General features: G+C 47.3%; 57 protein-coding genes and 1 tRNA gene (1 of these 58 only partly in view). 28 read left to right on the top strand and 30 right to left on the bottom strand.

Annotated features, from left to right (window positions below; genetic code table 11):
• The coding region (locus ORJ00_RS00005; protein ID WP_306138646.1) for a beta strand repeat-containing protein at positions 1-2373 on the top strand (2373 nt) is incomplete at its 5' end.
• A gap of 55 nt (positions 2374-2428) precedes the next feature.
• On the opposite strand, the gene ORJ00_RS00010 is transcribed toward ORJ00_RS00005, so the two are convergent.
• Together ORJ00_RS00010 and ORJ00_RS00015 are read right to left on the bottom strand one after the other, a co-directional pair.
• Positions 2429-2623, bottom strand: coding sequence for a PA3496 family putative envelope integrity protein (locus ORJ00_RS00010; protein ID WP_306138647.1), 195 nt, complete (start codon positions 2621-2623; stop codon positions 2429-2431).
• Positions 2624-2709: 86 nt separating this feature from the next.
• Positions 2710-3750 (bottom strand): glutathione synthetase, encoded by a 1041-nt coding sequence (locus tag ORJ00_RS00015; RefSeq protein WP_306138648.1) that lies wholly within the window; start codon positions 3748-3750, stop codon positions 2710-2712.
• 180 nt (positions 3751-3930) lie between these two features.
• Here ORJ00_RS00015 and ORJ00_RS00020 point away from each other — a divergent pair, with 180 nt between their 5' ends.
• The 8 genes from ORJ00_RS00020 to ORJ00_RS00055 all read left to right on the top strand — a co-directional run bounded on the left by ORJ00_RS00020 (position 3931) and on the right by ORJ00_RS00055 (position 11769).
• Positions 3931-4491, top strand: a complete 561-nt coding sequence (locus tag ORJ00_RS00020) for a sigma-70 family RNA polymerase sigma factor (RefSeq protein WP_305976982.1) — start codon at positions 3931-3933, stop codon at positions 4489-4491.
• The gene (locus ORJ00_RS00025) at positions 4488-5165 is read left to right on the top strand and encodes an anti-sigma factor (RefSeq protein ID WP_027672555.1); all 678 of its coding nucleotides are present in this window, start codon (positions 4488-4490) and stop codon (positions 5163-5165) included. The genes ORJ00_RS00020 and ORJ00_RS00025 overlap by 4 nt, the downstream gene beginning before the upstream one ends.
• Before the next feature lie 121 nt (positions 5166-5286).
• Positions 5287-6870, top strand: coding sequence for a DUF4331 domain-containing protein (locus tag ORJ00_RS00030; protein ID WP_306138649.1), 1584 nt, complete (start codon positions 5287-5289; stop codon positions 6868-6870).
• Between the two features lie 7 nt (positions 6871-6877).
• On the top strand, positions 6878-7369 hold the full coding sequence (locus ORJ00_RS00035; protein ID WP_306138650.1) for an Ig-like domain-containing protein: 492 nt from the start codon (positions 6878-6880) through the stop codon (positions 7367-7369).
• Between the two features lie 66 nt (positions 7370-7435).
• Positions 7436-8506, top strand: coding sequence for a tetratricopeptide repeat protein (locus ORJ00_RS00040; protein ID WP_306138652.1), 1071 nt, complete (start codon positions 7436-7438; stop codon positions 8504-8506).
• On the top strand, positions 8503-9009 hold the full coding sequence (locus ORJ00_RS00045) for a hypothetical protein (RefSeq protein ID WP_306125117.1): 507 nt from the start codon (positions 8503-8505) through the stop codon (positions 9007-9009). Before ORJ00_RS00040 ends, ORJ00_RS00045 begins: the two co-directional genes overlap by 4 nt.
• 21 nt (positions 9010-9030) lie before the next feature.
• Positions 9031-11082, top strand: coding sequence for a TonB-dependent receptor (locus ORJ00_RS00050; protein WP_306138653.1), 2052 nt, complete (start codon positions 9031-9033; stop codon positions 11080-11082).
• A 96-nt stretch (positions 11083-11178) separates the two neighbouring features.
• Positions 11179-11769: a glutathione peroxidase gene (locus tag ORJ00_RS00055; RefSeq protein ID WP_306125119.1), complete on the top strand. Its 591-nt coding sequence runs from the start codon at positions 11179-11181 to the stop codon at positions 11767-11769.
• Positions 11770-11899: 130 nt separating this feature from the next.
• Here ORJ00_RS00055 and rnhA read toward each other — a convergent pair whose 3' ends face one another.
• Positions 11900-12382 carry a ribonuclease HI gene (gene rnhA, locus ORJ00_RS00060; RefSeq protein WP_306138654.1) on the bottom strand — a complete coding sequence of 161 codons (483 nt, stop codon included), beginning with the start codon at positions 12380-12382 and terminating at the stop codon, positions 11900-11902.
• Positions 12383-12447: 65 nt separating this feature from the next.
• Here rnhA and dnaQ point away from each other — a divergent pair, with 65 nt between their 5' ends.
• The 3 genes from dnaQ (at position 12448) to ORJ00_RS00075 (ending at position 14770) form a co-directional block, all read left to right on the top strand.
• Positions 12448-13149, top strand: coding sequence for a DNA polymerase III subunit epsilon (dnaQ, locus tag ORJ00_RS00065; protein WP_027672213.1), 702 nt, complete (start codon positions 12448-12450; stop codon positions 13147-13149).
• Positions 13137-14585, top strand: coding sequence for a TIGR03503 family protein (locus ORJ00_RS00070; protein WP_306138655.1), 1449 nt, complete (start codon positions 13137-13139; stop codon positions 14583-14585). The genes dnaQ and ORJ00_RS00070 overlap by 13 nt, the downstream gene beginning before the upstream one ends.
• A gap of 108 nt (positions 14586-14693) precedes the next feature.
• Positions 14694-14770, top strand: a tRNA-Asp gene (locus tag ORJ00_RS00075).
• A 250-nt stretch (positions 14771-15020) separates the two neighbouring features.
• Here the strand turns inward: ORJ00_RS00075 and ORJ00_RS00080 are convergent.
• The 7 genes from ORJ00_RS00080 to ORJ00_RS00110 form a co-directional block, all read right to left on the bottom strand.
• Complete coding sequence (locus ORJ00_RS00080; RefSeq protein WP_305977367.1) at positions 15021-15473, bottom strand: hypothetical protein; 453 nt, start codon at positions 15471-15473, stop codon at positions 15021-15023.
• A gap of 57 nt (positions 15474-15530) precedes the next feature.
• On the bottom strand, positions 15531-15845 hold the full coding sequence (locus ORJ00_RS00085) for a hypothetical protein (RefSeq protein WP_305977366.1): 315 nt from the start codon (positions 15843-15845) through the stop codon (positions 15531-15533).
• Between the two features lie 5 nt (positions 15846-15850).
• Positions 15851-16831, bottom strand: coding sequence for a YHYH protein (locus tag ORJ00_RS00090; RefSeq protein WP_305977365.1), 981 nt, complete (start codon positions 16829-16831; stop codon positions 15851-15853).
• 6 nt (positions 16832-16837) lie between these two features.
• A complete protein-coding gene (locus ORJ00_RS00095; protein ID WP_305977364.1) occupies positions 16838-17326 on the bottom strand; it encodes a hypothetical protein in 489 nt (162 codons plus the stop codon).
• 2 nt (positions 17327-17328) lie between these two features.
• Entirely contained in the window at positions 17329-18594 is a 1266-nt protein-coding gene (locus ORJ00_RS00100; RefSeq protein WP_305977363.1) for a YHYH protein, read from the bottom strand.
• A gap of 90 nt (positions 18595-18684) precedes the next feature.
• Positions 18685-19368: a response regulator gene (locus ORJ00_RS00105; protein ID WP_305977362.1), complete on the bottom strand. Its 684-nt coding sequence runs from the start codon at positions 19366-19368 to the stop codon at positions 18685-18687.
• The gene (locus ORJ00_RS00110; RefSeq protein ID WP_305977361.1) at positions 19358-20794 is read right to left on the bottom strand and encodes an ATP-binding protein; all 1437 of its coding nucleotides are present in this window, start codon (positions 20792-20794) and stop codon (positions 19358-19360) included. The genes ORJ00_RS00105 and ORJ00_RS00110 overlap by 11 nt, the downstream gene beginning before the upstream one ends.
• Before the next feature lie 144 nt (positions 20795-20938).
• Here ORJ00_RS00110 and ORJ00_RS00115 point away from each other — a divergent pair, with 144 nt between their 5' ends.
• A complete protein-coding gene (locus ORJ00_RS00115) occupies positions 20939-21193 on the top strand; it encodes a hypothetical protein (protein WP_305977360.1) in 255 nt (84 codons plus the stop codon).
• A gap of 75 nt (positions 21194-21268) precedes the next feature.
• On the opposite strand, the gene ORJ00_RS00120 is transcribed toward ORJ00_RS00115, so the two are convergent.
• Complete coding sequence (locus tag ORJ00_RS00120; RefSeq protein ID WP_306125123.1) at positions 21269-22939, bottom strand: phosphoethanolamine transferase; 1671 nt, start codon at positions 22937-22939, stop codon at positions 21269-21271.
• Positions 22940-23028: 89 nt separating this feature from the next.
• The gene (locus ORJ00_RS00125; RefSeq protein WP_306125124.1) at positions 23029-23766 is read right to left on the bottom strand and encodes a phosphatase PAP2 family protein; all 738 of its coding nucleotides are present in this window, start codon (positions 23764-23766) and stop codon (positions 23029-23031) included.
• A gap of 136 nt (positions 23767-23902) precedes the next feature.
• Between ORJ00_RS00125 and ORJ00_RS00130 the strand changes: the two genes are divergently transcribed.
• The 5 genes from ORJ00_RS00130 to ORJ00_RS00150 are packed head-to-tail and all read left to right on the top strand — an operon-like array spanning position 23903 to position 28831.
• Positions 23903-25861: an LTA synthase family protein gene (locus ORJ00_RS00130; protein WP_306138656.1), complete on the top strand. Its 1959-nt coding sequence runs from the start codon at positions 23903-23905 to the stop codon at positions 25859-25861.
• 59 nt (positions 25862-25920) lie between these two features.
• Positions 25921-26391: a TlpA disulfide reductase family protein gene (locus tag ORJ00_RS00135; protein ID WP_306138657.1), complete on the top strand. Its 471-nt coding sequence runs from the start codon at positions 25921-25923 to the stop codon at positions 26389-26391.
• 5 nt (positions 26392-26396) lie between these two features.
• Positions 26397-26627, top strand: a complete 231-nt coding sequence (locus ORJ00_RS00140) for a DUF4266 domain-containing protein (protein WP_027672218.1) — start codon at positions 26397-26399, stop codon at positions 26625-26627.
• A complete protein-coding gene (locus ORJ00_RS00145; protein ID WP_306138658.1) occupies positions 26618-27907 on the top strand; it encodes a DUF3570 domain-containing protein in 1290 nt (429 codons plus the stop codon). Before ORJ00_RS00140 ends, ORJ00_RS00145 begins: the two co-directional genes overlap by 10 nt.
• A 24-nt stretch (positions 27908-27931) precedes the next feature.
• On the top strand, positions 27932-28831 hold the full coding sequence (locus ORJ00_RS00150; RefSeq protein WP_027672220.1) for an FAD:protein FMN transferase: 900 nt from the start codon (positions 27932-27934) through the stop codon (positions 28829-28831).
• A 79-nt stretch (positions 28832-28910) separates the two neighbouring features.
• On the opposite strand, the gene ORJ00_RS00155 is transcribed toward ORJ00_RS00150, so the two are convergent.
• The 5 genes from ORJ00_RS00155 to ORJ00_RS00175 all read right to left on the bottom strand — a co-directional run bounded on the left by ORJ00_RS00155 (position 28911) and on the right by ORJ00_RS00175 (position 32253).
• Positions 28911-30128, bottom strand: a complete 1218-nt coding sequence (locus ORJ00_RS00155) for a methyl-accepting chemotaxis protein (RefSeq protein ID WP_306138659.1) — start codon at positions 30126-30128, stop codon at positions 28911-28913.
• Between the two features lie 108 nt (positions 30129-30236).
• Complete coding sequence (locus tag ORJ00_RS00160; protein ID WP_027672222.1) at positions 30237-30644, bottom strand: DUF6691 family protein; 408 nt, start codon at positions 30642-30644, stop codon at positions 30237-30239.
• 20 nt (positions 30645-30664) lie between these two features.
• Entirely contained in the window at positions 30665-31069 is a 405-nt protein-coding gene (locus ORJ00_RS00165; protein WP_027672223.1) for a YeeE/YedE family protein, read from the bottom strand.
• A 12-nt stretch (positions 31070-31081) separates the two neighbouring features.
• Positions 31082-31483, bottom strand: a complete 402-nt coding sequence (locus tag ORJ00_RS00170; protein ID WP_305977070.1) for a rhodanese-like domain-containing protein — start codon at positions 31481-31483, stop codon at positions 31082-31084.
• A gap of 17 nt (positions 31484-31500) precedes the next feature.
• Positions 31501-32253 carry a sulfite exporter TauE/SafE family protein gene (locus ORJ00_RS00175; RefSeq protein ID WP_306125129.1) on the bottom strand — a complete coding sequence of 251 codons (753 nt, stop codon included), beginning with the start codon at positions 32251-32253 and terminating at the stop codon, positions 31501-31503.
• 114 nt (positions 32254-32367) lie between these two features.
• On the opposite strand from ORJ00_RS00175, the gene ORJ00_RS00180 reads away from it, so the two are divergent.
• From ORJ00_RS00180 to yjjG, 5 genes are all read left to right on the top strand, one after another.
• A complete protein-coding gene (locus ORJ00_RS00180; RefSeq protein WP_051219960.1) occupies positions 32368-33261 on the top strand; it encodes an MBL fold metallo-hydrolase in 894 nt (297 codons plus the stop codon).
• 90 nt (positions 33262-33351) lie between these two features.
• A complete protein-coding gene (locus tag ORJ00_RS00185) occupies positions 33352-34257 on the top strand; it encodes a dienelactone hydrolase family protein (protein ID WP_306125130.1) in 906 nt (301 codons plus the stop codon).
• Positions 34258-34374: 117 nt separating this feature from the next.
• Positions 34375-35280: a Gfo/Idh/MocA family protein gene (locus ORJ00_RS00190; protein WP_306138661.1), complete on the top strand. Its 906-nt coding sequence runs from the start codon at positions 34375-34377 to the stop codon at positions 35278-35280.
• A gap of 37 nt (positions 35281-35317) precedes the next feature.
• A complete protein-coding gene (locus ORJ00_RS00195; RefSeq protein WP_306138663.1) occupies positions 35318-36061 on the top strand; it encodes a substrate-binding periplasmic protein in 744 nt (247 codons plus the stop codon).
• Positions 36062-36131: 70 nt separating this feature from the next.
• A complete protein-coding gene (gene yjjG / locus ORJ00_RS00200; RefSeq protein ID WP_306138665.1) occupies positions 36132-36806 on the top strand; it encodes a pyrimidine 5'-nucleotidase in 675 nt (224 codons plus the stop codon).
• 12 nt (positions 36807-36818) lie between these two features.
• On the opposite strand, the gene ORJ00_RS00205 is transcribed toward yjjG, so the two are convergent.
• Positions 36819-37700: an alpha/beta fold hydrolase gene (locus ORJ00_RS00205; protein WP_027671742.1), complete on the bottom strand. Its 882-nt coding sequence runs from the start codon at positions 37698-37700 to the stop codon at positions 36819-36821.
• Positions 37701-37864: 164 nt separating this feature from the next.
• Between ORJ00_RS00205 and ORJ00_RS00210 the strand changes: the two genes are divergently transcribed.
• Both ORJ00_RS00210 and ORJ00_RS00215 read left to right on the top strand, forming a co-directional pair.
• Positions 37865-38938 (top strand): hypothetical protein, encoded by a 1074-nt coding sequence (locus ORJ00_RS00210; RefSeq protein WP_306138667.1) that lies wholly within the window; start codon positions 37865-37867, stop codon positions 38936-38938.
• A 259-nt stretch (positions 38939-39197) separates the two neighbouring features.
• Positions 39198-40355 (top strand): GGDEF domain-containing protein, encoded by a 1158-nt coding sequence (locus ORJ00_RS00215; RefSeq protein ID WP_306138668.1) that lies wholly within the window; start codon positions 39198-39200, stop codon positions 40353-40355.
• 101 nt (positions 40356-40456) lie between these two features.
• Here ORJ00_RS00215 and ORJ00_RS00220 read toward each other — a convergent pair whose 3' ends face one another.
• From ORJ00_RS00220 to ppnP, 3 genes are all read right to left on the bottom strand, one after another.
• Positions 40457-42292, bottom strand: coding sequence for a M2 family metallopeptidase (locus ORJ00_RS00220; RefSeq protein ID WP_305972917.1), 1836 nt, complete (start codon positions 42290-42292; stop codon positions 40457-40459).
• An 84-nt stretch (positions 42293-42376) separates the two neighbouring features.
• Positions 42377-44179, bottom strand: coding sequence for an ABCB family ABC transporter ATP-binding protein/permease (locus ORJ00_RS00225; protein ID WP_306138669.1), 1803 nt, complete (start codon positions 44177-44179; stop codon positions 42377-42379).
• 20 nt (positions 44180-44199) lie between these two features.
• Positions 44200-44481 (bottom strand): pyrimidine/purine nucleoside phosphorylase, encoded by a 282-nt coding sequence (gene ppnP, locus ORJ00_RS00230; RefSeq protein ID WP_027671737.1) that lies wholly within the window; start codon positions 44479-44481, stop codon positions 44200-44202.
• A 256-nt stretch (positions 44482-44737) separates the two neighbouring features.
• On the opposite strand from ppnP, the gene ORJ00_RS00235 reads away from it, so the two are divergent.
• Both ORJ00_RS00235 and ORJ00_RS00240 read left to right on the top strand, forming a co-directional pair.
• Positions 44738-47257: an ExeM/NucH family extracellular endonuclease gene (locus ORJ00_RS00235; protein WP_306138671.1), complete on the top strand. Its 2520-nt coding sequence runs from the start codon at positions 44738-44740 to the stop codon at positions 47255-47257.
• Positions 47258-47276: 19 nt separating this feature from the next.
• Positions 47277-47846 carry a PEP-CTERM sorting domain-containing protein gene (locus ORJ00_RS00240; protein WP_306125140.1) on the top strand — a complete coding sequence of 190 codons (570 nt, stop codon included), beginning with the start codon at positions 47277-47279 and terminating at the stop codon, positions 47844-47846.
• 167 nt (positions 47847-48013) lie between these two features.
• Here the strand turns inward: ORJ00_RS00240 and fadE are convergent, their stop codons facing one another.
• Positions 48014-50491 carry an acyl-CoA dehydrogenase FadE gene (fadE, locus tag ORJ00_RS00245; protein WP_305972923.1) on the bottom strand — a complete coding sequence of 826 codons (2478 nt, stop codon included), beginning with the start codon at positions 50489-50491 and terminating at the stop codon, positions 48014-48016.
• Between the two features lie 183 nt (positions 50492-50674).
• Between fadE and ORJ00_RS00250 the strand changes: the two genes are divergently transcribed.
• The gene (locus ORJ00_RS00250) at positions 50675-51442 is read left to right on the top strand and encodes a class II glutamine amidotransferase (protein ID WP_027671733.1); all 768 of its coding nucleotides are present in this window, start codon (positions 50675-50677) and stop codon (positions 51440-51442) included.
• Here the strand turns inward: ORJ00_RS00250 and ORJ00_RS00255 are convergent.
• The 8 genes from ORJ00_RS00255 to ORJ00_RS00290 form a co-directional block, all read right to left on the bottom strand.
• Positions 51421-52170, bottom strand: coding sequence for a DUF3108 domain-containing protein (locus tag ORJ00_RS00255; RefSeq protein ID WP_305972927.1), 750 nt, complete (start codon positions 52168-52170; stop codon positions 51421-51423). The genes ORJ00_RS00250 and ORJ00_RS00255 overlap by 22 nt on opposite strands.
• Positions 52154-52801: a phosphoribosylglycinamide formyltransferase gene (purN, locus tag ORJ00_RS00260; protein ID WP_027671732.1), complete on the bottom strand. Its 648-nt coding sequence runs from the start codon at positions 52799-52801 to the stop codon at positions 52154-52156. The genes ORJ00_RS00255 and purN overlap by 17 nt, the downstream gene beginning before the upstream one ends.
• 8 nt (positions 52802-52809) lie before the next feature.
• Entirely contained in the window at positions 52810-53853 is a 1044-nt protein-coding gene (gene purM, locus ORJ00_RS00265; protein ID WP_306125141.1) for a phosphoribosylformylglycinamidine cyclo-ligase, read from the bottom strand.
• A 78-nt stretch (positions 53854-53931) separates the two neighbouring features.
• Positions 53932-54336: a hypothetical protein gene (locus ORJ00_RS00270; RefSeq protein WP_306125142.1), complete on the bottom strand. Its 405-nt coding sequence runs from the start codon at positions 54334-54336 to the stop codon at positions 53932-53934.
• A gap of 8 nt (positions 54337-54344) precedes the next feature.
• On the bottom strand, positions 54345-55241 hold the full coding sequence (locus ORJ00_RS00275) for a LysR family transcriptional regulator (RefSeq protein ID WP_027671729.1): 897 nt from the start codon (positions 55239-55241) through the stop codon (positions 54345-54347).
• 24 nt (positions 55242-55265) lie between these two features.
• Positions 55266-56231: a tRNA 5-methoxyuridine(34)/uridine 5-oxyacetic acid(34) synthase CmoB gene (gene cmoB / locus ORJ00_RS00280; RefSeq protein WP_305972935.1), complete on the bottom strand. Its 966-nt coding sequence runs from the start codon at positions 56229-56231 to the stop codon at positions 55266-55268.
• 8 nt (positions 56232-56239) lie between these two features.
• The gene (gene cmoA, locus ORJ00_RS00285; protein ID WP_306125143.1) at positions 56240-56965 is read right to left on the bottom strand and encodes a carboxy-S-adenosyl-L-methionine synthase CmoA; all 726 of its coding nucleotides are present in this window, start codon (positions 56963-56965) and stop codon (positions 56240-56242) included.
• Positions 56966-57020: 55 nt separating this feature from the next.
• Positions 57021-57297, bottom strand: the final stretch of a protein-coding gene (locus ORJ00_RS00290; RefSeq protein ID WP_306125144.1) for a DUF72 domain-containing protein. It continues 560 nt past the right edge of the window; only the last 277 of its 837 coding nucleotides appear in the window; its start codon lies beyond the right edge, outside the window; it ends in the stop codon at positions 57021-57023.

Consider the following 57297-nt stretch of genomic DNA (forward strand, 5'->3'; position numbering starts at 1 on the left):
CCAGCAGATGGCGCGACCTTAACCGTAACGGCCACCATCACCGATGCTGCCGGCAATACCGGCGCAGAAGGCAGCGATAGTGCCATTATGGACGGCACGGCACCAAATGCACCGGGCGTGACCATTACTGAAGATGCGAACAACGACGGTTATATCAATGCGGCAGAGCTGAATGGCGACGTGAACGTTACCATCAGTTTAACCGGCACCGGCGCGGTGGCAGGTGACACCTTAACCGTCAATGGCGTGGCCATTGTACTGACCCAGGCCCAGATTGATGCGGGTGAAGTTCTGACAACAGTAACCGCACCGGCAGACGGCGCGACCTTAACGGTTACCGCCACGATCACTGATGCGGCAGGGAATACCGGCGCAGAAGGCAGCGACAGTGCCATTATGGATACTACTTTACCAACCTTGACCATTAGTACGGTTGATTCAACCCTTGCCAGCGGCGAGCAAACCAACGTCACATTCACCTTTAGTGAAAACGTTACAGGTTTTGACCTATCAGATATTGTGGTAACTGGCGGTACTATAACTGGCCTGGTGCAAGATCCAAATAATCCAAATGTATGGATCGCAGTCTTTACCGCTAATGGAACTGCAGCCATTTCCATTGCTGTAGCGAATGGCAGTTATACTGACATCGCAGGAAACCAGGGTGCTGGCGATACAGCAGTGATTAACAATGCGCCCGTTGCAACTAATACAAACTACACCGTTAATGAAGATCAGGTGTTGGTTGGCAGTGTGCTAGCCAGTGACGTTGATGGTAATACAGTAGTAGTGCAAAGCTTTGTAATTAACGGTCAGACTTACGCCGCGGGTACCGAAGTTATTATTGAAAACCAAGGTACGCTGCAATTAAATGCCAACGGTGGGTTTACCTTTACGCCAAGTGAGCACTGGAGTGGTTCACTGCCTACCATTACTTACACAGTATCTGATCAACAAGGCGGTACATCGACTGCTGCACTTAATATAACGGTTACGCCTGTTGCCGACGCTGCCCTGCTTCAAGTGGCTGATGCCGTTTCTACTCAGGTAGGTGCAACCCTTATTACAACAGGAGCAAACGGCACTCAGACAGGCGCAGGTTTAAGTCAGGCTGCTTTAGAGCAAGCACTTGGTTTAACCAGTGGCTTCCTAGACAGCTTTGCCGCGCCTTCTGGTGCATTAGATGATCCAGGTAATATAGATACCATTGACGGTAACTTTACATCAAGCACAGCTAACTTAAATGCAGGGATGACTATTGGATTTAACTGGCGTTTTACCAACGGTGAAAACGTTACCAGCGAAATACAACAAGGTTATAACGACTTTGTGCTGGTTATTATTACTGCACCGGATGGCACACAAACTACCCAGTTGATTGCGTCGTCTGAGCTTTATGGCCCCTCAGTCAATGGTAGTGGCACATTTAACTTTACTGCCACACAAGATGGCGAATATCAGTTTGATTGGGTCATTCTCAATGGTCGGGATGATGGTAAAGATTCACAGCTGAATCTGTCAGCACCAACAATTGTCGTAAATGGTGTTACCTACGGTGATATGGTTGACTTGACTATAAATGCAGCTGTTGTCGATGCCAGCGAAAGTTTGTCGATCACTATCACAGGCATACCGTCTGACGCCTTGCTAACAGCAGGTATTAAAAATGCAGATGGAAGCTGGACTCTTACGCAAGAGCAGCTTGAAGGCTTAAGTTTGCTTACACCTGTAGGGTTTAATGGCCAACTTAACCTGACGGTTACCGCGACAACGACGGACGGTGCTTCCACCACATCGGTATCTGACACATTAACGGTTGATGTATCACAAACAACCAATACGGTACTGTCAGGCGACAACACCGCGCAAACCATGACAGGTACTGATAACGGCGATTTAATTATGGCCTACGGCGGTAACGACATCGTTAATGCTGGTGCGGGTAATGACGTGGTTTATGGTGGGCTAGGTAATGACACCATTAATGGCGGTAGCGGCAATGACGTGTTATTCGGTGGCGCCGGTAACGATATTCTAACTGGTGGCACCGGTGCAGATGTATTTGCATGGCAGTTGGGTGACCAAAGTAGCGGCACCGCAGCGGTTGATGTTATTAAAGACTTCAATACCGCTCAGGGTGATGTAATAGACCTACGCGATTTATTACAAGGTGAAAATAGCGACAATATCACCGACTACTTAAGCTTTAGCATGAGTGGTGGTAACACTACCATCAACATTAAGCACACTGGTTCGGGTAATGTTACCCAGCAAATTACGCTGGAAGGGGTCGATTTAAGCAGTTTTGGCTCAGATGCTCAGGCCATTATTGACAGCTTAATTAGCAGTGGTCACTTAAAAATTGATGGTTAATTGTTATTAATTATCAAGGCAACAAATAAAACGGGCGCATAAAGCGCCCGTTTTTTTAAGCATCATCGTCATCGAGATCCCAATCGTCTAACAGCTGACGCAGGCGTTTTTGTTCCAATAGATCGTCAATTTTGCGCCGTGCTTCTAACTTCTGTTTTGCTTTGCTGTCTTTCACAACTACATCTTTGATGACTTCAACATCATCGGATAATTCATCTAGTTCAAAATCGTTGCTTTCTACCTGTGACATAAGCGCACCTCAGATTTTTTTGCTTATTTACCGAGATTTCTCAGTTAAAAACAGTGAATTATTTTTTTAAACACGATAAAAAAATTTCAATTAAGCGCTTCGGCTTCATTTAGCAATGAACGAAACCCCTGTTTGCGTGCAGAAGGTAGTGTTTGGCTATCTACAACTTGTTCAATAAAATCAATAACCTTTTCTTGTAAACGCACGTTGTTCAGCCGGTTTATTCTGGCAATACCACCTGGGCTCATTACGTTAACTTCAATAAGTTTGCCGTTGATAACATCAATACCCGCAAAAAATAATCCATCTCGCGCCAGCTTGGGGCCAATATGTGCACAAAGACGTTTCTCTTGTTCAGTCAGTACATGCTTAATAACACTGCCGCCAGCGTGTACGTTAGACCGTACATCATCTGCTGGTGGAATTCGGCGCATAGCACCTATGGCTTTACCATTTAACATTAAAATGCGAATATCACCCAGTTCCGCCCCTTCTACATATTCTTGTAAAATAACGTAATTACCGCGTTCTTGATCGCCAATGTAAAAGTCCAGTAAAGAGCGGGCGCTTTGTGCTGCTGACTTTTCTAATAAAATAACGCCTTTACCACCGTAACCATTTAACGGTTTTAAAATCATTTTTTCGCCTGGCGACTCTGCCAGAACTCGTGCCAGATAGTCCCGGTTTTTTGATACGTGCGTTACCGGAATAAATTCATTATTTGGGTCGTGTAATGATGCGGTATACATTTTGTTGTTCGCAATACGAACGCCATCTAAATCATTCATAATAAAAGTATCTTCGCGAACAGAGTCCAGAAAGTTCAGTACGATGGGGTCTAATGGCGGGTTCAGGCGGATAAAAATTGCATCAAAAGCGGCCAAAGGCAGTTTTTGCTGATTAAATTGTGCATGGCGATAAAAACTGGCGATATTGCTGGAAATTTTCTGGCCTTTAACAAACACGTTGCAAAAAGCCTGGGCAATACTGTCTCGCACCGTTAAGTTATTGGCATGGGTAATTGCTACACTATGTCCACGGCTCACGGCTTCGTGGATCATCCGAATGGTGCTGTCGCCGTCTGGCTGCACTTTTTCCCAAGGGTACATTAAAAAACAAATGCGCATAGCAATCTCAAATTACACTCGATGCGCTAAGCATACGAGAGCATGCTAAAAATGGAAGCGGATGATAGCCCAAAGACAAAAAAACACACGTGAATTTTGCATTAAGTGCTTCAGCTACTGCATCCGAAAGCCAAGGTGTGTCGTAACTGCCATTAACGGTTAACGTAAACAGGGTTACTAATGGAACAATCACAACAACAGCAGCAACTCTTGCAGTGGCTATACGCCACTGCGCAAGGTAACAAGCAGGCGTTTGAGCAGCTGTATCAAGCGACATCGGGTAAGTTGTTTTCGGTCAGCCTGCATCTACTGCGGCGGAATGATTGGGCCGAAGATGTATTGCAGGATGCCTATGTACGAATTTGGCATAATGCGGCCGACTACCACGCTGAGAAGGGCAGTGTGATGAGTTGGATGATCAGCATTACCCGTTATCGTGCGCTGGATTTATTAAAATCACGGCGGGTAAAGGCAGAGCATCTGGATATTACAGAAGAACTGGCAGACGGCGTTTCTGAAGAGGTGCAGCCGGGGGAGGCCATAGGCTTAGTTCGGGAAAAAGTTAAGCTGGACGATTGCATGCAGGGGCTGACAGACGAGCACCGGCAATCTATCCAATTGGCTTATTTTAACGGGCTGAGCCACCAGGAAATTACCGAGCATACCGGCTCACCACTGGGGTCAGTGAAAAGTTGGATCCGTCGTGGTTTAACCCAACTGAAAAGGTGCCTTGAAGCATGAAGTATCAAGATCAGGACTTACTCGACGCCCTGGCGGTCGACTTTATTCTTGGCGCTATGCGCGGTGCTGCGCGTAGACGTTTTCAACAACTCATTATGGCAAATCCTGCAGTACGTCAGACGGTATGGCGTTGGGAGCAGCATTTAAATCCGCTGGCTGAAAGCTTGCCAGCAACGCTGCCAAACCAGCGGGTATGGCAGCGTATACAGCAACGTTTGGGCTGGACCGCTCCCGAGGTGACGACGTTGCCTGCTAAACGTCGCCCAGTTTGGTTTGGGTTGGCGCTGGCGGCGTCATTGTTGTTAGCGGTGGTTATGCTTAAACCGATGTTAACGAGCCCACTGCAGCAAGACATTGCTGTTATTCAAACCAGTGATGCTAAAGCCTGGTGGTTAGTTAGTAAGGCCGAGCGCAAACTGACAGTAAAAGCCACTGCAGCGGTGGGAGAAAAGCAGCTTAACGATTATCAGTTGTGGATGCTGCCTGCTGATGGTGCAGCCCCGGTGTCATTAGGCTTGCTACCACAGCAAGGCGAACAAATACTGGATTGGCCTGCGGCTGCCGATGGCATTACCATTGCTGCGCTGGCCGTTAGCTTAGAGCCACTTGGCGGCTCGCCAACAGGACTGCCAACCGGGCCGGTATTGTTTACCGCTGAAATTATCACGCTATAACCTTTTCACTGTCAAAAAAACCGCTGCGGCGGTTTTTTTTATGTTTTTTTCCAATAGCTGCATCCAGTGGTGGCAGTCAGTCGTTTCTAGGTCGCAATTTAATCAATAAGGGCAACATAATATGAAACGTACAGCAACATTCCTCGCGGTAACCGCGGCGTTAAGTGCACTGACACTGATTGGCAATGTCCAGGCATCAAGCCACCGTGAAGCGCCAAATATTACCCGCACACCAACCGTTGATGCGACCGATTTTTATTTGTTTAACAGTTATGAAAGTGACCGTGAGTCCTATGTAACGGTTATTGCTAACTATATTCCGCTGCAAGATGCCTACGGCGGGCCAAACTACTTTGCTATGGACCCTGCAGCGGTATACAGCATTCACATTGATAACGATGGTGATGCGATGCCGAATATGAGCTTTAACTTTCGTTTCAGCAACACCTTGGCTAATGATGGTGCAGGCGTAAAGTTACCGATTGGGCCAGAAGGTAATCAGAAAATGGTTGCTGTGCCGCTGAAAAACGTCGGTGGTGTAGGCGCTGACAATTTAGCGGCGCTGAATTTTATTGAAAACTACAGCGTAGAAGTCGCATCAGGTACCAGTAGCACAATGCTAAGCCCGTCGGGTGGTGCGATGCAATTTACCAAGCCGTATGACTTTGTCGGCACTAAAACCTTCACCAGTGCAGACGCCTATCAGGCCTATGCCGATCAATATGTCTATGACGTTGCGCTGCCAGGTTGTGAAGCCATGGCTCGAATTTTTGTGGGGCAGCGCAAAGATCCGTTCGTGGTGAACTTAGGTGAAACGTTCGATTTGGTAAATTATGTGCCGGTAGAGGGTGATAGCGCACCGGGTGCCGGAGATGGTGCTGGTTTTCCAGGTGGCATAACGCAAAGCAGTGCAAACGATGATTTAGCCGATAAAAATGTAACAACGTTAGCCATAGAATTGCCTAAAGCTTGTATAACCGGCAGCGGTAACGGCGTGGTGGGCGCCTGGACTACCGCAAGCTTACCGCAAGCGCGTATCCTAAACCCAAATGCAACTTTCGCCCGTCCTGACGTTAATGGCGGTGCTTTAGTGCAGGTATCACGGTTAAGTAACCCGTTGGTAAATGAATTAGTTATTGGTCTTGCGGACAAAGACAAGTTCAACAGTAGCAAGCCGTCTGAAGATGGTCAGTTTGCTGATTACGTTACACATCCAAGCTTACCGGCGTTATTAAATATTCTGTTTAAAGACGCTGTTAACACCACTTTGGGTGCCAATATTGCTGATTTAGCCCCTTCAAACTTTCCACGGCTGGACTTGGTTAATGCGTTTTTAACCGGTGTGGCCGGAGTTAATCAGTTGGCCACGGTAACCCCGTCTGAAATGTTACGTCTTAATACGGCCATTCCAGCTACTCCTGCGGCTATGCAGTCTGCTTTTGGTGTTGCAGGTAATGACTTAGCCGGTTTCCCAAATGGTCGTCGTCCGGGTGATGACGTGGTTGATATCGCGCTGCGCGTGATGATGGGAGCCTTGTGCCATGATATTCCGGTAAACGGCACCCCAACTAACCTGGGCTACTGTATGCCTGAGGATGCGCCGGTAGGTAATGTGCCTTTTACTGACGGTGCACCGCTGGATGCCAGTATGCTTAGTACCAGCTTCCCTTATTTGCTGACGCCGCTGGCAGGCTCACCTAACTAAGGAGTGCATGATGAAAATGAAACACTATAGCTTAGCCGCAACACTGATTGCTGCTGCGATGCTGGCAGGTTGTAATTCTGATAGCAAACTTAACAGCCCACCAGTGATAGGTGCTAATAGCTTTGTAACACAGACCGATGTTGCCATTATGGACCGTATTGCAGCACAAGATGTCGACGGTGACAGCCTGATGTTTGAACTTGCTGCTTCTCCGACAAATGGCAGCGTTATGCTGGCTGATGATGGCAAGTTCACCTACACCCCGACAGCAGAGTTTACCGGCAACGACAGTTTTACCGTGACGGTAACTGATGGTGAGCTGACGGCGCAGGGCCAGATAGACATTACGGTTGAAATGGCAACCGAGTCGTTTCTGAGCTATTCACGCGCTGCGTTTGCCCAGCAGGAAGATGCGACACCATTGGCAATCAATGGCCGTATTTTTACGCAGGATGCCAGTGCGGAAGCCGATTACGCCGATCTATTGACCGGACAATAACCGCAAGCGGTAAAAGGGGCAGCGTGCTGCCCCCTTTATTTACGGTTCTATAGGTAGGGTATCACTATGAAGTTTTTCTATATTTGGTTGTGCCTGGTCAGCAGTTTGCCGCTACTGGCGCAATCGGTTAAGCCTGAGGCTACAGACGTGTTGTCACTGGGCAAAACGCTGCCGCTTACGCCAGCATTGCAAACATTAACGCAGCAGCTGGTAAAGCAGCCTGACAATGATGCAGTGCGCCTGGAAGCAGTGCAGTTATATTTGCAGGGCGCTCGTAAGCCCGGCTTTGATGACTGGTTTCATCAGGCGCAGGCATTACTAGATGAATTAAGTTCGACCAGCAGAAACAGTGACTCGTACTGGTTATTGCTGGCTGATATGCAACAACAGCAACATCAGTTTGCCACTGCGCTGGAAAGTTTACAGCGGGTCTTTGAGCGCGATGCAGCCAATATCAATGCTAGCTTGATGGCTGCGCGAATTTATCTGGCGCAAAACAATACCGCGGCAGCGCAACAAGCCTGCGCGCGTTTGTGGCAAGAGTTATTCTTATTTTCCGTTTGCAGCTATGAGGTCGCCGGTCGGCGCGGCAATGCCGCACAAAGCTACAGCGCTTTGCAACAACTGTATTCACAACAGAAATCGTTGTCTCTGACACTGGATAGTTGGCTGCGCGGCATTTTGGCAGAACAAGCTGAAATGTTAGGTAAACCGCAACAGGCAATTGGCTGGCTTGAACCCGCACTGCCTCAGGCGCCGGTAAGCTTGTGGCTAAAATGGGCTGATTTAAGTCTCCAGCAAGATGCGTCTGCTGCCGTGTATGCCAGATTACAGCCGTTGGAGCAAGAATATGGCTTAACCGACGGGCTCTTGCTGCGATTGGCATTGGCTGAGCGCAATACTAAGCAGGGTGAGCGTTATATGACGCAGCTTGAGCCACGAATGATGTTACGCATAGCACGTGGTGATAAGGATCATGCCGCTGACATGGTGCATTACTTTTTAGCGGTTCAGCCCGATGCGCAAGCAGCACTTCATTGGGCGCAACTTAATTATGCCAGCGCGAAAGAGCCGGATGATCTGATGTTATTACAGCGTGCGCGAAGTGCAGTGCAGCAAGAAGAGGGGCGATTATGAAAACGTTATGTTTATGTCTTGCCTTATTAACTGCTTTGTTGGCGAATAACGTACAGGCACATAAGTTCAGTACAGCCTATCTGGATGTCAGTGAACGTGATGGTCAGCCATTAATTGTCTGGCAAGTCGCTTTACATGACTTAGCACAGGCTAAGTTGTTATCGACCCCTGACGTTAATACAGTGCGCTGGCAGCAGGTGCTGGACAGTGAAGCCGTTCTTATTTCATACATAACCACGCGCATGCAGTTTACCGCAGACAACATAGCATGCACACTTACGCCTCAGCGCGCTGACACCTGGGTTTTACAGCAAATACAGGGTGAGTTTTACCTGCAGCTAGCGGTTGAAGTGCAGTGCGCTACACACCAAGCCTGGCAATTGCAATATCGGGCGTTGTTCGACATTGAACATAGCCACAAAGCGTTATTATTCTGGCACACAGCAGCGGATCGACGTCGAGTGGTGCTTGATAGCGACACCTTAATATTTCCGGCAAATTAAGCCATCATGTAAGGGTTTTTCATGTTAGTTTTTCGCTTATCAGCTTTGAGTTTGGCAATCGCAGGATTAGCCAACAGCATGCTCGCGCATGCGGATAGTTTATCCGGCAATGTATTTGAACAAATAACCGTTCGTGGGCACCAGACAGACTTGCTTGGGCAATCTAGCTCGGCATCAGAGGGGGTGATTGGTAACGGCGAAATTGCTGATCGTCCGTTGTCGCGCACCGGTGAAATTTTAGAGTTTATACCGGGCATGGTAGTTACTCAGCACAGCGGCAGTGGTAAGGCTAATCAGTATTTTCTGCGTGGTTTTAATCTTGATCATGGTACCGATTTCAGCACCTTTGTTGATGGCATGCCGGTAAATATGCGCAGCCATGGCCATGGCCAGGGATATACCGATCTTAGTTTTATAATACCTGAATTGGTGCAGCAAATTGATTATAAAAAAGGCGCTTACTACGCAGAAAACGGTGATTTTTCTGCTGCTGGCTCGGCACGCTTCAAAGTGCAAAACCGTACCCCGCGTTTGATAGAGTTGGCGCTGGGGGAGGAAGGCTTTCAACGTTTACTGGCCAAAGGCAGCACTAAGCAAGGCTTAGGTGATGTGCTGTTTGGTATTGAGCTACAGCGTTACGACGGTCCCTGGACAGATATCGACGAAGATGTACGTAAGGTTAATGTTAATGCGCGTTACAGCCGTCCGCTTGGCGACGGGCAATTCGCTGTAACCTTAATGGCATACGACAACAGTTGGAATTCAGCCGATCAAATTCCACAGCGTGCGGTCGATGCCGGCATTATAGATGCGTTGGGTTCACTCGATACCACTGTAGGCGGCGAAAGTGCACGTTATAGCTTATCTGCCAGTTGGTTAAGCGATGCCTGGCAGGGCAGTGCCTATGCGATTCAAAGTGATATGGACTTGTGGTCTAACTTTACATATTTCCTAAGCGATCCCGTTAATGGTGATCAGTTTGAGCAAGTAGACAAGCGCTGGATTTATGGCGGTGAATTAAGTCATCACTGGCATCATCGGGTTGGCCAGTTTGCGCTTGAGCATGTTGTAGGCGCACAACTACGCTATGACGATATTGCTGAAGTGGGGTTGTATCAGACACAGGCACGACAGCGGTTAAATACCGTGCGGCAGGATCAATTGCAGCAAAGTTCCTTAGGGTTATACAGCCAAACCCAATTAGAGCTTAATGCCGACTGGGCAGCACATCTGGGCTTGCGCTATGATGTGTTTTCCGCTGATGTCGACAGTTCTCTGGTCCAAAATACCGGTAGTGCCAGTGACGGGATCTGGTCAGCTAAAGCCGGTTTAAGTTATCAGTTCGCACCAAAGTGGCAAGCTTACGCCAGCGCTGGGCAGGGGTTTCATTCAAATGATGCGAGGGGGGCTACCACACAAGTTGATCCACTCAGTTTAGAGCCTGTTGCGCCGGTAGATTTTCTAGTGCGTTCTAACGGTGCTGAATTAGGCCTACGGTTTTTTGACTACAGTGCATTTAACGCCTCAATGGCTCTATGGTATTTGGACGTAGATTCAGAGCTATTGTACGTAGGTGACGCCGGCACGAACGAACCCGGGCGGGCATCAAAACGCTACGGTATTGAAATGGCAGCCTATTACTGGTTTGGTGCTAACTGGAGTCTTGATGCTGAGTTAGCGCTTACCCGCTCACGCTTTACAGAAAATGTGACGCAAGAGGGGGTTTATGTCGATGGAGCATTGCCGGTTGTATTGGGCATGGGGCTAATTTACAAAGCCAATTCGCCGTGGCAGGCCAGTGTGCGTCTGCGACATTTTGGTAAACGTACACTGGAGAGTTTTAATCAGCAGCGTTCCAACCCAACTACGGTGGTAAATGCAGACTACCGCTATCAATGGCAACAATGGCAACTGGCTATTGAAGTGCTTAATTTGTTTGACAGTGCCGACAACGATATTGATTACTATTATACGTCACGTTTAACTGCAGAAGCGCCCGAGGGAGTTGAAGATACACATTCGCATCCTATTGCACCACGCAGTGTGCGGTTTAAGTTGTCATATCGCTTTTAAGCGCGCACGATAACGCCGGAATAGATCGGTTTGATCACTTAGCACGTAGTAGAGTGCGATATAAGTTCACTCTCATTAATCGAACGACGGAGAAAAATGATGAAAGCATGGTTAGGAGCAATAGCATTGAGTGCAGGTGTATTATCTACCCCGGTAATGGCGAATCAATGTGGTGATATTTTAGGTCACTCGATGCAGCAGCTAAATACCCGCGAGAGCGTCGATTTATGTGACAGTTACAAAGGCAAAACCATTTTGATGGTTAACACAGCCAGTAAATGTGGTTTTACACCGCAGTTTGATGCGCTTGAAGCGTTGTACCAAAAATACCAGGATAAAGGTTTCGTCGTATTAGGCTTTCCATCAGACAGCTTTAAACAAGAATATGACGATGCAGAGAAAACGGCAGAAGTGTGCTACCTAACCTACGGTGTTAAATTTCCGATGTTTTCCAGTTCAAAAGTGAAGGGTGACGACGCTAATCCGGTATTTAAAGCGCTTATTGCTAAAACCGGCGAAACACCAAGCTGGAACTTTAACAAATATCTGGTCAGTGGCGATGAGCAAACGGTAAAGCATTTTGGTAGCCGCACGTCGCCAGATGATAAAGACTTTATTGCTGAACTGGAAAAAATGTTAGCTGCCAATACAGCCATGGCGGCTAGCACAGAGAAGTCAGGCGAGTAAGTTAACCTTTGCCAATTGCGGCTAGAACCTCGATTTGGTCATCACAGAGTGTCTGAGTGAGCGCAAGCGAACGAATTGCTGTGATGAGCCAAAGCGAGTGTTGTAGCAAAAGCAATTGGTAGCGCCCTGTTTAGCCAGCGTTAGCCTGCGCTTGTTCAAAAGCTTGGTCCACCGTGGTGGGTTTTGCTTCGGCTGCGCTACGGGCTAACACATCGCAGCGTTCGTTCTCCGGATGGCCGGCATGGCCTTTAACCCAATGCCAGCTTACTTTGTGTGCTTGTGCTGCTGTATCGAGCCGTTGCCATAAATCCTGATTTTTCACCGGCTGCTTTGCACTGGTTTTCCAACTGTTGCGTTTCCAACCCGCCAGCCACTGCGTAATACCCAGCCGAACGTACTGACTGTCGGTGGTTAAATCAACGTCGCAGCTGTCTTTTAAGCTTTCCAGCGCAATAATTGCCGCAAGTAACTCCATGCGATTGTTTGTGGTGAGCTTATAACCACCGCTTAACTCCTTGCGATGTTGTTTGTATATTAACACGGCACCATACCCCCCCGGTCCAGGGTTGCCCAAGCAGGAGCCGTCAGTGTATATCGCAACAGATTTGCGCATAAAGCCTTTCCTCAAACCAAAACGGCGTATAATCTAACCCAAATGCTGTAAAAAACGAAACGACCATGGCCAAAAGACAAATTATTCTCGACACTGAAACCACCGGTATTAACCCCAAAGACGGCCACCGTATTGTTGAAATCGGTTGTGTAGAGCTAATAAACCGCCGTTTTACCGGAAATAATTTTCATGTTTATATTAATCCAGAACGGATTATTGACGCTGAAGTAGTCGCCGTACACGGTATTACTAACGAACGCGTGCGGCATGAACCTAAATTTCGCGAAATTGCGCAGGATTTTTACAACTACATCCAGGGTGCAGAACTGGTTATTCATAATGCTGCGTTTGACGTGGGGTTTATCAACCATGAGTTTTCCATGTTACACCCTCAACTGCCGCCGGTTGCCGAATACTGCACCATATTAGATACGCTATTAATGGCGCGGGAAATGCATCCTGGTCAGAAGAACAACCTTGATGCATTGTGTCGACGCTACGATATTAATAATAGCCACCGAACATTGCATGGCGCTTTGTTAGATGCTGAAATCCTGGCAGATGTTTACTTATTAATGACCGGGGGCCAAGTCAGTTTAAATTTGGCAAACGAGCAAGAAGGGCAGGATCAGGGGCAAGGCCCAGCAGCTATTAAGCGTTCAGGCCAGCTAAAAGTACTTCGTGCGACAGATGAAGAGTTAGCGGCTCATGAAAGCCGGCTAGATCTGGTACAGAAAAAAGGAGGCAGTTGCCTGTGGCGAAACTGATAACACTACTTTGTTTGTTGTTATGTAGCCCTATGTTGATAGCGCAAAGCTCGCAAACCAACGATGAGCTTGTGTCTGCCTCTGTAGATGCCGAAGCGCTTTATGACAGCGGATTTGAGTTACTTTCCGATCTGCCCACTAAAAACCAAATCCCCTTGTTTGATAATCGTTTTCGCATAGATGAAAATGTTGACGAAATAACTTTGCTGCTCTTTCGCAAGCGCGGCTCAGCGTCCGTTGTGTTAGTAAAGCCTGATGGCAGCAAAATTCACTTTAGCACTGCGGAAGAGCAAAACGTACGTTGGCACGATGCCAGTACCTTTGATTTAATACAAATAAAGAATCCGGCACCTGGCCCCTGGCAAGCGGTAGGCCGTTTGTTACCGCAAAGCCGAATTTTAGTGCTGACAGATATAAAACTCACTGTCGATCCGCTGCCAGCAAATATGTTGGTTGGTGAGACAATAAAAGTAACCGCACGGCTAACAAATGGCAATGAACCGATAAACGCCAAAGATTTTCGTGACGTGCTGGCACTAGAAGTGATTTTTATCAGTACAAACAATGCTGATTATGACAACTTCGGCCGCGGTGTGGTGCAGGTTGCACATTTTAGGGATGACGGCAAAGGTTACGATGAGCGTGCAAGGGATGGTATTTTTACCGGTGAATTTCAGTTGCGTTTTGTCTCTGGCGAGTGGATCCCTAAATACATTGTTAACACCCCTTTATATAGCCGGGAAGTTGAACAGGCCCCGGTGGTATTAAAAGCAGCCCCTATTATAGCTGACATTACATCGTCGCTAGCGGTTGACGAAACTCACCCTAATGTTGAGGCACTGCCACATGAGGTGGTGTTTCGTATTACGGATGAGAGTGTAAAAGCTGAATCTTTACTACTGCAGGGGCGGGTTAGGTACCCTAATGGTGAAGTAGACGAGTTTGCACTGAACGAGCCGGGTTTGGCACCAAGAGAACTGCAACTGCGTAACTTGGGTCATGGTAGCTATATTCTCGATGTGTCTGCCTATGGCGAGATGCAAGACGGCCGCCAATTTATGCTTAACCTGCCGGAGATCAGTTTTGTAGTAAACCGGCCAGTGCAAGAAGCGCCAGTGCTGGAAGAATTACCCCAAAGCATTAAAGATGAGATTGCCGCGGAGCAGGCGGAGGCTGAACCTGAACCTGAGTTTCCTTGGGCCTTAGTCATTGTAGCCAATATGGTGATCTTGTTTGGTGGCGGGTTTGCTATCTGGTTTATTATCGCTGACAAACAGTTGGCCGATTTAATGTTTTGGCGGAAAAAAGACAGCACTGCGGCGCCATCCATTGCAGGGGCACAGCAAAACAGTAGTAAGACAGAAAAAAAACCGGCTGATGTACAAAAAAACAACGATGTGGACGACATTCTGGATCTTACGCTACCGGATGATTAAGGATTAGGCAAATGCGGCAAAAAAGGTGTTGACGGCCTTTAGGCTAATCCGTATCATTCCCGCCGCACAGCAGGATACCCAAATGAAATTCTGCAGTGCAATTGGTGCGGAGCGGTAGTTCAGTCGGTTAGAATACCGGCCTGTCACGCCGGGGGTCGCGGGTTCGAGTCCCGTCCGCTCCGCCATTTTATCGGTTATACAGCCGGTAAAGCAATAACCAGCCTGGAGCTGGTTTTTTTGTATCTGCCTTTTAACAAGATGATGTAACGTTTAGCGGGCGGGAAGAGTTAACAGGCTTTCTGACAACGTAATACTCGTGTCGTATTTGTGGTTTAGAAGGAAAGCCGCACCTATAGATAGCAATTACCTTTTTGTCGACATGTGCGGCGTTATCTTGTGTTGCGATACCTGTTTTCACAAACTCAAACTTTATAGTTATGCTTTGACACTAAGCAATGAGCCGTTACTGTCTGTACCAAATTTTTGTTGAACAGCAGACAGAATTGCATCTTTGTCGTCGTCACTCAATTGGCTGTCGTAATTTTCCAGCAGCTCTTCCAAAAAGCTGACCAGTTCACTGGAGTTTGACGCTGCAGCCGACGGCGGTGGAGGCGGCGGTGGCATTTTTGCCCCGGCTTGTCCGGCCATATCGCCAATGCTTTTGGCATCGAAACCATTGTCTGCCATTAATTGCTCCAGTTCCCGACCGGGTACAACATTGAGTTCAGCAAAGCTCTTAACGATGCTGGTCGCGTCATCACTGCTTAAATCGTCCGCTGAATACTGGCTGAGAATTTGCTGAACCTGATCTTTTTGCTCGGTCGATAACGCTGCCTGAGACGACTGCATTTGTGGCATTTGCATGCCAGAACTAATGGAATTAATCATATTTTACGCTCCGGTTAGATATAGAACTTTTGCTGGATATGCTTGCACATTATAAAGTTAGTTTGTTGTCGTAAGTGGTTGCTTGCTGGTGTCAGACGGCCCCAGCGTGGCGTGATGTTGATCACTTTGCGCGTTGTCCGGTGGCATTACTGTATCGCTTGTAATGATGGGCTTGTTTCTCACACACATAAGTGTGCCCGTCATACTCTGACAACTGCCCTGATACAGATGTTTTTGGTCCGGGCTGTATTCGCAAACCTGGCTTAGGGTTTTATCAACACAGGCCTGGGCGGCGAACTTATGAACATGTCCCTGATGGGCCAAAAGTGGCGTGCTGAGCAGCGCCAGCAATAATCCCGTGGTATTTTTCATTGCTGTTACTCCTGAATAATGGAACCTTGTTCACCGCTAAAGCATCCGATAAACATATTTTCACCGGCGCTGGCGGCGTGATAATGGTAGCCCCGGCTGCTGTCCGAATGTCCCCGGCATTGATCAAGATCGTAATCTTCGTCACCCGCCATATTTTTCATCGCGTAAATCCGATAACCGTCCAGCGCAAAACCAATTAAACCCGCATGCCCGTCCGCTTCAACAATAACTTCGCTACAACCGGTTGATGCATGGTAGTGATATCCTTCAAACGGGTTGATGTGGCCACCACAGTCATCAAAGGCTGCTATGGTGTAATTACTTAAAATGGCATCGACGGGCGCGGCGGGTGCCAGCACCACGCCGTTTAACGCAATGCCGACGTCGCTGCGTATACTGCTCTGCGTTTTAGCAGGCACGGGTGTTACCGGAATTAAAAATGTTTGCTGTACGGCACCGGTGTATTCAAGTTTGCACTCGACGCAATAGTTTCGATAAGCAGGGTCGACATTCGGTCTGGCGGCAGCCTCACAAGCCAGTTGGCTGTCGGTAATGTTCACTTTACCTGTTTCAGCGTTATACAATTGCCAGCCACTACCGTACAAATTGCTCAGGTTTTTAATAAAATCACCATCTAACTGGTAAAGCTCTCCACTGCCGTCAAACCAAATGCCGCCTTCAGTTGCGTCGGAATCAATATTCGGCGGGCAGAACGGACCAATCATATTATTTGCCGGTGCGCCGGCAATGGTTATGCGATAGCAGGTTGCTGCGGTACCGCCACTAAGCGTACAGTTTTCAGTGCTGACTGCACCGACTAGCGCGTCGGGTAGAAATAACTCTGGATCTACTGTCGCTGCTGTTGTGTTGTCTGTGGTATTGCCAGCGTCTGCGGCCGTGCTGTCAGTGCCGTCTGAACAACCGATGTTGATAAAAACGGTTGCTAGCAGAGGTATTAAACACTTAGAAAAATCGTTTATGTTCATAGGGCTTTACTCATGATGATTGTGCTGTAAGGCAACAGGTTGTGAGCTGTAGTTATGCAAAACCAGTGACGGCAGTGCCAGATTGATAAAAACAGAACCGACAATGGTGTTGTTATCGCTGGTCCAGTTTTCATGTTGATGACTGTTTAGCGATACCGCTATTTGATTAACCCCTGGTGTTAACCACGCTTGCGGAATATGCAAATCTTCGCCGTACAGGCGCTGCCGTTTTTCGCCATTAATAAAAATATGTGCATGCCCCTGTAGCACTGTTGATGTGTCTGCAATTGGGCTATCGGGTGCGTTTAGCCGATAGTTTTTTGTTGTCACATGCACGTTTACGCCATCTGTGGCATCGCGAAAAACCTGTAATGTAATTTGTGGCGTTGGCATATTACCGATGTCACGTGACTGATGCTGATGTACTTCTGCTGCGCTGCTAAAGGCTGCATGTAGCATTAATAATGCGCTTAGCGTTAGTTGAATAAACTTCATCTTTAGCTCCCCGGCCTTGCTGAACCTGTGCTGCAATTGGCTAAGGCGCTGTCGTGCAGTTCGCCGGCAAAACGCAGGCCAATAATGTAAGGAAATGCCGGCACTAATTTATCAGCAGCCCGGCTAACCGTGACGTGGTAATGGTAACCACGCTCCTCGTCGGTATGGCCGTTGTATTGATCAAGATAAGCGCCGCCTTTGCTGGTCAGGCTGGCGTCCCAATAATAATCCTGTAAATAGTAACCATTAAAGGCCGTAAGCTGGTTGCCCGACAGCGTGCTTACGGTGGCAGTAAATGCCGGGCCTGCGCTAACCGTAGTAGTGCCTTTGGTAACGTCATATTGGTCAACCAACGCGCAACTGCGCGCACCATCACTGCAGCCTGTAACCGTGTCTGCGCTGTAATCACGTGCAATCCAACTGCTGATAGCCAATACGCCGCTAGCTTGCCATGGGCCATAAATCGGGTAGCCGTCGGCTGCGAAACCATACAACGGTGAGTGACCGTCAGCTTTGTCGCCAACCATGTCAGCCAGGCATGAAGAATAGAAATGATGATGGTAGTCGCCATTAGCCGCGTGGCCCCCACAGATATCAACATCGTACCCTTCAGCTATCGGCGCAAGATTATTCCAGGCCCCCTGGTTGCGGTAGGTCATACCGTCGCCCCAGTTGTAAACTGAAGAACCGTTGACCCATAACCCAACTTTACCCAGACCGGTAGCGCAGCTACTATTACCGGCTTGTGGTTGCTTTGGGAAATAGCCTTCACGGTAGTCGTCTGTCGGGCAGTCAGGCCCTGGCGGCCAGTATCCGTAGCCGGTGTCAGTGCCACAGTTTCTGTTACTGACATAACCTATGTCCTGGCCAAATGCCACGGTATCGCCGATATCAATGAGCGGGCTACCGCCGGTAAAGTCGGTATTGGCGCGGGGGCGCAGGGTAAGTTCATCCAGCACAGACTGATTGATGGTTACCTGGTAATCCGGTACCCCGAACGATGTCACCAGGGTATAGCTGTTACCGTTAACCGTGGTATCAGTGACGGACTGCACGTTAACCAAGGCACCCAATCCTGACGCCGTCTCAGGGACGTGGGCTGAGCGTTGCTCATTGGTGTTTAGCTGCCAGACGCTGTTTGCAGGCTGTGTTGGGGTGGTGGGATCAGTTGGCACAACAGCGACCGGCTCATCGACAGTAACGGTGTCAGAACCTGAGCCACATGCCGCCAAAACGGTACATACACTAAGCGCAATTAAAGCTCTCATACAAAATAATCACTATGCTGATCCATGGCATAGAGTGTACGGAGAAAATGTTCAGAACTTGCGCAGAAACAAAGAGGAAACGCCGCAGATTTACTCTACTTTGTAGCCCACGCCATAAACAGAATGCACCAGCGGCGGCTGGGTATTAACCGCCAGTTTGCTGCGCAGGTTTTTCATGTGGCTGTCGATAGTTCTGTGACTGACAATTCTGTCGTCTTCATAGCATTTGGTCATTAGTACATCACGTGATAACACGACGCCGGGCTTTGCCACCAGCGCACCTAGTAATCTGAATTCAACCGGTGTTAACTCTATCTCCTGCTGTTCAAGCAGGCAGCGAAATTTATCGGTATCAAGTTGCAGGTTTTTATAGCTAATTAGTTTGCTATTACTTTGCTGCTGCACCTGGTTGCGCTTTAATGTCGCTTTTACCCGGGCAACTACCTCCCGTGGAAAAAACGGTTTGCAAATATAGTCGTCAGCACCGAAACCCAGGCCTGATAGCCGGTCTATTTCATCTACGCGGGCGGTTAACATTAAGATAGGTACCTGCGAAAATTCCCGCACTTCCCGGCAGATGGTTAAGCCATCTTTGTGCGGCAACATCACATCTAAAATAACGGCGGCAGGGTTTAGCGCCTGTACTTGTTTCACCGCATCACGGCCATCATGCAATACCGCGGTGTTAAAGCCTTCCAGCTGAAAAAAATCGACCAGAATTTGCGCAATTTTAGGTTCGTCTTCCACAATCAATATCAGTTGTTCAGTCGGCATGTTGGTTATCCTGCAAGCGGTGAAATATCACTTCTATACATAATCCACCCAATTTGGCGGGTATGGCACGGATGCTGGCCTGATGCGCATCGGCAATGTTTTTACATAACGCCAGCCCCAGCCCCGCGCCGGAGTCGCGTTTTTGTCTTGAGCTGTCCAGCCGGTACAGCGGGTCGAATATCATCTCAAGATCAGTGGTTGGCACGCCGGGCGCACTGTCTTCAATGGTAAGACAAACCCGATGCTGCGATTTGTCCCTGGTGCAGCATAAACTCACTTCTATGCTACCCGGTGCATCGGTATACGCCAGTGAGTTCGTCAGCAGATTTAACAATAGCTGCTCAATACGCTGTTCATCGCCTTTGATCATAATATTGTCCGCCGCCTTAAGCTGCAATTTCAGCTGCTTAAATTGTGCCTGCGGCGCCAGACTCTGGATGGTGTCGGCCAGACATTGTGACAAATTGACCGCAGTAAAATGGTAGCGCAGCGCGCCGATATCTGACGTTGAGAGCTGATACAAATCGTCTACCAGCCGGTGCAGTAACCTGACTTCTTGTGCAAATGACTCCAGCTGCTGCTGGTTAAAAGGTCTGATGCCAGCTTTTAATACTTCAATCTCGCCTTGCAAGACGGTTAATGGCGTTCTGAGTTCGTGCGAAATATTGGCAAACCAGCGGTTTTTCGCGCTGCGGTTTTTATCCAGTGTCAGGCTTAACCCTTCAAGGTTATGCATCAGTTCGCCCAGCTCATCACTGGCATGGTGGGAAAATTTGACCGAATAATCACCATTTGATAACTGCTTTACCCCGGTTAATACCTGCTTAACCGGTCGCAACAATCTGATTGCCACAAGGTGAGACACTACTGTGGCGGCCAGCAGACACAGCAAGCCTATGACCAGGCTGGCCCATAACTGTTGCCGTGAAAACTGCGAGGCTGACGGTGAGATATTTTTCACGGTAAGCTCGCTGCGCAGCTCCGCAATTTGTTCTGTATTTAGCATTACGGGCACGCGAATAATTTCTGCGCCCGCTGAAGTGATATCACCGCTGATCAGCTGTCCCTGCATATCATACAGTGCCGTGGGGGGCATATTGTTAACATTTTCCGGCAAGGGTTGTCGCCGGTGTGGTGGCGGCATATGCGGTGGCGGCCTGCGGGCTGGCGCGCGTGCAGATTGACGTTGCGACTGCGTAATAAAATCATGCAGGCTAGTGCTGTCAAAGGTTTGCCAGCTATTAGCGGAATTTTGGTATTCGATAATTAAATCGATGCTTAAGCGCTGCAACCTCTGCTGCTCAATACCCGCAACAAAGTCTTTTAGCCCTTGATCAAAGCTCCAACGGGCTAATGCCAGATTGACCAGCAAAATAAACGCCGTGATGCTTATCAGGGTGAGGGTGAGTTTTTTCGTAATTTTCATAGCGGTCAGTATATGAACATGCAGAACAGACTGCTACGCAATTTAAAGTAATTAGCGCAGTTCTCCTGCAAGTCTGCACTGATTCTGCACATTTTAGCGGTAAGCTAAGCTGGAATTAACTTATTACTGATAGCGGAGTTTACCATGAAAAAATTAACAATCTTGACTGCAGTTAGCGTGCTATTTGTCGTAAATGTACTGCAGGCTAAACCGCAGGAAGGCCATGAAGGTGGCAAACCACCCAAAGAAGCCATAGCTGCGTGTGAGGGCAAAGCGGCGCAAGATACGGTGACTTTTACAGGCCGTCGGGGTGACGCTGTTGAAGCAGTGTGTCAGCAGATGGGCGATGTGTTGGCAGCAGTGCCAGCAAAAGGTAAAGGCAAACATAAAGACGAATAATAGCGTCGCAAGCGGGTTAACCGTGCATGTTAAACACCGTCGGTTAGCCGCATCATGCAAACGTTGCGGCTAACATTATTTGGTACTGCGCTGTGGCTCTTGCGCAGCGGCACAGCGGCTAAATAGATCTTGCTCGGGGCGAATGGCGGTCGATTCTAACTGCATCCAGCTTAGCAGCGAGTCAAATAACATGTCATGACTGCCAGCTTGCTTTGCATTTTGTAGGATGCAGTTCGTATTAAAGGTGTTTTGTTCAATGGTTTGCGGTGAAAACCACATCAACATGGGTACCCGGGTTTGGCTCTCAGGCGCCATCCAGTAGGGTAAGCCATGTAAATACACCCCATTTTCACCAAGTGATTCGCCGTGATCTGACACGTATAGCATCGAGGTGTTAAAGTCGGTTGATAAGTCCTCCAATAAGTTAATGGTATTGTTGAGTAACTCATCTGTTGCGACAATCGCATTGTCGTAGGCATTGATAATGTGCTCTGGCAGGCACTGGTTTAATAAATTGTTTTTACATTCTGGCAAGAATAGCTTTTGATTATCCAAGCTACGTTTGTAGTATTCTGGCCCATGATTTCCTTGCTGATGTAGCACAATAAATATTGGTTTCGCACCCGATTTCGCTTTCAGAATAGTGTCTTTGAGATGGTTCAACAAGTTGCTGTCCGGGCACTCGCCATCGTTACAGTCTGTTGCTTCTGTAGTAAAGCTTTTATCCTGTGTTACCCGGTCACACATGCCTTTGCAGCCAGAGTTATTGTCCCGCCATATTACGGTGACACCAGATCGTTGCAGCACATCCAGCAGGTTGTCTGAGTTTTTTGCCAAGCCGTCATTATAGTTTTGCTGATTAAGGTAGCTAAACATGCAAGGCACTGACACCGCCGTTGCGGTACCGCATGAACTTATGGCGCCCACATTTAGCAGCTTCCGCTGTGCCAGTTTTGGTGTGGTATTACGATGATAACCATTAATACCTAAATGGTCGGCTCGTACCGTTTCGCCAAGTACCATAATAACCAGCTGTGGTTTGCCTACGCCGGTTATCAGGCGGGCATCTTCGGCGTAGTGCTGAAACTCGATAGTGTTACTTTGTGCAGTGTTGCTTTTTAATAAGCCTATCGCTGCATTAATAGCATTAAACGGTACTGCCTGGTGTTTTAAGTCGCGATGTTCACGCAGCGCCGGGGCGAAATTTTGATATTGGCTAACGACTAATACGGTAGCGAGCAGAGTGCTTACCATCATTATCGCCAGATAATGCAGTACGCCACGTTTTAATGACTGCGGCCGGTGTTTAGTCCAGAGCAAAAATGCACCTGGAAGCAGTAAGTAATAACTAAAGTAGGGCAGCATGGCGATATTGAGCAAGCCCATAGCTTCATGGTTGTCAGTTTCCAACGCATTTTGAAGCATGCCTTTGTCAATTAACACACCGTATTGCTGCATAAAATACTGGCTTGCAGCGGCAATAATGACAAGCGCAAACAGCCAGATCTTCTGAATTTTGCCAATACTTAACAGTTGACATAGCAACACATTGACGAGAAATAACAGGCTCAGTAGTGGCCACGCCTGGCTCCAGCCACCTAAAGACCAGACACTACGCACAAAAATTTGGTTATATGCCAGAGTCAGTAACACAGCCATTGCCAGGGTAGAAAACCCGCGCGAAACTGCAGGGCGCTTAGGAAAAGATAGCGTATGTTTAATCGCAAGAACGGTATTAGCAGGCATAATATACTGCACTAATTAAGGGAGATTCTTGCAGTGTATTAGTGAATTATTAAGTAAAGCTTAAATGGATTGTATATCGAAATAATAGGCTAGGTATTTTCAGTACGGCCGAAATGTATCTGACTGGCAGTCTCTTCCACGGGGCGTCGGGTAGGTGCAAATAGCATAAAGCATATTTTGGCGCATAGTAGGCAAAGGAGTAAGGTAGTTACGTCGTGTGATAAAAAGTGCGCGCCGCGTATTTGCTGATTTATGCCCAATACTACGCCAGTAAATACACCTGCGGCCAGACCTGCATAGCGCCATCGCGACGCTGTTTGTTTTATAAAAAAGTACAGCGCCACCCAAGCATAGCCCACACTGGCATGCCCGGCTGGAAAGCATTGAATATGACGCAAATTAGCCGGACGTGCCTGCAACAAATGATAATAAGGTTCTGTGCCACCAAACATAGCCAAATCCCACGGGCAGGCAATATTGGTGATTGATTTGAGATACGCAACCAGGGCAAACGAAAAAATCAGCGATAAACTTAAGGCTGCGTAACGGCGCGCTTTAGCGGGATACTTTTTGTAATGTACAAGACGATAAAGTGTTAACAGTAACACTACGGAACAAAACACGTAGTTCAGTGTGCGGGCGCCTTTATGAAGCACCTGCTCTGTTAGCCAATGGTCTTGCAGCAGCCACTGCTGCCCTTGCAGATTATAAAGTTTAGCTGCCAGCCATACATCGCCACCTCCAGCATCTAACAGCAGCATTGCGGCGATATACATGAGTAACAGCAGAGGTAATTTTTGCAAACTGTTCATGTGTTTAATCATCATAAGGCTATACCTGTTTACCCCATTTCGCTGCCATACTTATCCCATACTTTATATTTATTTTCTTAAGATAATCTTAAGGTTATTTACCTAGTATGCATTGCAGTTTACTTACACACATTGGCAATGACATACCTATATGAAAACACGTTTACCACAATTGTTAGGCCCTTATTACGTGCTGTTTGTTATGCTGCTGATGATGTTGTTATTGATGTCAATAAGCCGCATTGGGCTATTTATTTGGCAGTTTGACCGTGTTACAGCTGCAGGCAACCTTGGTTATATGTTGTTGCAGGGCGTTCGGGCCGATCTTATTTTTGCCGGTTTGTGGTTAATTTTTCCGGTGTTATTAGCGCCGCTATTAGCAGGTGGGAAACGCTTTGCGCTATGGCGCCGTTTTATCCATGTATGGGTTTTGCTGGGGTTGTGTTTAGTCGTTTTTATAGAAGTGTCAACACCACAGTTTATTTTGCAATACGATATAAGGCCGAACCGGCTTTACATTGAGTACCTAAAATACCCTAAAGAAGTGTTCAGCACCTTGTGGCAAGGCTACCGTGGCATGTTGTTAGGCGGTATAGCGGTTACCGCGTTACTGTTATGGGGTTTACATCAGCTGTTTAAACGCGTATCAGCAGCCTCAAAGCCTTATTCAGGCAAAACCTTATGGCTAACCTGGCCGCTGTTTGTGGTGCTGGTATTTGTTGCGTTGCGTTCCAGCACTGAGCATCGGCCAGCTAACCCTGCTATGTTTGCCATTACCAGTGATGCGCTGGTTAATTCATTAATTATTAATTCGCCCTACTCAGTGCTATATGCACTTTACAATATGAAACATGAGGCGCGATCCAGCGAAATTTACGGCAAAATGCCCGATGATGAAATGCTGGCACTGGCGCTAGACTGGCCCTGGTTAAAAAACCATAGCTTTAGTGATGCTACCCTACCTACGTTGCATCATCACCAAGCCAGTATAAAGCGTGACAAGCCGCTCAACCTGGTAATCATTTTACAAGAAAGTTTGGGCGCAACCTTTGTTGAGTCACTTGGCGGTGTACCTGTTACCCCTGAGCTTGAAAAGTTAAAACAGGATGGCTGGTGGTTTGAGCAAATGTACGCCACCGGCACCCGTTCTGTGCGCGGCATTGAAGCGGTGGTATCTGGCTTTATGCCAACACCGGCACAAAGCACCGTCAAGTTGTCGTTGTCACAGCAAAACTTTTATACCCTGGGCAGTACGCTTACCCGGCAAGGTTATAACACCAGTTTTATTTACGGTGGAGAGGCGCATTTTGATAATATGCGCAGCTTTTTTACCGGCAATGATATCAATCAGGTTATTGATTTGCCGCAAATGCAAAGCCCAGTGTTTGTGGGCAGTTGGGGGGCTAGTGATGAAGACTTATTCACGGCCACAGCCAGCCATTTGGCTGATATGCACCAACAACAAAAACCGTTTTTTAGCCTGGTCTTTACCTCGTCTAATCATACGCCGTTTGAGTTTCCTGACGGGCGTATTAGTTTGCACGAACAACCTAAAGCTACCATGAATAACGCAGTAAAATATGCCGACTATGCACTGGGTAAGTTTATTGAAGAAGCTAAAAAACAGCCCTATTGGCAAGACACGCTGTTTTTGATTGTGGCTGATCATGATAACCGCGTTTATGGCAATAATTTGGTGCCGGTAGAAAAATTCCATATTCCTGCGCTGATTTTAGGCGCTGATATAACAGCAAAACGCATTACACCTGTCGCCAGCCAAATTGATTTAGCACCAACGCTATTATCGCTAATGGGGATTAGCGGCAAAACACCTCTGATGGGGCGCGACTTTAGTGCAGACGATACCAGTCCGGGGCGGGCATTCATGCAGTTTGATCAATACTTTGCCTTGATGCAGGCGCAGCAGGTTACTATTTTGCGCCCGGGTCAGCCCGCGGTGGCTGCCCATTACGACCCACAGAAAAAACACTTACAGTTATCAGAGCAGGTGCCTGATGATGCTCAGGTTAAGCGGGCACTGGCGCAGGTGTTGTTACCGTCTTATCTCTATCGCCAGCAGCAGTATCATTTACCGGCGCAGATTAAGTAAACCTTAAGCTTTTCTTAAGTATTGCTGGATAGTCTGTTGCAAACAGTGTTGGAGGTGCTATGCGGTTTGGTGTGTTAATAGTGTTGTTTTGTAGTGCGTTAGTAGCGGGTAATGGCAATGCTATTGAACTTACCGTGCTTGAAGGTAGCCCGGTAAGTAGCATGCAGCAGCTTGAAGGCAAAGTGGTGCTGGTTGATTTTTGGGCCTCATGGTGCGGCCCGTGTCGCAAGTCTTTTCCCTGGTTAAATCAAATAAATCATCAATATGGCTCAGATGGGCTCTTGGTGCTTGCAGTAAATGAAGATCAAGACCGGGCAGAAGCCAGCCGTTTTTTAGCGCAATTTCCAGCCAATTTTAGTGTGCTTTACGATCAGGATGGCGCTTTGGCATCAGACTATCAGGTAATGGGCATGCCTAGCAGTTACCTAATTGATAAAAAAGGCAATATCCGCTTTCGTCATCAAGGCTTTAAACAAGCTGATGTGGCTAAGTATGAAGAACATATCCGCCAGTTGCTGGCCGAGGAGTAAATAGGATGAGAATAACAAAATTGCAGGGCTGTGCTGCGCTGGTATTAGTGTTAAGCCAGGTAACAGCTTGTAGCTCATTGGGTGTTAAACCCTGGGAGCGGGATGTTCTGGCAAAAGAAGAAATGGCGTTAAATGCGGCGCCTCTGGACAACAGGCTTGACGATCATATTTATTTTAGTAAAGAAGGCAGTAGCGGCGGGCGCAGCTTTGCAGGCGGAGGTTGCGGATGCAATTAAAACAACTGGCAAATATCAGTGCTGCGTTGGCGGCAGCAAGCTGCGCCGTGCTGGGGCAGGATGCACAGGCTGGTACTGTACTGGATGACTGGCAATTTAACAGCGCTATTTTGTTGTATAACGAAACCGAGCGTGTGAGTGCCGGCGAAGCTATCTTGTCTGCCCGCGGCGATTTTGGTGATGATAAATATCTTAATCTGGGTTTGGTTGTTGATGCGCTAACCGGTGCATCTGCGACCGGTGCAGTAGCACAGCCAGGTGTGCAAAGCTTTACCCGCCCATCAGGGAAAGGCAGCTATGACGTCGCTCCAGGCGATACACCACTGGACGACACCTTCCATGACACCCGGGTGCAATTAGATGCCAGCTGGGAGCAACCACTTGCGCCAAACTGGCGTGTCAGTGGTGGCGGGCATTTATCCAAAGAATATGATTATCTTTCTTTAGGGGTGAATGGTTCAGTTGCGCGTGACTTTAACCAGAAAAATACAACAGTTTCTATGGGCTTGGCTTATAGCCATGACACTATTTCACCTGAGGGTGGCGTAGCATCAGGGTTTGCTCCGATGTTATTGCGTAGCAACTTTGCCGACGACGACAGTTATCAGGCTGCATTTGATGCTACTCGCGACCGAGCCGATGATACCAAAGATACTGTGGATATGTTGTTAGGGCTAACACAGGTGATAAACCGCGATTGGCTGATGCAGTTTAACTACTCATTAAGTATGGCCGATGGCTATATGACTGACCCGTTTAAGCTGGTTAGTGTGGTAAACAGCAATGGCGAAGTACAGCAAAATCTGTATGAAAGCCGGCCGGATAAACGCACCAAGCACAGCGTGTACTGGCAGAATAAACTGCACCTTGGTGGCACCTATCTGGATGCGTCATACCGTTATATGTGGGATGACTGGGAATTAAAATCACACACGGCAGACTTTAAATGGCGTTTCCCTGTGAGCGAGCAGTGGTATGTTGAGCCACAGTTACGTTATTACCAGCAAAGTGCTGCTGAGTTTTATCTGCCGTTTTTACAGCAATCAGACTCGCTGCCACAGTACGCCAGTGCAGATTATCGCATTGGTAAAATGAGTACTTATACCTTAGGTGCAAAGTTTGGTACTAAACTGGCGGCCGGTAACGAATTATCGTTCCGCATCGCTTTATATCAACAAAATCCAGAGCAAGATGGTGCTGACGCGCCAGGTGTATTGGCAAATGTTGATTTATATGAAAAAGTTACCGCAGTTATGGCTCAGGTAAGTTATTCTTTTTAAAGATTAACCAACGTAAGGCTAAAGATGACCGATGTTGCGGTTAGCCGCGGAAAAAATTGCACGTTAGGGCAATTTAGTGCAATGGCCAGCCCATGTGAAATACTGCTGGAAACAGCAGACATGACGCTGTGCCGTGAGCTAACCCTGTTAGCCGCTGCTGAAGCTGAGCGTATTGAGCAGAAGTACAGCCGCTATCGTACAGACAGTGTACTTAGCCAGCTTAATCAGGGAGCTGGGCAATGGCAGCAACTGGATGACGAAACCGCCCAGTTGCTGACGTTTGCCAATACCTGTTATCAATTAAGCGATGGCTTATTTGATATCAGTAGCGGTATTTTACGTCGCGCCTGGCAGTTTGATGGTTCCGACCGTCTGGCAAGTCAGGCGCAGCTTGCCGCATTGCTGCCGCATATTGGTTGGCATCAGGTGCAGTTAAAACCGAAACAAATACTGCTGCCAGCAGGGATGGAGCTGGACTTGGGCGGTATTGCCAAAGAATATGCGGTTGATAAGGTATTACAGCTGCTTCGGGCACAATTTACTCCCAGTTCTTTACCCAGTATTGTCGTCAACTTCGGCGGCGATATGCATTGTAGCCGCCCGCGCCATGATGGCAGTCTGTGGCATATCGGTATTGAAAACCCAGGCTTAGTTGATCACGCTATTTCCGCCGTAGGTTTAACCACCGGAGCATTAGCTACCAGCGGCGATAGCAGGCGTTTTCTATTAAAAGATGGCGTGCGGTACAGTCATATTCTAAACCCCAAAACGGGCTGGCCGGTAACTGATGCACCGCGCTCGGTTACCGTTGCTGCACCAAATTGTTTGTTGGCCGGTATGCTAGCGACAACCGCTTTATTGCAAGGCGCCAGTGCCGAAGCTTTTTTGCAGGCGCAGGGGCTTAAGTACTGGCTGGTAGCGTAGTCTTGGCTATTCTATCGGCAAGTAAGTAGGGCCAGCTGAACAGACTAAATCATCTGAAACGGCTGGCCTGGGCTTTTAGTTACTGCTGGTTGCGCGCAAAGCGCTTTAGTTGTTGCTGCGTGCGTGCGGTACCGGCCAGCAAATCTTTAGCCGCTTTATCAATAGAAGACATTTGGTTATACGCGTCACCGGTGACTTGTTCTATTGCACTAAGATGTTGATGTGTTTGCTGATATCGTTGCTCCAGCTCCAAAACCGTATGATTAATGTTATTGATACCGGTTTTTGCTTCCTGAAGTTCTTGCTGCAGTAACGTGAACTCGGTGCTGGTGTCGGCTATTTGCTGTTGGGCGTGTTGTGCTTGTTGGTTCAGGCTTTCTGATTCGTTACGGGTTTCACTGACCAATTGCTCCATTTCATTTAAAAAGCCGGAAATCTGCCGGGTTGCGGCATTTACCTTAGCAGCAAGGGTGCGCACTTCGTCAGCAACTACGGCAAAACCCCGGCCTGCATCGCCAGCTCTTGCCGCTTCAATGGCCGCATTTAGCGCCAATAAATTTGTTTGATCGGAAAAGCTTTCTACCATCACCAAAATTTGTCGCACGTTTTCAGAGTTTTTATGCAAGCCGTTGATGGTCTTTCCAAAGCTATTTAATAAATTAACGATACCAGACAGCTGTCCACTCAGTTGATGCATTTGGGTACTGGCAACCTGAGCTTTATCAACAGCTACGCCTGACACCTGGCCAACCTGATCACCGTTTCGCACAATATCTGACAAGTACTGCAATACCTGATCACTTTCGCGGCGAATTTGCTCACTGCGTTGCTCGGTGTTTTGTAAATGGCTACGGGTATTGTTTACGGCGCCAGACACTTGCTCGTTTATTTGGTGTGTTTCGCCCGCTTGCTGATATATATCAGCCAATAATACACCCAGCTGACTGACAAATTGGTTGTACTCATCTGACAGGGTGCGAAATTCGTCATAGGTAAATGCTGGTAAACGGTGCTGTAAATCAGTGCCTTTTCGGTTGGTATCATGTAACGCCAACACTAAAGCTTTTACTGGCCGGACTATAAGAAAGTGCATGTAGCCAATAGTAAAAGCAAAAGCCGCTAAACCGATTAGCAGTAATAACCACCAACTGCTGTTAGCGCCATCAGCAGGGTAGGCTAAATACAATGCTAGTAGAAAAAATATAGCTAAAAAGCTTATGTTGCCAACAATTTTTCGGCTTAACGTGCCAAAAAAGGTTTTCTCAACAAACAGATAGACTGAGTTAAATCCGCTCATAAGGTCACTACACCCACCATTTTACGTTAAGTAAAATTAGCATATCATAGCCATTAGTTGGCGGCGACCTGAGCAGTAACTTTGCAGTTGATCTGGCGCAAGTCTGGGTTAAATGGGTAATCTTCGACTGATAAACCAGCCTGCAACCATTGCCGCAACAAACGCTAGTGTTCCTAAGCTGCCAGCACTGATGGCGGCTAGTGCCGGACCGGGGCAGTAACCAACCAGCCCCCAGCCTGCGCCAAACAGCAAGGAGCCAATAACCAGAGGTTTATCCAGTTCGCGTTTTGTCGGTAAATGAAAATGTTCTGCCAGCAAAGGTTTACCTTTACCGGCAAACAGCCAAAAACCGGCACTGTAAACGGCCAATGCGCCGGCCATGACCAGCATTAAGCTGGGGTCCCAGTTTTTATTTAACGATAAAAACCCCAACACTTTTGCTGGATCTATCATCTGTGAGTAGGCAATGCCGGCGGACATTAGCACTCCGGCTAGTAAAGCGATAACAACAGGCATTATGTGAACTCCCCAGGCAATTAGTGCAGTAACGTGGCGATAAGCATGCCACTAAACATAAAAATAACGGTAGCAGCAAGCGATCGGGGTGACAAACGGCTAATGCCGCAAATACCATGGCCAGAGGTACAGCCGCTGCCCCAACCTGTACCTATGCCAACCAGCAAACCTGCGACGATTACCTGCCAGCCAAGCTCGGGTGTGCTAAAACTAAAATCAGCGATAATTGCCCCTACTAGTAATGGGCCAAGTACAATACCCAGCAAAAACGCCAGCCGCCAACTGCGTCCTTCAGCGTTAAACAATGCGCTGCTGGCAATGCCGGATATACCAGCAATACGGCCAGAAAAAACCAATAGTATTAACGCGCCCAAACCAATTAACGCGCCGCCAAGTAATGCAGATATTGGGGTGAAGTTTTCCATATTGTCCTCAGTTTATTGTTTAACGGGCAGCGCCGCATCTAGCCAGGCTTGCATTCCGCCGTCAACTGAAAACACCTTGGTGAACCCCATACGTTGTAACGATTCCGCTGCTAACGCCGAGCGCGCACCTGAACGGCAAATAACATAAATAGTGTTATCTGCCAGTTGCTGCAAGGCCATCTTGGGTTCACAGCCGGTGGCGGCCACTTTAGGGTGGTTATGAATATTCATTTCCAGCACTCCGCGCGGGTAATTTACCGAGCCGGTAATGTGCTGTTGGCTATATTCAGCCGGTTCACGAACATCGATAAGTACCGTTTCAGCATCTTGTTTAAGTGCGGTAGCAAGCTCATTAATGCCAACTTCTTTAATTGCGGCTTTGGCTTGTGCAACTAACTCTTGAGACGTTTTCATTTGTTGCTCCTTTGCGTTTATTTCAACACCGACTGATAAATAACCACCGCCGCCATTATCACCAGGAAAACGGCGAAAGCTTTTTGCAATTGTGCTTTAGGTAGACGTTTGCCAAGCGCGCCGCCAACATAGCTACCGGCGATACCCGCTACAATCATTAGACCAATGGTTGTCCAATCAAAAACCACACCTTGCTCAGACATCACCCAATAATACTTACCGAAGCCGACAAACGATTTCATGGCGATGATCACTAAACTGGTAGCAATACCAATGGGCATACTTAAACCGCCCAGCAATACTAAGGCCGGTACAATTAAAAAGCCGCCGCCAACGCCGACAAAGCCTGTGATCACGCCAACAATCAGGCCGTCTAAAACAATTTTTGCCGGTTTAAACGCTTTAGCTTCAACATTATCACCGGTACTACTGCGCCACATCATCACGGCGGCAACTAACATTAATAACGAAAATACCAATAGCTGCCAACGGGCATCAACCAAGGTGCCAAACCAGGCACCACCGTAGGTTCCCATCATGCCGGGAATACCAAACCATAAAACATGACGCCAGCTGATCAAGCGTTGCAACCCATTGCGCACAGAGCCAAATAAGCTAATGCCCGCTACAATAAGAAGTGAAGACGCAATGGCCAGCTGCGGTGGCATATGCAGTAAATACAACAACACTGGCACCGTAAGAATTGAACCGCCTGAGCCAAATAGACCAAGGCTTAAACCAATGACAATCGCACCAAGTAACGCTAGCATGGAATTCTTCCTTTATATAACAAAGTGGAATATGCTTATAACTTAATTGCATTTTAGACTGCTTTTCGTTAAGCTGCAATTGAAATTTAGTAGATTCTAATTTAAGGGGTGTTTATGTCAGTCCTTCATACCAATAATCAGCACAATGTGCTGATTGAAATGTTCTTTGATCAGGACAGCTCAACCTTTAGCTATGTGGTTGCTGATACTCATAGTAAGCGCGCTGCGATTATTGACCCGGTATTGAATTATGATGCCGCTGCCGGCGCAGTTAGCACTGAAGGGGCAGACACGATGTTGGCGTATATTGCCCAGCAGCAGTTGAGTATAGACTGGATCCTTGAAACCCATGCTCATGCAGATCATTTATCTGCTGCGCATTATTTGAAACAAAAAACTGGCGCACCGGTGGCTATTGGTGAAGGCATTAAAAAAGTACAGCAAACCTTTAAGGTGGTGTTTAACCTGGGTGATGACGAGTTGACAGCCAAAGGTGACTATTTTGATAAACTGTTTACCGAGAATGAAACCTTTGCCATAGGTGAGTTAAAGGCACAGGTGATTAATACCCCTGGACATACTAACGATAGCGTGAGTTATTTGATTGCAGATAATTTATTTGTCGGTGATTCCCTGTTTATGCCAGACTCAGGCACCGCGCGTTGTGATTTTCCCGGCGGTGACGCACATGTGTTGTTTCGCTCAATTCAGCGTATTTATCAGTTGCCTGAGCAAACACAGATTTTTATGTGCCATGATTATCAGCCCGGTGGACGTGAACTTAAGTATCAAACCAGCGTTGCTGAGCAAAAAGCACATAATATCCATGTCAAAGCGGATACTGCAGAGCAAGAGTTTGTGTTAAAGCGTGAAACTCGGGATAAAACCCTGGCCGTACCAAGGCTTATCTACCCATCGGTACAGGTTAATATTCGAGCTGGCCAGTTGCCAATTGCGGCTGAAAATGGCGTAAGCTACATCAAAATCCCCTTAAAAGTAGTGCAATAGCCTGAAAAACATCGGCTGTCGCTGACAGCCGATCTGTTGTGTACTATAACCCGTATTGCACTAAATCTTTTACCTAACAAAAAGAGCAATATGATGACTAAAAATGCCAAGCAAAAACAACCACAGCTTCCAGCTGAAGCCTACCAACTTTATGACAAATATGCCCATGGCTTGATGAGTCGTCGCGCTTTTTTTGCCGGTATGAGCGGTTTAGCGGTAAACGCTGCATTAGCGACCACGTTTATCAATAGTATGTTGCCCAATTACGCCTTAGCTGAGCAGGTGTCATTTAATGATCCAGCCATTACAGCACGGTATCAAACATTTCCATCACCCAATGGTCATGGCGAGGGTCGTGGTTACCTGGTGCAGCCAAAACAAGCTGCAGGGCCATTGCCTGTCGTGCTGGTTATTCACGAAAACAGGGGGTTAAACCCTTACATTGAAGATGTAGCCCGCCGCCTGGCTAAAGCCGGTTTTATCGCGTTTGCACCCGATGCATTGTGGTCGTTGGGGGGCTACCCGGGTAATGATGATGATGGCCGTACTATGCAGCGTAGTTTAGACGGTGAAAAAATTGCCGCAGATTTTACCGCGGCGGCCTTATGGCTAAAACAACTTGAGGCGGGCAGCGGTAAGTTAGGCGTGGTCGGTTTTTGTTTTGGTGGCGCGATGACAGGTCGCCTTGCAGCAGAGTTGCCAGATACCGTAAACGCTGCAGTACCCTTTTATGGCTCACCGCCACCGGCTGATGGCATTGCGAATATTAAAGCGCCAATGCTGGTACAGTTGGGAGAATTAGACGAGCGGGTAAATGCTATGTGGCCTGCGGCAGAAATATTACTACAGCAGCATAAAGTGCAATACAGCATTGAACGCTACACTAATTCTCATCATGGTTTTCATAACGACTCTACTGCTCGTTATAATGAAGCTATGGCCGAGCTGGCATGGCAAAAAACACTACAATTTTTTAACCGGCATTTACTCAGCTAACCATTTTACGTGATAACCTGCTCAGTACATTTTACCTAACCAAGAGGCAAACAATGGCTGAGCAGTTTGGCCCACTTCAACAGTTACTAAACATGCAATTTAGCCGCTGGGTGTAGCATGAAAATAGCATTATTGGGCCTGGGTGATATTGCACAAAAAGCCTACTTGCCGTTACTGGCAAGTATGCCTGGCATTACGCCTGTACTTTGTACTCGAAATGAGACTGTTTTGCGGCAACTTATGCAGCAGTACCGTATTCGTGAAGGGTACACTGAGTTGTCTGCATTAATAGCGGCTCAGCCCGATGCGGTGATGATTCACAGCTCTACCAGCAGCCACTTTAGCATAGCCAGCGAACTGCTCAATGCGGGTATTCCGCTATTTATTGATAAGCCGCTGAGCTATCAGCTTTCGGAGTGTGAGCAGTTAATTAGCGCAGCCGAGCGGCGCAATATTTTGTTGTTTGTTGGCTTTAACCGGCGTTATGTTCCGCTGTATCAACAGCCTCTTGCCAACGTACCTTTACAGCTACATTACCAGAAGAACCGTTATCAGCAGCCAGCAGATCTTAGAACCTTTGTGTATGATGATTTTATTCATCTTTTAGACTTTGCCCATTATGCAACGGCGTTACATAATAAAGGCAATTTTACGCCAGTGGTGCACGGTCAGTTTGATAAAGATCAGTTGGCTTGTGTACAAGTAAATTGGCAGCTGGGTAGTACGTCAGTTTCGGTATCGATGAACCGCTTAGCAGGCCACAGTTTTGAACGGCTAGAGTATTTTTCTGCCAATCAGCATTGGCAAGTAGATAATTTGGTGCAGGGTATTCATAGCGCAGCTAACCAGCAGCAGCACCTTGCTGTGAATGACTGGCAAAGCACCATACACAAGCGCGGTTTTGTTGGCATGTTGGACGAGTTTATCCATCAGGTAGAAAAGGGCGGTACTAACAAAGCCCAAAATAAAACGCTGCTTAGTAGCCATCAGCTATGTGAGTTTGTGGTGCAACAGTTAACGTAAAAAAACCTGTCACCTTTTTTTATAGGATGTTTATTATATGCTCCATAAGACAGCGATACTGTTGTTGCTGCCGCTGTGGTTGTTAAGCTTCTTAGCACAAGCTACCACTGTTAGGGTTGTAACCGAGTATCGTAGCTATTATCAGTTAAAGCAAGAAGATGGCCAGCTTGGGGGTTATGCCTCGGAAGTGGTGCAGGCCATGTTTGCGTTAACAGGTGATACGCCAGCTTTTGAAGTAAACCCGTGGGGTCGCACGTTTTACGAGGCAGTGAATAACGACAATGTGTTAATTTACTCATTGTCATACAACCCGGAACGGGCGGCATTGTTTGATTGTGTTGCTGAGTTGGATAACGAACAGTTATTTTTCTGGGCGCTAAAAGGAAGAATAGAGCAGCCACTTCAGGCATTGCAGGACTTGCAGCCTTTTCATATTGCAGTGAGTATTTCGTCAAATCCAGATCAGTATTTAACTGCGCAGGGCATAAAAAGACTTTTGCGAACCTCAACAGCGGAGCATGCGCTAAGTATGTTGTATAAAGAGCGGGTAGATTTGGTAATAAGTGCCGAAAAATCGATATACCGGCGAACGAATCAATTAGGCTATGATGCAAACCAACTTGAAAAAGTGCTTCAGCTCAAAGAACTAAACCACCCATTATGTGCAGCTTTTAATCATCAGTCAGACCCAGCTCTACGTGAGCGCTATCGGCAGGCGTTTACCACGTTGCAGCAAAATGGCACTCTGGCAAAAATTAAACAACGTTGGCAGGTAGACTAGTACTTCAGTCACTGCAATAGCTTGGCTTAGCTGATAAACTGCCGCTTGCTGGTTTATTTTGGAGTAGCTTGTGCGCTATAAGTGGATTTTATTTGACGCCGATGAAACCTTGTTTCATTTTGATGCCTTTAAAGGCTTACAGCTGATGTTTTCCCGGCATCAGTATCAGTTTAGCGCTGAAGACTATGAATATTACCAGTCAATTAACCTGCCATTATGGCAGCAGTATCAACAGGGCGACATTAGCGCCCAGCAGCTACAAGTTAGCCGCTTCACACCCTGGGCACAAAAGCTAAACCACAGCGCCAATGCCCTAAATAGTGCTTTTATGCAGGCGATGGCGGATATTTGCACTACACTTCCTGGTGCCACAGAGCTTATTCAGGCGTTAAAAGGCCGTGCAAAGTTGGGTATTATTACCAATGGCTTTACCGAGCTACAGCAAATACGTTTAGCCCGTACTGGTTTTGCTGATGTCTTCTCAGCATTAGTGATTTCTGAGCAAGTAGGGGTAGCCAAACCCGATATCGGCATTTTTAATCATGCTTTTGCCTTAATGAACCACCCCCCTAAAAACCAGATTTTAATGGTGGGTGATAACCCCCATGCCGATATTAAAGGCGGTATCAACGCCGGTATTGACACCTGTTGGTTAAACCGTCACGGCGCTTCGTGCCCTGAAGGGATAATCCCGCACCATGAAGTCAGCTCGCTGGCGCAGCTACAGCAGTGGTTGCTTGCTTAATACATTTTTTAGTTATCGGTTTAGATCCGCAAATAACAATGAAGCTGCTTTAGGTGTTAGCTTAGCGGAGTCATGGCCAATACCTGCGACCAGATGCACCTTAATATTTGCCTTCATATCATAGCGTGTGGCAAGGTCATTTACTGCTTCAGCCCAGCTATGTGCAAATTCTATCCGGTTACTGCCGATATGTGCTGCTCGTCTATCCTGAGCTTTGGTGTCCAGAGCGCCGATCACTATCTGCGTTTTATCAGCCGCTTTTGCGTAATTAAGCAGTTGCGGGCTGACGCGTTCATGCCGCACAACAGCACCACTGTCCCAACTAATTTTTTTATTAAGGCGCCCGGCACCGTAAGGCCAGGGCACGCGATCGTCCGGGTAAGAATAGCGGCCCGCTGCGCTAATAACGGCTTTAATAACACGTTCGGGGTGAGTAACTACGTAACGGGCAACAAACTGACCACCGGCAGAGTGGCCGTATAAGTAAAACTGGCTGGCGCCAGTTTGTGTTTTACTGCGATATTGTTCTACCAACTGATGCACAAAATCGTCAGCACCAATATATTTGCCAAACAAATTACGATACCCACCATAGCCTTGCGACAGGTTTCCAAAGCGCTCGTTGTCAAAAGCTGGCGCAATAATAATTAAGCCATACTTTTCAGCATAGGGTATCCAGCGTTCGGTATAGATTTTTGCCTGTGCAGCGGCCTGTTGGTTTTTACCCAGCATGCCATGCGCCAGCACCAAAATATTTTTCGCCGCAGCTTTGGGTAGATATAACTGGTAGTCACCCACCGCAGTGGTATGCAGCTGAACCTCTGCCAATGCAGGCAATGTTAGCAAGCAAACTGTTACCAACCACAGTAATAGTCGCTTTATGCTGATAATCATTTCTTAATTTTCTCTGATATTTTATGCGGCGCATTGTCGCATTAAGTTCACACGGATTACCAATATTGACAACATTGATGTTTCATTCATGGTTTTATATTTGTGAGTTTAACCAAAGGGCGGTGTAAAGGCTAACGTCTGCATGGCCTGTTTTAGGAGACATAATGAAATTGCGTAATGTTCTACTGTGGTTACTGTGTTGGTTTGCACTAAGCGGCTGTAATAGCGATACCGCACCATTACAACCGCCTCCGGTTTCAACGCCGGAGCCGTTTGAATTTACTCATCAAGGTCTTAGTGGGCTAATCATTAAGCGGTTGTATCAGCAACAAGACAATATTCTGGCTTTAACCAACAACGGCTTATATCAACAGCAGCCACAGCAAAATAGCTGGCAGTTAATAGGGTTAGAAGGCTATGAGTTGCAAGATTTGGCTATGATTACCGACCAACATTGGTTGGCGGCGGTGAACCTGCAAAATGATACTGAATCTGCGGGAATTCATCTGCAAGAATCTTTTGACGCTGGTGACAGTTGGCTGGAGGTGTCGCGTCCTTTTGGCGAAAATGGCGAGCATGAAGGTATTTATGCCTTGCACTACGATCCGCTGCAACAACGTTTATACGCCACGGGGCATGGTGTGCTAGCCCAATCGGATAACTTAGGCATCAGTTGGCAAAAGCTTCAAGGTGACTGGAACATGTTGGCTCAACCCAACAGTGCATTAGCGTTAACGCCTGAACGCAGCCAGATCTGGTGGGGAGGGCAGGGCGCTATTGAAAATGGTGTCTTGTTCAGTTATCGGTTAGCCGATGGGCATACGCAAGCGTTTAGTGAGTTATTGCCCGATCCCAGCGTGTATTACAACGTGCGTTTTGCCAACAATGCTGTTTATGCCTGCGGCGAGGGCGGCATTGTTATGAGCACAAACAACGGCGCCAGCTGGACAAGCCTGTTACCAGATGCTAATCACCGATTTTACTTTGATGTGGCAATAGACCCTAATCGAAATGGTCGCTTGTACACCGCAGGATGGAACAAGAGCTTTAGCGAGCCACAACCGCTTATTTTGCAATGGTCTGACGATGCTGGCCAAAGTTGGCAAAGCTTACAGTATCAAGGTGCGGCAGATTTATTAGGCGGTGTGCGCAGTATGTTGCTGGTACAGCAGCAACAGCAGTCCTATTTATACCTGGGTTTGTATAAAGGCTGCATGATGAAAGTACGGTTAGAGTAAGTACCGGCTATACGCCTCGCACCGTTAAAAAATAAAAAGCCTGCATGTAGCAGGTTTTTTACTTGGTTGTTTAAAGAATAGTTAAGTAGCTCCGCCGCGTTTTCATACCCAGCCTTAGTTCTCCCGGTTGAGTTGAATGCGAACCGTCAATGTTAAACGTACAATTACCCTTTACACCTCGTTTTTAACAATTGTCGATGCTGTTTTTTTGTGCTATTTTGCGTCGCTGTGAATTAAGGTACAAGCAGTCATAATAGTAATGGATGTGCTTACGCTAAGTATTGTAAACGCCTTTATTGCCGCCACCTTTGCGGCATTGTTGGTGTTGCAATATAAATCAGAACGTCAATTCCGTTATCAGCGATATTTTATATTAGCCGCCGTGTTAATGTTAGTTAATGCCCTTTTGAGCACGGTGAATGGCAGTATCACCAGTTTGCCTTATTGGCTGGTGCCTGCGTTATCTAATACCTGTAGTGTTGGTGCGCACTTGGCATTAGCCTGCGGCATTCACCGCCACTTGCAGTTATCCGCGAAAAGACAATGGCTATTGTTGTTGCTTATTCCCATTTATCTTATTCAACTAACAGATTTTGCCAGCAGTGCCACCGCTAACCGCATGCTATTTGCCATTCCCTTAGTTCTGGCATTTAACCTGTGGAGTATAAATATGCTTTGGCGTCAGCGGCACAGCGAGCTGGGGCGGGTGTATTTAGCTTTTATTGCCACCTTTGCCTTTAATATTATTCAATTCACCTTACGCTCCACTTACATGCTGCTAGAGCATTTTCAAATTGTACATACACAGCAAAGTGCACTAATTCATAGCATTGGTTTTTTCAGTCTTACCGCCTTTGCCATTTTAATGATTGGCTGTGTCATCATGTTAAGCCATTCACAACAGCGGCTCGCACTACTTCATGTCTCTGAGCGTGACGCGTTAACAGGGCTGTTAAACCGCCGCTCGCTGCAAACAAGGCTAGTTGCTGAGCTTAACCGTGGACAGCGCAGCGGTACAACACTTAGCCTGCTGCTGTTTGACATTGACCACTTTAAACAAGTAAACGATCAGCACGGCCATAAAACCGGCGACCGCGCCATCATGCATGTCGTTGATATTGCCAGCGAACAGCTGCGTGACTATGACTTACTATTTCGCTACGGCGGTGAAGAATTCTTACTCTGCTTACCCGACACCGATGAAGCAACAGCAATACTTATTGCTGAGCGACTACGCAAGGCAGTTGCATACACTGCGATGGCTGTGGAACCAAACCTTAAAATGACCATCAGTATTGGTATTAGCAGTACGTCAACCTTTGCTGAGCCTGATGAACTAATAGAGCAAACAGATATCGCTCTTTACAATGCCAAACACACAGGCCGCAACAAGGTTGTGGTGTATCAGCAGCCTTAACACCTCTTTCGGTCTTTAAGTTGTACGGCCACCCTAAATGTTAATTGCTGTAAAAATAACAAGCCCGCTTTCGCGGGCTTGTTATTAATATAGCGGTTAGCTTACCAGCCGCATTGCTGGCCTTTGTTTTGCTCGTCTAAATAAGCTTGCAGCGGGGCGAAGTAGGCCAGAATGGCTGTGGCGTCCATTTCTGGTTTGCCGGTTACCACTTCCAGCGCTTGTTGCCAGCTTTGGCTTGAGCCCATTTCCAGCATTTGGTTTAGCTTAGCACCGGCTTCTTTACTGTTGTAAATTGAGCAGCGATGCACGGCGCCTTCATTTCCTGCGATATCGCACAGTGCCTTATGGAACTGGAACTGCAGAATGTGCGCTAAGAAATAACGGGTATAAGGCACGTTGCCCGGCACATGGTATTTTGCACCTGGGTCAAAGTCGGCTTCGCTACGAGCCACGGGTGCTGCAACACCTTGATATTTTTCCCGCAGTTGCCACCAGGCTTCGTTGTATTGCTCGGGGGCTATATCGCCGTTAAACACTTTCCAGCGCCATTGATCAACCATTAAACCAAACGGCACAAAAGCAATTTTGTCCATGGCCATTTTCAGCAATAAGCCAATGTCTTTTGACTCGTCAGGTACGGTGTCCAGTAAACCAATTTGCTTTAAGTAGCCTGGCGTAACGGACAACGCAATAGTGTCGCCAATGGCTTCGTGAAAGCCGTCGTTGGCGCTTTCCTGAAAATACACTGGCTGGTCTTTATAGGCGCGCTGGTAGTAGTTGTGTCCCAGTTCATGGTGAATTACTGAAAACTCTTCACCAGTGCGCTGAATACACATTTTAATACGCAAATCGTCTTTGGCGTCTAAGTCCCAGGCTGATGCATGGCATTCAACATCGCGATCGGCTGGTTTTAAAAATAGCGAGCGTTGGTAAAACGTTTCGGGTAATGGGTCAAACCCCAGTGAGCTAAAAAACGCTTCAGCACCACGAACCATTTTGATTTCGTCGTAGTTGTGTTTTGCTAATAACTCAGTGACATCATAGCCTGGATCGGCGTCTTGCGGCGCCACCAGATCATAGATATTGCCCCAGCTTTGCGCCCACATATTCCCTAGCAGATGTGCCGGAATAGGCTTATCCAAAGCCACTTTGTCGGTACCATATTGTTCGGCTAATTTACTACGCACATGACAGTGTAAGGATTCATATAACGGTTTTACCTGCTCCCACACCCGGTCTAGCTCTTTAGCAAAGTCATCGGCGGGCATATCGTATTTTGAACGCCACATGGCACCTGTGTCAGCATAACCTAACTCTTTGGCACCTTCGTTGGTTAACGCAATTAACCGCTGATACAACGGGCGCATTGGTTTACTTATTTCGCGCCAGCCTTGCCACATTTCTAACTGTTCGTTGTAATCGCGGCTACTGGCCATAATGGCCGACATGTCGCCTAATGATAAGCAGCTGCCATCCGCTTTACAGTATTTGCCTTTGCCATACAGGCCACCCAATTCGGCAACAAGCTTGGCCATTTCTGCTGTTTTAGCGGCATCTTGTGGTGCGGGTAAGGTTAAGGCTAATTTGAGTTTATCCAGTTTACGGCGACTGTCTTCAGACAGCGCCACCTGATCAAACTTTGCTGCTGCTGTAGCCAGGTTGACCATTTCTACAGTCAGCTTTTCATTAACATCTGCAGCCAGTGATGCCGTGTCTTCGGTAATAAAGTTAGCGTATATCCACTCGGCGCGGTTTGACTCTAAATACAGTTGCTCTAGTTTCTTCTCGGTATCAGCCAGAAAGGCTTCGGCATCGGCTTGCGTTAATTGTTTTTGCTCGGCTTTTACCGGTGCGGCTTGTTGCTGTGGGCTGCAGGCACTAAGCAATAGGGTAGAGGTGACAAAAAAAGCTGTGGCAGAGAGTTTAAATGGGGTCATAAGGCACCTTTAATTGGGCTTGTTATTATGGTTTTAGCCAATGCAGTATAAACAAGCACTGGCAGTAAGCGCCAGTGCAGCCTATTACTGTTGTTGCTTTTGCTGTAATTGCCACATACGGGCATACTCGCCGCCCGCCGCTAGCAACTCGTCGTGGCTACCTTGTTCTGCCAGCTGGCCGTGTTTTAGTACAATAATGTTGTCAGCGTCGGTAATGGTAGACAGCCGGTGCGCAATAACCACGCTGGTATGGTTGCGGGCAACTTCGCGCATTGCTTGCAATATAGCCTGCTCGGAAGCGGAATCCAGCGCCGAAGTGGCTTCGTCAAACAGCAGTATGGGTGAGCGTTTTAAAATAGCGCGGGCGATAGCAATACGCTGTTTCTCGCCACCGGACACTTTTAATCCGCGCTCTCCTACCAAGGTGGTATCACCTTGCGGCAAGCTGGCAATAAAGTGCTGTAAGTGCGCCAGTGCAATGGCTTGGTCTATATCGGCTTCGCTGGCATCAGGGCGACCGTAGCGAATATTTTCGCGAATGCTGCTGTTAAACAAGACCGTATCTTGCGGCACTATAGCTATAGAACGGCGTAAGCTGTCCAGCGTTACGGTACTGATATCCTGCCCATCAATGCAAATACGGCCCGCACTAGTGGTGTAAAAGCGATATAGCAGACGGGCAATGGTGCTTTTGCCTGCGCCACTGGCACCAACAATAGCCACTTTGCTGCCCGCCGGCACGGTAAAGTTTAATTGCTGCAGTATGGGGCGTTCTGGTTGATACTGAAACGCAACTTGCTCAAAGCGTATTTCACCTTTAGTTAACTGCAAGGTGCTGGCACCTGCTGCATCCGTGATCTGTGGTTTACGCTTAAGTAATCCCAGCATGTTTTCTAAATCGGTTAGTGCACGACGTATTTCGCGGTAAACAAAGCCTAAAAAATTTAGCGGTAAAAACAGCTGGATCATGTAGGCATTGACCATAACCAAATCGCCGAGAGTTAGTTGTTTGTTTACTACCTCACCTGCAGCAAGCCACATTAAAGCGGTAATAGCGGCAGCAATAATAAGTGCCTGGCCCGAGTTTAGTGCCAGCAAGCTAAGCCGGTTTTTTAGTCTGGCCTGCTCCCATTTGGCTAAAAAGCTATCGTAGGTCTGAGCTTCGTATTGCTCGTTGTTAAAGTATTTTACTGTTTCGTAATTTAACAGGCTGTCAATTGCGCGGCTGTTTGTGGTGTTATCTGCCTGGTTGGCTTCGCGGGTATATTTATTGCGCCACTCGGTAATGATTACGGTAAAAAAGATATAGATACCAACTGCAAGAACAGTTACCAGCGAATACCAGGGCGAAAACAGCGTGGCAAAAATCAGCGCCACCGCCAGTATTTCAAACAGGGTGGGGGCGATATTAAACATTAAAAACCGCATTAGAAAACTCAGGCCATTGCTGCCTCGCTCAATATCGCGGCTAATGCCCCCGGTTTGGCGGTCTAAATGAAAGGCAAGTTCTAAACTGTGTAAATGCTGAAATACCCGCAGCCCAAGCTTGCGCATAGCATGCTCGGTAACCCGGCCAAACAGTGCGTCGCGAACTTCACCAAAAAACACGGTGGCAAAGCGCAAACCGCCGTAAAGTAATAACAGTGCAGCTGGCACAACAAGCAAGCTTTGCTGGCCACTGTCCAGGGCATCAACAATGTACTTCAGCGCCAGCGGCATCAGTAGCACAGCAGCCTTGGCCGCAATAAGTGCCAGCAATGCCAGCAATACGCGGTATTTAAACTGCCATAAGTACGGCCATAGCATGGCCAACGTCTGTTTTAGATTAACGGCTTCCGGCCTTTTGGCGGGTTCTGGTTGCTTTGCTGCAGAGCGCATACCGCGCATGGTGGTTCCTTAATACAACATCAGGCATAGGTGCAAAGGTACGCGGTATCTACAGCAACCTGCAACTGAAACTTCACATTAGCTGGTACTTCAAACTGTTGGCCGCGACTGAAGGTTTGCCAGCCGTTGGCGCCAGGTAGTAATACCGTTAAAGCGCCGCTAACAACAGTCATCACTTCATGCTGGCTGGTGCCAAATTCATATTCGCCCGGGGCCATGACACCCACTGTCGCAGGGAGTTGCTCGCCGGCAAAAGCGATCGACGCTACGTTGCCATCAAAATATTGGTTTACTTTAAACATGTGGTACTCCTGATAATAGAACGACGTACAGTAAACCTTATCTTGCAGCCAGATGGAAGTGAGTAGCAGACATTCGGATTGCTTTATGGCTGATTATTTCACAGATTGAAGTAAAAACATTTATTAAAGTTTGTGTAAAAATTACTGGCGCATATTCGTAAAAAAATACTTGCAATAATTTGCTCAAAGTTAATTAATCTGCCATAAAAGCGCTTTATATTTGCTTGTCCTTAACAATAATAACCAGGGAGTTAAAATGAAAATCAGGGCGCTATCAGCAACCATCGCCATGTTATTAGCACCGGCCGTCCACGCCGATTTATTTATTTCTGAATATATAGAAGGTTCCGGCAACAACAAAGCACTGGAACTTTATAATCCGACAGCTGAAGCGATCTCACTTAGTGGCTATGCGATAAAAGTTTACTTCAACGGCAGTGCTAATGTTGGTACAACAATAAACCTTGCTGGTACTGTGCAGCCTGGCAGTACCTTTGTTTATGCATCAAGCAGTGCCTCTGCTGAACTTGTCGCATTGGCAGATCAAACATCGGGCAACAGCTTGTGGAATGGTGATGATGCCATAACATTAACCAATAATGACGTCGTCATTGACTCAATTGGCCAGCTAGGTACAGACCCCGGTTCAGCTTGGGGCTCGGGTGACACCACTACTGCAAATGATACTTTACGTCGCACGGCTGTGCTTTACGATACAAATACTAGCGACAGTTTCGACCCTTCAGTGCAGTGGCAAGGTTTTGCTCAGGATGATTTTAGCGATATTGGTCTGTTTAACGGTGAAGGCAATGGCCCGGTTGATCCTGAGCCGGATCCTGATCCGGTATTAACTTGTGGCGAGCCTGCAACGGCTATTTCAGTTATTCAAGGTGCCGGTGATGCCAGCCCGTTGGTTGGACAGATAGTGCAGGTTGAGGCCGTGGTTACACAAACCTCGCCTGGCCTACGAGGCTACAATATTCAAGCCGTTGGTGTTGAGCAAGATAATGACCCTGCCACCTCTGAGGGCGTGTTTGTGTATGCGAATAGTGCCGATTTGGGTGTGAGCACTGGTCAGCGTGTAAGGTTGCAGGCGACTGTTGCTGAATTTAATGGCCATACTCAGCTAACCAATATTACTGCCAGCCAGGATTGCGGCAGCAGCGAATTACCATCTGCAACACCATTGGCACTGCCTGTTACTACAATAGCCGAGATGGAGGCTGTAGAAGGGATGTTGGTACGTTTTGCGCAGACCTTAACGGTAAATGATACCTATACTCTTGGACGATTTGGTGAGCTGACGTTATCTAACGGCAGGCGTTACACGCCAACTCAGGTTGTTAGCCCGGGGGCAGAAGCCATTGCTCTGGCGGCGGCGCATGAATTAAACAAGATTGTGTTAGATGATGCCAACACAAGTCAGAATCCGGCGACAGTGCCTTATCCAGTAGGTGGTTTAGCTGCGACAAACTCGGTACGTAGCGGTGATACTGTAATTAACCTGACCGGTACCGTGCACTACGGTTTTAGTCAGTACCGCATTATGCCAACGCAAACGCCAGACTTTATTCAGAGTAATCCGCGCACTGCTGCGCCAGAGTTGTCAGCGGCAGGTAATGTTAAAGTCGCAAGCTTCAACGTGTTGAATTATTTTAATGGTAACGGCGCAGGCGGCGGTTTCCCTACGGCACGTGGCGCAGACAGTGCCGCTGAGTTTGAGCGCCAGCGGGCGAAAATTGTGTCAGCCTTGGCGGCCTTGGATGCCAGCGTTATCGGTTTGATGGAAATAGAAAATGATGGCTATGCAGCAACATCAGCCATTGCTGATCTGGTGAATGGCCTGCGTGAGACATCAGGTAATAACAATTGGCAGTTTATCAACGCCGGTGGCCCGGTTGGTTCTGATGAAATTACAGTTGGGTTAATCTACCGCAGTGATCTGGTGACGCCAGCTGCTGAGTTGATGATATTGGATTCTTCTAACTCAGCAGTTGATGCACAGGGTGTTGCGCTATTTGACGATAACCGTAACCGACCAATGTTGGCGCAGCGTTTCCGTGAGTTGGAAACTGACACAGAATTTGCCGTCATGGTAAACCATTTAAAATCGAAGGGCTCAGCATGTGGCGCTGGCGATAGCGATAACGGAGATGGTCAGGGTAACTGCAATATTAGCCGAAGCCGAGCAGCCGAAGCTATTGGTACTTTTGCAGCCCAGCAGTTTACTGATATTCCAGCCTTGGTTATCGGTGATCTGAATGCCTACGCCAAAGAAGACCCGATCACTACTTTAGCGCAGGCGGGTTATAAAAATGTGTTTGAAGTCCTGGGTAAAGTACCAAGTCATGGCTACGTGTTCTCCGGTTTATCAGGCTCACTGGATCATGCCTTGCTAAACGACAAGGCGATACAGTACCTGGTTGATGCAACCAAATGGAATATTAACGCAGATGAGCCAATAGCACTGGATTACAATGTTGAGTTTAAGACTCCGCAGCAACAATTGGATTACTTCGCAGGTGACGCTTATCGTTCATCAGATCATGACCCGGTAGTGGTTGCTTTACAACTTCCGGCCAGTTACCAAGCAGCTGATCTTGATCAAAATGGTGCAATTGATCAGCGTGATATTAGATTGTTTCAACAGATACTCAGACAAGGTGGTGCTTTGTCATTAAGTCTGGATTTTAATGGCGATGCTGTCGTGGATCAGCGTGATGTACGCGCTATGACTGCGCTTTGTGATTTGCCACGTTGCTTAAGCCCACAATAATTTAATGGAGAATAAAACAATGAAATCAATGTTATTTGCGCTGTGTTTACTGTTTACTGGTGCTAGTCATGCAGCGTTAATTCAATTAAATGCTGATCGTAGCGATTACCAAGTTGGCGATATCATAACGGTAACGCTGTCTATGAGCGACCTCACCGAGACCATGGGCGGGTTTTGGGCTGAGGTGTTATACCCGACATCTGCAGTGTCGTTACTTAACTGGCAATTTGGCAGTGGTTTCGACGATGGCTTTGGTAGCTATCAATTTGATGAACATAATGCGCTTGTTGGTGCACTCTTCCTGAGTGATTATGCTGATTTGTTTGCGGATGAGATGATACTCGCCACTCAACAAGGCCGCAGTTTTGAATTAGCAACCTTTAGCTTTTTAGCTGGGCAAGTTGGCGATGTATTGATAAGCCTTAATTTTATGAATTTTGGCGCGGTAAATTTTGCTAACGATTTTGTTGATGTTAGTGCTACTGATTTGAACCTTACTATCACTGCGGCTCAAGTACCTGCGCCTGCTTCAGCTCTGCTAATGCTGGCGGGACTTGGTTTATTATATCGCCGCAGATATGGTAAATGAGTCTTTGTTAGTTTGTTTGACTTAAGCGAGTAGCTGAAGCGAGTAACTGAAGTGAAGCTCGTATTAGTCTAGCTCGCAGCTAACTATAAGTTGTTCTGGTTAGTAAAATTAAAAAGGGCCTGTCAATCGACAGGCCCTTTTGTTTAAGTGTTATCAAAGGAACCTATTTAGGCTGCTTTATTTTGTTTGTCTTTTTCAACTGCACCAGCGCCTTGTTGCGTAAGAGTTTTATCCGCTGCCAGGTATTCTGGTTCAAAGTCATCAACATTGATGGCAAATAAGCGGCCTTGTTCTGCAGTACGAAGCTGTTGTGCTTCGGCATCGCTTATTACCTTCAGTTCCAGGCCTAAGTCTGCTACTTCGTTTAAGCGGAAGAATGGCAAACGTTTTCCTGCTGCGTGACTTACTTTGTCAAAAATAGGTTCAGCTGCAAGGATATCTTTTAGTGCCTGTTCCATTAAACCTAACTGGTTTAACGGCTCATTTTTCAGATATAAATGACTTCCAAGCCGTGAGCGTGCTTCACCAGGTGTTTGCATAATACGGGCAACTTTGTGCTCGGTGATGTCGGAGGCTTTACGTAAGGTGCGGCCCCATGGGAACACCACGCGCTTTAATACCACCGCCACTGCGCGGGCAGGGAAGTTATCAAACAACTCATCTAAAGCCAGCTGAGCTTTGGCCAGATTATCTTCACAGCACCACTGTACTAATGGCAAGTCTTCCGCTTTACGTCCGTCGTCGTTGTAACGCTTCAGTACAGACGATGTTAGGTAGAGCATACTTAAAATATCACCCAGACGCGCTGAAATACGTTCACGACGCTTAAGATCACCACCTAAGGTTCCCATAGCAACGTCTGACATCAGCGCTAATGCGGCGCTAAACCGGTTCATTTGTTTGTAGTATTTAGCTGTAGCGTCATTGTATGGGGCGCTGCTAAAAATGCCACCGCTTAACGATAACCAGAATGTACGGAAGAAGTTGCTAATAGCAAAACCAATATGGCCAAACAGCGCTTTGTCAAACGCGGTTACTGCCGCACGCTCGTCATCTAATTGTGCCGCCTGTAGTTCAGCTAACACGTATGGATGACAACGGATAGCGCCTTGTCCGTAGATAATCATATTACGGGTAAGTATGTTAGCGCCTTCTACCGTAATGGCCACCGGTGCACCTTGATATCCACGCGCCAGATAGTTATTTGGGCCCATACAGATGCCTTTACCACCATGCACATCCATAGCATCGATAATGGCCTGGCGCATACGCTCGGTCATGTGATACTTAGTTATGGCGGAAATAACAGACGGTTTCTCACCTAAGTCGATAGAGCCGACAGACATCGATGTTGACGCATCAGCCATATATGCATAGCCACCTACCCGCGCCATTACTTCTTCAACGCCTTCCATTTTACCAATAGGTAATTTGAACTGACGACGAATACGGGCATAAGCACCTGTTGCCAAAGCAACCGCTTTTATACCGCCAGTACTGTTTGAAGGGAGTGTTATTGCGCGGCCTACTGATAAACACTCAACCAACATGCGCCAGCCTTGGCCGGCCATTTTTTCACCACCGATAATATAATCTAGTGGTACAAAGATATTCTCACCCTGAGTAGGGCCATTTTGGAATGGCACATTCAGTGGGAAGTGACGACGGCCTATTTTAACACCCGGTGTGGTTACCGGAATTAGCGCACAGGTAATACCCAGCTCTTCTTTGTCGCCCAGTAAACCTTCCGGATCGTATAATTTAAACGCCAAACCCAGCACCGTAGCGATAGGTGCCAACGTGATGTAGCGTTTGTTCCAGGTAAGGCGCATACCAACAACTTCTTTGCCTTCCCATTCGCCTTTGCAAATAATGCCTGTGTCTGGTATTGCGCCAGCATCTGAACCCGCTTCCGGGCTGGTTAGGGCAAAACAAGGCACTTCCAGGCCTTTGGCCAGGCGTGGTAAATAATGCGCTTTTTGTTCATCAGTACCGTAGTGCTGCAGCAATTCACCGGGGCCTAGGGAGTTAGGTACACCAACGATGCTGGATAACACCATGCTTTTGCTGGTGAGTTTTTGCAGTACACAAGATTGCGCGAAAGCCGAGAATTCAAGACCACCGTACTGCTTTTTAATAATCATGGCGAAAAAGCCGTGATCTTTTAGGTACTGATATACTTCTGGCGAAAGATCAGCACGTTCGTGCGTAGTATGCCAGTCATCAACCATGGCCAGTAATTCTTCAACCGGTCCATCCAGAAACGCTTGTTCTTCAGCACTTAAACGTGGCACCGGAAAATTATGCATTTTATGCCAGTCTGGATTACCGCGGAATAAATCGGCTTCCCACCACGTTGTACCAGCATCAATAGCTTCTTTTTCTGTGCTTGACATTTCTGGCATGATTTTGCGATAGAGTGATAACAATGGTTTCGTAAGATATTGCTGGCGCACCGAGGCAATATTTAATGGTAAAGCTATCAACAGGAACACTAACCAACTTAGCGTACCCACAGTATCTAATACAGTACCAACGGCCAATATTATGGCGATGGCTGCAGTGAACATCGTCAAGCTGGCGCGGTTGTACGCCAGAATGCCAATTGCGGCGATAAGCGCCGCGCTAAGTATTACTAGTTCCATTTTATGCTCCGAAAAGAGGTCTGACCACTATCTCGCTAGAGTAGAACGCTTTAACTAAAGTTGCAAGCCCATATCTACGATGTTGCATAAAGTGATTGTCAACTTAAGTTGCAACTTATACGCTAAGCATAGTCATTTGGTGCAATTTGTCCTGCTAAATGCGTTTAGAAGGTAATAAGAAATATGTGCGAATTACTTGGCATGTCCGCCAATGTGCCAACTGATATCTGTTTTAGTTTTAAAGGCCTGAAAGAACGCGGCGGGCGAACCGGCCCACATAAGGATGGCTGGGGAGTTGCATTTTACGAAAATAAAGGCGTCTGCACGTTTAAAGATGCGCTGCCCAGTTATCAGTCTGAAATAGCCCGGTTAGTGTCGGATTACCCGATTAAAAGTAAAGCGGTTATTGCCCATGTGCGCCAGGCAAACCGCGGCAGGGTAGCGCTTGAAAACACACATCCGTTTACCCGCGAACTTTGGGGCCGATATTGGACCTATGCCCATAATGGTCAACTCACAAACTATCAGCAACTGCCGGTGCAGCGCTTTACGCCGGTGGGCACAACAGACAGTGAGCGTGCATTTTGTTTTCTGTTGAGTGAGCTCGATAAACGTTATCCGCAAAAGCCTGCCAGCCGAAAGCAAGCCTTTACGTTTATTCAGCGCCAATGCAAAACACTGCACAAGCTTGGTGTTTTTAATATGCTACTGACCGATGGTGAGTACTTGTTAACCTATTGCACCACCAAATTACATTGGATAACGCGGCGTGCTCCCTTTGGCATGGCGCGTTTATCTGACGTGGATGTGGACATTGATTTTAGTACTGAAACGACGCCGAATGATGTCGTGACTATTATTGCAACAGAGCCACTGACCAATAACGAGCAGTGGCACAAGATGCAAAATGGTGAGAGCCAATTGTTTCGTTACGGCGAGCCTATAGGCTGAGTTTCCGGGGTAATGTCCAGTTTGTACAGCTGGACATCAAATTGCTCTACGTTGTCTTCACCGCGCCAAAGTCTCACCAGCATATAGTCAAGTTCAGGTGCAACCCAGGCATAAATTTGCTTATCACTATTTTGCTCTATGCGAGCAATGCGCAGCGTTTTTATATTGCCATATGGCAGCGGTAGCATCTCTTCAGCAACCACTTTGTAATGGTATTCCTTTGTATTGCCACTGCGATTAAGCACCGTGTAATTAAAATCGGTTTTACCCGCTTTTAAATCCAGCACCAATTGTAGCTGATAACTTATTTGATCTAACCAGTCATCTTGCCAGTTGACGGCCTTTTGTTTTTGGTTGGCACCTTCGCTGAGTGTTTTCTTTACAGGGTCAAGGTTGAGTTCGTAATAACGATTAGGGCCAGTACCTGAGCGCTGCATAATGTAACGTAACGGCTGAATTTGGCCATTGTTAATCACAAAGTCGGAGGTTTCTTCGCGCTTGTCAGAGAATATCATCCAGCTGATATCGCTGCTGTATCCTAGCTGGTAGCCCTGTTCTGTTGTTTTTAGATAGCGTTTAGCGTCGCCATGTTTTTTACCGGCGCGATACACAATATAGTCAGCATTAAACTCACTAAGTGGTGCTATATCGGCATACAGTGCATTGGAAAATAGGCTGGTAACTATTACAAAAGGCGCCCAAAAGCGCCGTTTAATCATCTTCGTCATTGGCATACCCGTTGGCGGCTAATACATTACCATCCAACCATGCCTGATCTGCTTGCTGTTGTAAACGGCTTTGACAAAACCAACGCACAACCAGCGGATAGATACGGTGTTCCTGTTCATGCACACGCTCAGCCAGAGATGTTACATCGTCATCGCTGAATAACGGTACTTTCGCCTGCAAAATAACCGGTCCACCATCAAGTTGCTCGGTAACAAAATGTACGCTGCAACCATGCTCAGTATCACCTGCGTCGATTGCCCGCTGATGTGTATCCAGCCCCTGGTATTTAGGCAGTAAGGACGGATGCACGTTTAATAAACGGCCTTGATAATGTCTTACAAAACAGGGGGTCAGGATGCGCATAAAGCCAGCAAGTACCACCAGATCGGGTTGATAGGCGTCGATAGTTTTAATCAGTGCCTGATCGTAATCTTCGCGGTTGGAAAATGCTTTATGGCTAAGTGCTTCGGTTGCGATACCCGCATCACTTGCCCGCACTAAGCCGTAAGCATCGGCTTTGTTGGCGATAACAGCAGTGACTTTAGCCGGAATAAACCCGCTACTGCAGGCATCAATGATTGCCTGCAGGTTAGAGCCGCTACCAGAAATCAGTACTACGATAGATTTCATCGGTGGCCTTATTCGTTAATAATGACCAGTTCATCACCGGCTGCTGCCGCGGCAATTTCGCCCAGATGCCAAGCGGTTTCTCCAGCAGCTGAAATTAGGCTAAGTGCTTGTGGTAACGTATCTTTAGGCACGACAACAATCATACCAACACCACAGTTAAAGGTGCGGTACATTTCATGGCGGCTAATATTGCCTTGTTGTTGCAGCCAGTTAAATATGGCAGGCCATTGCCAGCTATTACCATCAATTACCGCTTTAGTATTTTCGGGCAATACACGAGGAATGTTTTCCCAAAAACCACCACCAGTAATATGGCATAGTGCGTGCACCGGTGTTTGCTTAATCATACTAAGCAAATTTTTCACATATATACGAGTAGGTTCGAGTAAATGATCGGCAATAGATTTGCCTTCCAAAACGGTGTCAGCAGATTGGCCACTGACTTCCAGCACTTTACGAATTAGCGAAAAACCATTGGAATGTGGGCCTGATGACGCCAGGGCAATTATCTGATCGCCTGGTTGCGCTTTTGTACCATCAATGATGTCTGCTTTTTCTACCACGCCGACACAAAAGCCCGCGATATCATAATCTTCACCATGATACATGCCAGGCATTTCTGCAGTTTCGCCGCCTACTAATGAACAGCCAGATTGGAAACAGCCTTCAGCAATGCCATTGACGACGGCACTGGCAGTGTCAACATCAAGTTTGCCGGTTGCATAGTAATCGAGGAAAAACAGGGGCTCAGCACCTTGCACAACTAAATCATTAACGCACATGGCAACTAAGTCTATACCAACACCATCGTGGCGCTTTAGATCCATGGCTAAACGTAATTTTGTACCGACACCATCCGTACCTGAAACGAGCACGGGCTCTTTGTAACCTGCAGGGATTTGGCACAGCGCACCAAAACCGCCCAAACCACCCATAACTTCCGGACGACGTGTACGCTTTACGGCACCCTTGATGCGTTCAACTAGGGCGTTTCCGGCGTCAATATCGACACCGGCGTCTTTGTAGCTTAAAGATGTTTTCTGCTCGCTCACGGCTATCCTCGAATGGCTGAAAGTGGAAAGGCTTAAGATTTGCGGCATTTTACCTGTATAACGGCGCCGACAAAAGCCTTACTGCATAGCATTTGCCATAGCTTGCTTCATATAGTTAGCTAAGCTGATCGTGTTATCTTGGGTTATTTTATGGTAACACACTGATGCAAAAGGAAATTCTTTGTCATTAAATTGTACAAAAACAAAAGGTGCTTTCTTATCCGTCTGATTGTATTGCCACTGGCCACCAACATGCGCAATGAATACCTGGCCGATATATGCACCAAAAATGTTGCATAGGGTAAACATAATCTCAGCAGAATGTGGTGCTGCCTGCTCGTGAGAATGAAGTTCTGCCAAAAGCTGGTCGACTAACAGCAAACTAGTGAGTGATTTATCCAATTCAACCTGATGCTCCTTTGCAAAGCGAATCGCGTCATTGGATGCATCCTGCATTAAAGTACTTATTTCGTGTTGTTGCATAGTCAGCCTCAGTTTTTCTGATGTGCAGCCAATATTAACTGGCGTAATTGTTTACTGCCGGGGCCCAGTGTTTCTTCTTTTGGCGTTACCAGCGATATAGCCGCTACGCGTTCACTGTTCTGATTTAGGTCAATCTGCACCAGCGCACCTGTGGCTATTATGTCGGCGACCATAAAATCGGGGATCCAGCAAAATCCCAAACCCATCTGTAAAATGTCTATTGCTTCAAAAAAATTATCCACTGTCCAACGTTGCTCTGCACGCAGCCAACCCGCATTTTCCTGGGGTTTTTTTGCTGTGTCACGGATCACCAGCTGCAGGTGTTGGCTCAGTTCATTTTGATCGATATTGTCTTTTCCGGCGAGCGTGTTGTCACGGCCTGTAACTGGGATAAAGCGGACAACGCACAAGGGTTCACCCAGATAGCCTTTGGGAATAATTGCGGAAGCCGCCAAGACCAGATCGGCACTTTTTTGCTGAATAATTTCTGCGCTGCCGGTAATGACGCTATCGATCAGTTGAATACGGCTACCCCGACTTAACGGGTAAAATGCTGCCAGTGCTTGGTTTAAGAAATGACGGGGGTATGCCAGTTCTACTGCAACCCGTATTTCGGGCTCCCAGCCCTGATCAATATTCGACGCCAGTAATTCCAAATCTTCAACTTGTTGGGTTAATAGACGTGAGCGGCGTAGCATAACTTCGCCAGCTGCGGTCAAATGGGCTTTGCGTCCGCGAACCTCTAACAGCTCAACCCCAAGTTGGCTTTGCAGTTTAGCTACCGCATGGTTTAGTGATGATTGGCTTTTATTAAGCCGCTCAGCAGCTTGTGCATAGCCGCCTGCGTCCACTACTGCTTGCAAAATGCGCCATTGCTCTAAGGTTGAACGGGGACGGTAGGGCATAGAAGTAGCAGGGCTCCAACGCAATTAATTATTGGCAATGATCACCGCGCGTAGCGGTGCCGGATAACCTTCAATGGTTTTACTATGATCAGTTGCGTCCAGAAAATCAATTAAACTTTCATTTTCCATCCAAGCCGTTTTACGTTGCTCGTCTAACGTCGTGCGGTTTAAATCGACCAGTCGCACGTTGCTAAAACCCAGCCGTTGTAACCAGTGTACTAGTGCTTGCACGCTGGGTATAAACCAGACATTGCGCATTTTGGCGTAGCGTTCGCCAGGCACTAATACGGTGTTTTCATCACCTTCAACCACCAGCGTTTCAAGGATTAATTCGCCGCCAGGGCGCAGCTGGTTTTTAAGCTGTTGCAGAAAATCCAACGGTGAGCGTCGATGGTACAACACGCCCATGGAAAACACGGTATCAAACTGTTTTAGTGCGGGCATATCGTCGATACCAATTGGGATCAGATTAACCGCTGGGTCGGGGTTAAAGTGTTTTATTGCCTGAAACTGCGCATAAAACAGTTGTGATGGGTCAATGCCAACCACAAATTCTGCTCCTTCACCGCGCATGCGCCACAAGTGATACCCGCTACCGCAGCCAACATCTAGCACAAATCGATGTTGTAATGGTGCAACATGCGGCAGTACCCGGTCCCACTTAAAATCGGAGCGCCACTCGGTATCAATGTTGATGCCGTGAATAGTAAACGGGCCTTTTCGCCATGGCTTCAATTGCTGTAATACATATTGAATTTGCTGTGCGGCGCCGGTACTGATGTCGTCAGCACTGCCAAACTCAACATTGTGTTTTATTTCAATGTATTGGGCAGTGGTATCAGGCAGATGCGCAATTGCTTTTTGCCATTGCTTAAAGTCACCGTGCAGAGCGTCTTTGCTCCAGTTTGCCAGTTGGGCGGGTAATGTTTCCAGCCAATGATGCAGTTTGTTGGTCGCCAGTTGGGCATAAAAGGAGGTAAAGTCGAGCATAGGAAACCTTATTTAATCGCTAACATTGAGCAAAAGTTAAAGCACTGAAACCATAGCGTCTGGCTACTAAAGCCGGCCTGTTGCAGGCGCTGCTGATGTTGTTGCAAGGTATCGGGTTTCATTACATTCTCAAGTGCGCTGCGTTTTTGGCTAATCTCAAGCTCGCTATAACCATTAGCACGTTTAAACTCATAGTGCAGGTCAATTAACAGCTCATTTGCGGTGTGGTCGGCACTGATAAATTTCTCTGACAATATCAACACGCCACCGGGCTTTAGCCCCTGATAGATTCGTTGTGTTAAGGCGCTTCGGTCGGCTTGTGGCAAAAATTGTAGGGTGAAATTAATTACTACTATTGCTGCATTTTCAATGGGTTGCTGCCTAATGTCAGCCAGTTTCACCTGTACTGGTACGTCAGAGCGAAACACTTGCAAATGCCGTTCACAGCGCTCAACCATTGCTTTACTGTTATCTACCGCCACCAGAGTACTGTTAGCTGCGCTTATATTACGTCGCATCGCTAGCGTCGCTGCACCCAAAGAGCAACCCAAATCATAATAGGTGCTGTCAGGCTGTTGATAACGGCTGGTAAGTTTACCAATGGTCTGAATAATGGTTTGGTAACCCGGCACTGAGCGCTGAATCATATCTGGAAATACTTCAGCGACCTGATCATCAAAACAGAAGTCAGGTACCTGTGTCAGCGGTTCGGCAAAAATGTCGTCTTTATGCATAATTTGAGTTGGGACTGTAAAAAGTGGCGTTAGTTTAGCGTAAAAGCTGGCAACACTACAGTAAGCTGAACTGCTGTTCGCCAGGCCAGGGATCTCTGCAGGGATGTGGATACTGCAGCGCGGCGGCAAATTGCCGGCATAGCACTGGTGCAAGGGTGTTATCAGGCGTATGGAAAAAGCAAAACGGGCTTTTGCCTTCATCTAACCATTGTCTGACTTTTAGCAGCCAGGGTTGATAAAACTGACTGTTTAGTGTCATATCGTCGGTACCGATAAATCTTAGCATTGGTGTTTGACTAAAACTTATCGCATGGACAGGTAATCTGGGTTTT

Origin of the sequence: Rheinheimera baltica, assembly GCF_030731985.1 — a bacterium.
GTDB lineage: Bacteria > Pseudomonadota > Gammaproteobacteria > Enterobacterales > Alteromonadaceae > Alishewanella > Alishewanella baltica.

Coding starts and splice junctions, on each gene's coding strand:
- ORJ00_RS00010 (WP_306138647.1), bottom strand. CDS start 2,623: ATGTCACAGGTAGAAAGCAACGATTTTGAACTAGATGAATTATCCGAT.
- ORJ00_RS00015 (WP_306138648.1), bottom strand. CDS start 3,750: ATGCGCATTTGTTTTTTAATGTACCCTTGGGAAAAAGTGCAGCCAGAC.
- ORJ00_RS00020 (WP_305976982.1), top strand. CDS start 3,931: ATGGAACAATCACAACAACAGCAGCAACTCTTGCAGTGGCTATACGCC.
- ORJ00_RS00025 (WP_027672555.1), top strand. CDS start 4,488: ATGAAGTATCAAGATCAGGACTTACTCGACGCCCTGGCGGTCGACTTT.
- ORJ00_RS00030 (WP_306138649.1), top strand. CDS start 5,287: ATGAAACGTACAGCAACATTCCTCGCGGTAACCGCGGCGTTAAGTGCA.
- ORJ00_RS00035 (WP_306138650.1), top strand. CDS start 6,878: ATGATGAAAATGAAACACTATAGCTTAGCCGCAACACTGATTGCTGCT.
- ORJ00_RS00040 (WP_306138652.1), top strand. CDS start 7,436: ATGAAGTTTTTCTATATTTGGTTGTGCCTGGTCAGCAGTTTGCCGCTA.
- ORJ00_RS00045 (WP_306125117.1), top strand. CDS start 8,503: ATGAAAACGTTATGTTTATGTCTTGCCTTATTAACTGCTTTGTTGGCG.
- ORJ00_RS00050 (WP_306138653.1), top strand. CDS start 9,031: ATGTTAGTTTTTCGCTTATCAGCTTTGAGTTTGGCAATCGCAGGATTA.
- ORJ00_RS00055 (WP_306125119.1), top strand. CDS start 11,179: ATGATGAAAGCATGGTTAGGAGCAATAGCATTGAGTGCAGGTGTATTA.
- rnhA (WP_306138654.1), bottom strand. CDS start 12,382: ATGCGCAAATCTGTTGCGATATACACTGACGGCTCCTGCTTGGGCAAC.
- dnaQ (WP_027672213.1), top strand. CDS start 12,448: ATGGCCAAAAGACAAATTATTCTCGACACTGAAACCACCGGTATTAAC.
- ORJ00_RS00080 (WP_305977367.1), bottom strand. CDS start 15,473: ATGATTAATTCCATTAGTTCTGGCATGCAAATGCCACAAATGCAGTCG.
- ORJ00_RS00085 (WP_305977366.1), bottom strand. CDS start 15,845: ATGAAAAATACCACGGGATTATTGCTGGCGCTGCTCAGCACGCCACTT.
- ORJ00_RS00090 (WP_305977365.1), bottom strand. CDS start 16,831: ATGAACATAAACGATTTTTCTAAGTGTTTAATACCTCTGCTAGCAACC.
- ORJ00_RS00095 (WP_305977364.1), bottom strand. CDS start 17,326: ATGAAGTTTATTCAACTAACGCTAAGCGCATTATTAATGCTACATGCA.
- ORJ00_RS00100 (WP_305977363.1), bottom strand. CDS start 18,594: ATGAGAGCTTTAATTGCGCTTAGTGTATGTACCGTTTTGGCGGCATGT.
- ORJ00_RS00105 (WP_305977362.1), bottom strand. CDS start 19,368: ATGCCGACTGAACAACTGATATTGATTGTGGAAGACGAACCTAAAATT.
- ORJ00_RS00110 (WP_305977361.1), bottom strand. CDS start 20,794: ATGAAAATTACGAAAAAACTCACCCTCACCCTGATAAGCATCACGGCG.
- ORJ00_RS00115 (WP_305977360.1), top strand. CDS start 20,939: ATGAAAAAATTAACAATCTTGACTGCAGTTAGCGTGCTATTTGTCGTA.
- ORJ00_RS00120 (WP_306125123.1), bottom strand. CDS start 22,939: ATGCCTGCTAATACCGTTCTTGCGATTAAACATACGCTATCTTTTCCT.
- ORJ00_RS00125 (WP_306125124.1), bottom strand. CDS start 23,766: ATGATGATTAAACACATGAACAGTTTGCAAAAATTACCTCTGCTGTTA.
- ORJ00_RS00130 (WP_306138656.1), top strand. CDS start 23,903: ATGAAAACACGTTTACCACAATTGTTAGGCCCTTATTACGTGCTGTTT.
- ORJ00_RS00135 (WP_306138657.1), top strand. CDS start 25,921: ATGCGGTTTGGTGTGTTAATAGTGTTGTTTTGTAGTGCGTTAGTAGCG.
- ORJ00_RS00140 (WP_027672218.1), top strand. CDS start 26,397: ATGAGAATAACAAAATTGCAGGGCTGTGCTGCGCTGGTATTAGTGTTA.
- ORJ00_RS00145 (WP_306138658.1), top strand. CDS start 26,618: ATGCAATTAAAACAACTGGCAAATATCAGTGCTGCGTTGGCGGCAGCA.
- ORJ00_RS00150 (WP_027672220.1), top strand. CDS start 27,932: ATGACCGATGTTGCGGTTAGCCGCGGAAAAAATTGCACGTTAGGGCAA.
- ORJ00_RS00155 (WP_306138659.1), bottom strand. CDS start 30,128: ATGAGCGGATTTAACTCAGTCTATCTGTTTGTTGAGAAAACCTTTTTT.
- ORJ00_RS00160 (WP_027672222.1), bottom strand. CDS start 30,644: ATGCCTGTTGTTATCGCTTTACTAGCCGGAGTGCTAATGTCCGCCGGC.
- ORJ00_RS00165 (WP_027672223.1), bottom strand. CDS start 31,069: ATGGAAAACTTCACCCCAATATCTGCATTACTTGGCGGCGCGTTAATT.
- ORJ00_RS00170 (WP_305977070.1), bottom strand. CDS start 31,483: ATGAAAACGTCTCAAGAGTTAGTTGCACAAGCCAAAGCCGCAATTAAA.
- ORJ00_RS00175 (WP_306125129.1), bottom strand. CDS start 32,253: ATGCTAGCGTTACTTGGTGCGATTGTCATTGGTTTAAGCCTTGGTCTA.
- ORJ00_RS00180 (WP_051219960.1), top strand. CDS start 32,368: ATGTCAGTCCTTCATACCAATAATCAGCACAATGTGCTGATTGAAATG.
- ORJ00_RS00185 (WP_306125130.1), top strand. CDS start 33,352: ATGATGACTAAAAATGCCAAGCAAAAACAACCACAGCTTCCAGCTGAA.
- ORJ00_RS00190 (WP_306138661.1), top strand. CDS start 34,375: ATGAAAATAGCATTATTGGGCCTGGGTGATATTGCACAAAAAGCCTAC.
- ORJ00_RS00195 (WP_306138663.1), top strand. CDS start 35,318: ATGCTCCATAAGACAGCGATACTGTTGTTGCTGCCGCTGTGGTTGTTA.
- ORJ00_RS00205 (WP_027671742.1), bottom strand. CDS start 37,700: ATGATTATCAGCATAAAGCGACTATTACTGTGGTTGGTAACAGTTTGC.
- ORJ00_RS00210 (WP_306138667.1), top strand. CDS start 37,865: ATGAAATTGCGTAATGTTCTACTGTGGTTACTGTGTTGGTTTGCACTA.
- ORJ00_RS00215 (WP_306138668.1), top strand. CDS start 39,198: ATGGATGTGCTTACGCTAAGTATTGTAAACGCCTTTATTGCCGCCACC.
- ORJ00_RS00220 (WP_305972917.1), bottom strand. CDS start 42,292: ATGACCCCATTTAAACTCTCTGCCACAGCTTTTTTTGTCACCTCTACC.
- ORJ00_RS00225 (WP_306138669.1), bottom strand. CDS start 44,179: ATGCGCGGTATGCGCTCTGCAGCAAAGCAACCAGAACCCGCCAAAAGG.
- ppnP (WP_027671737.1), bottom strand. CDS start 44,481: ATGTTTAAAGTAAACCAATATTTTGATGGCAACGTAGCGTCGATCGCT.
- ORJ00_RS00235 (WP_306138671.1), top strand. CDS start 44,738: ATGAAAATCAGGGCGCTATCAGCAACCATCGCCATGTTATTAGCACCG.
- ORJ00_RS00240 (WP_306125140.1), top strand. CDS start 47,277: ATGAAATCAATGTTATTTGCGCTGTGTTTACTGTTTACTGGTGCTAGT.
- fadE (WP_305972923.1), bottom strand. CDS start 50,491: ATGGAACTAGTAATACTTAGCGCGGCGCTTATCGCCGCAATTGGCATT.
- ORJ00_RS00250 (WP_027671733.1), top strand. CDS start 50,675: ATGTGCGAATTACTTGGCATGTCCGCCAATGTGCCAACTGATATCTGT.
- ORJ00_RS00255 (WP_305972927.1), bottom strand. CDS start 52,170: ATGACGAAGATGATTAAACGGCGCTTTTGGGCGCCTTTTGTAATAGTT.
- purN (WP_027671732.1), bottom strand. CDS start 52,801: ATGAAATCTATCGTAGTACTGATTTCTGGTAGCGGCTCTAACCTGCAG.
- ORJ00_RS00270 (WP_306125142.1), bottom strand. CDS start 54,336: ATGCAACAACACGAAATAAGTACTTTAATGCAGGATGCATCCAATGAC.
- ORJ00_RS00275 (WP_027671729.1), bottom strand. CDS start 55,241: ATGCCCTACCGTCCCCGTTCAACCTTAGAGCAATGGCGCATTTTGCAA.
- cmoB (WP_305972935.1), bottom strand. CDS start 56,231: ATGCTCGACTTTACCTCCTTTTATGCCCAACTGGCGACCAACAAACTG.
- cmoA (WP_306125143.1), bottom strand. CDS start 56,965: ATGCATAAAGACGACATTTTTGCCGAACCGCTGACACAGGTACCTGAC.